The 53,464-nt window shown below is 58.8% G+C and carries 60 protein-coding genes and 2 tRNA genes (1 of these 62 running past the window's edge); 24 read left to right on the top strand and 38 right to left on the bottom strand.

What is annotated here, in order from left to right:
- The 3 genes from MSNKSG1_RS06310 to metH form a co-directional block, all read right to left on the bottom strand.
- Positions 1–1,123: the 5' portion of a nitrite/sulfite reductase gene (locus tag MSNKSG1_RS06310; protein ID WP_008938417.1), read on the bottom strand. 530 nt of this gene lie to the left of the window's left edge; only the first 1,123 of its 1,653 coding nucleotides appear in the window; the start codon lies at positions 1,121–1,123; its stop codon lies beyond the left edge, outside the window.
- Positions 1,124–1,501: 378 nt separating this feature from the next.
- Complete coding sequence (locus tag MSNKSG1_RS06300; protein ID WP_008938415.1) at positions 1,502–1,741, bottom strand: DUF2970 domain-containing protein; 240 nt, start codon at positions 1,739–1,741, stop codon at positions 1,502–1,504.
- Positions 1,742–1,758: 17 nt separating this feature from the next.
- Positions 1,759–5,457, bottom strand: a complete 3,699-nt coding sequence (gene metH / locus MSNKSG1_RS06295; RefSeq protein WP_008938414.1) for a methionine synthase — start codon at positions 5,455–5,457, stop codon at positions 1,759–1,761.
- Positions 5,458–5,700: 243 nt separating this feature from the next.
- Between metH and nfuA the strand changes: the two genes are divergently transcribed.
- Positions 5,701–6,288 carry a Fe-S biogenesis protein NfuA gene (gene nfuA / locus MSNKSG1_RS06290; protein WP_008938413.1) on the top strand — a complete coding sequence of 196 codons (588 nt, stop codon included), beginning with the start codon at positions 5,701–5,703 and terminating at the stop codon, positions 6,286–6,288.
- 258 nt (positions 6,289–6,546) lie between these two features.
- A complete protein-coding gene (locus MSNKSG1_RS06285) occupies positions 6,547–7,746 on the top strand; it encodes a DUF445 domain-containing protein (RefSeq protein ID WP_008938412.1) in 1,200 nt (399 codons plus the stop codon).
- 7 nt (positions 7,747–7,753) lie between these two features.
- Here the strand turns inward: MSNKSG1_RS06285 and MSNKSG1_RS06280 are convergent, their stop codons facing one another.
- The 5 genes from MSNKSG1_RS06280 to MSNKSG1_RS06260 all read right to left on the bottom strand — a co-directional run bounded on the left by MSNKSG1_RS06280 (position 7,754) and on the right by MSNKSG1_RS06260 (position 9,946).
- Positions 7,754–8,080, bottom strand: coding sequence for a TusE/DsrC/DsvC family sulfur relay protein (locus MSNKSG1_RS06280; protein WP_008938411.1), 327 nt, complete (start codon positions 8,078–8,080; stop codon positions 7,754–7,756).
- 3 nt (positions 8,081–8,083) lie between these two features.
- Complete coding sequence (gene tusB / locus MSNKSG1_RS06275; protein WP_008938410.1) at positions 8,084–8,371, bottom strand: sulfurtransferase complex subunit TusB; 288 nt, start codon at positions 8,369–8,371, stop codon at positions 8,084–8,086.
- An 11-nt stretch (positions 8,372–8,382) separates the two neighbouring features.
- The gene (locus MSNKSG1_RS06270) at positions 8,383–8,733 is read right to left on the bottom strand and encodes a DsrE family protein (RefSeq protein ID WP_008938409.1); all 351 of its coding nucleotides are present in this window, start codon (positions 8,731–8,733) and stop codon (positions 8,383–8,385) included.
- Positions 8,730–9,158, bottom strand: coding sequence for a sulfurtransferase complex subunit TusD (tusD, locus tag MSNKSG1_RS06265; RefSeq protein ID WP_008938408.1), 429 nt, complete (start codon positions 9,156–9,158; stop codon positions 8,730–8,732). Before tusD ends, MSNKSG1_RS06270 begins: the two co-directional genes overlap by 4 nt.
- Before the next feature lie 89 nt (positions 9,159–9,247).
- Positions 9,248–9,946, bottom strand: a complete 699-nt coding sequence (locus tag MSNKSG1_RS06260; RefSeq protein ID WP_008938407.1) for a Bax inhibitor-1/YccA family protein — start codon at positions 9,944–9,946, stop codon at positions 9,248–9,250.
- Between the two features lie 210 nt (positions 9,947–10,156).
- Here MSNKSG1_RS06260 and MSNKSG1_RS06255 point away from each other — a divergent pair.
- Both MSNKSG1_RS06255 and MSNKSG1_RS06250 read left to right on the top strand, forming a co-directional pair.
- Positions 10,157–10,247 (top strand) — tRNA-Ser (locus MSNKSG1_RS06255).
- A 100-nt stretch (positions 10,248–10,347) separates the two neighbouring features.
- Positions 10,348–10,587 carry a hypothetical protein gene (locus MSNKSG1_RS06250; RefSeq protein WP_008938406.1) on the top strand — a complete coding sequence of 80 codons (240 nt, stop codon included), beginning with the start codon at positions 10,348–10,350 and terminating at the stop codon, positions 10,585–10,587.
- A gap of 14 nt (positions 10,588–10,601) precedes the next feature.
- Here MSNKSG1_RS06250 and hemH read toward each other — a convergent pair whose 3' ends face one another.
- Genes hemH through MSNKSG1_RS06230 form a run of 4 tightly spaced genes read right to left on the bottom strand, consistent with a single transcriptional unit; the run spans position 10,602 to position 13,091 of the window.
- Positions 10,602–11,711 carry a ferrochelatase gene (gene hemH, locus MSNKSG1_RS06245; RefSeq protein ID WP_008938405.1) on the bottom strand — a complete coding sequence of 370 codons (1,110 nt, stop codon included), beginning with the start codon at positions 11,709–11,711 and terminating at the stop codon, positions 10,602–10,604.
- Between the two features lie 35 nt (positions 11,712–11,746).
- Positions 11,747–12,178, bottom strand: coding sequence for a TIGR01244 family sulfur transferase (locus tag MSNKSG1_RS06240; protein ID WP_008938404.1), 432 nt, complete (start codon positions 12,176–12,178; stop codon positions 11,747–11,749).
- Positions 12,179–12,222: 44 nt separating this feature from the next.
- Complete coding sequence (locus MSNKSG1_RS06235; RefSeq protein ID WP_008938403.1) at positions 12,223–12,648, bottom strand: YeeE/YedE family protein; 426 nt, start codon at positions 12,646–12,648, stop codon at positions 12,223–12,225.
- Positions 12,649–12,653: 5 nt separating this feature from the next.
- Positions 12,654–13,091: a YeeE/YedE family protein gene (locus tag MSNKSG1_RS06230; protein ID WP_008938402.1), complete on the bottom strand. Its 438-nt coding sequence runs from the start codon at positions 13,089–13,091 to the stop codon at positions 12,654–12,656.
- 345 nt (positions 13,092–13,436) lie between these two features.
- Between MSNKSG1_RS06230 and MSNKSG1_RS06225 the strand changes: the two genes are divergently transcribed.
- Positions 13,437–13,853, top strand: coding sequence for a phasin family protein (locus MSNKSG1_RS06225; protein ID WP_008938401.1), 417 nt, complete (start codon positions 13,437–13,439; stop codon positions 13,851–13,853).
- Position 13,854: 1 nt separating this feature from the next.
- Here MSNKSG1_RS06225 and MSNKSG1_RS06220 read toward each other — a convergent pair whose 3' ends face one another.
- From MSNKSG1_RS06220 to MSNKSG1_RS06175, 10 genes are all read right to left on the bottom strand, one after another.
- Positions 13,855–14,484, bottom strand: a complete 630-nt coding sequence (locus tag MSNKSG1_RS06220) for a TetR/AcrR family transcriptional regulator (RefSeq protein WP_008938400.1) — start codon at positions 14,482–14,484, stop codon at positions 13,855–13,857.
- A gap of 18 nt (positions 14,485–14,502) precedes the next feature.
- Complete coding sequence (gene xthA / locus MSNKSG1_RS06215; protein WP_008938399.1) at positions 14,503–15,315, bottom strand: exodeoxyribonuclease III; 813 nt, start codon at positions 15,313–15,315, stop codon at positions 14,503–14,505.
- A gap of 80 nt (positions 15,316–15,395) precedes the next feature.
- Positions 15,396–16,133, bottom strand: coding sequence for a hypothetical protein (locus MSNKSG1_RS06210; RefSeq protein ID WP_008938398.1), 738 nt, complete (start codon positions 16,131–16,133; stop codon positions 15,396–15,398).
- A complete protein-coding gene (locus tag MSNKSG1_RS06205) occupies positions 16,126–16,650 on the bottom strand; it encodes a DUF2878 domain-containing protein (RefSeq protein WP_008938397.1) in 525 nt (174 codons plus the stop codon). Before MSNKSG1_RS06205 ends, MSNKSG1_RS06210 begins: the two co-directional genes overlap by 8 nt.
- The gene (locus tag MSNKSG1_RS06200) at positions 16,647–17,924 is read right to left on the bottom strand and encodes an SAM-dependent methyltransferase (RefSeq protein WP_008938396.1); all 1,278 of its coding nucleotides are present in this window, start codon (positions 17,922–17,924) and stop codon (positions 16,647–16,649) included. Before MSNKSG1_RS06200 ends, MSNKSG1_RS06205 begins: the two co-directional genes overlap by 4 nt.
- Positions 17,912–18,796, bottom strand: coding sequence for a DUF1365 domain-containing protein (locus MSNKSG1_RS06195; RefSeq protein WP_008938395.1), 885 nt, complete (start codon positions 18,794–18,796; stop codon positions 17,912–17,914). The genes MSNKSG1_RS06200 and MSNKSG1_RS06195 overlap by 13 nt, the downstream gene beginning before the upstream one ends.
- A gap of 2 nt (positions 18,797–18,798) precedes the next feature.
- The gene (locus MSNKSG1_RS06190; protein WP_008938394.1) at positions 18,799–20,064 is read right to left on the bottom strand and encodes an NAD(P)/FAD-dependent oxidoreductase; all 1,266 of its coding nucleotides are present in this window, start codon (positions 20,062–20,064) and stop codon (positions 18,799–18,801) included.
- Positions 20,061–20,861 carry an SDR family NAD(P)-dependent oxidoreductase gene (locus tag MSNKSG1_RS06185; protein WP_008938393.1) on the bottom strand — a complete coding sequence of 267 codons (801 nt, stop codon included), beginning with the start codon at positions 20,859–20,861 and terminating at the stop codon, positions 20,061–20,063. The genes MSNKSG1_RS06190 and MSNKSG1_RS06185 overlap by 4 nt, the downstream gene beginning before the upstream one ends.
- Positions 20,858–21,325 carry a nuclear transport factor 2 family protein gene (locus MSNKSG1_RS06180; RefSeq protein ID WP_008938392.1) on the bottom strand — a complete coding sequence of 156 codons (468 nt, stop codon included), beginning with the start codon at positions 21,323–21,325 and terminating at the stop codon, positions 20,858–20,860. Before MSNKSG1_RS06180 ends, MSNKSG1_RS06185 begins: the two co-directional genes overlap by 4 nt.
- Entirely contained in the window at positions 21,322–22,278 is a 957-nt protein-coding gene (locus MSNKSG1_RS06175) for an acyl-CoA desaturase (RefSeq protein ID WP_008938391.1), read from the bottom strand. Before MSNKSG1_RS06175 ends, MSNKSG1_RS06180 begins: the two co-directional genes overlap by 4 nt.
- A gap of 120 nt (positions 22,279–22,398) precedes the next feature.
- Here MSNKSG1_RS06175 and MSNKSG1_RS06170 point away from each other — a divergent pair, with 120 nt between their 5' ends.
- The gene (locus MSNKSG1_RS06170; protein ID WP_051067766.1) at positions 22,399–23,412 is read left to right on the top strand and encodes an NAD(P)/FAD-dependent oxidoreductase; all 1,014 of its coding nucleotides are present in this window, start codon (positions 22,399–22,401) and stop codon (positions 23,410–23,412) included.
- Positions 23,413–23,423: 11 nt separating this feature from the next.
- Here the strand turns inward: MSNKSG1_RS06170 and MSNKSG1_RS06165 are convergent, their stop codons facing one another.
- Positions 23,424–24,908 (bottom strand): HD domain-containing protein, encoded by a 1,485-nt coding sequence (locus tag MSNKSG1_RS06165; RefSeq protein WP_008938389.1) that lies wholly within the window; start codon positions 24,906–24,908, stop codon positions 23,424–23,426.
- 114 nt (positions 24,909–25,022) lie between these two features.
- Between MSNKSG1_RS06165 and MSNKSG1_RS06160 the strand changes: the two genes are divergently transcribed.
- From MSNKSG1_RS06160 to MSNKSG1_RS06130, 7 genes are all read left to right on the top strand, one after another.
- A complete protein-coding gene (locus MSNKSG1_RS06160; RefSeq protein ID WP_008938388.1) occupies positions 25,023–26,231 on the top strand; it encodes a PP2C family protein-serine/threonine phosphatase in 1,209 nt (402 codons plus the stop codon).
- Between the two features lie 14 nt (positions 26,232–26,245).
- Positions 26,246–26,737, top strand: coding sequence for an STAS domain-containing protein (locus MSNKSG1_RS06155; RefSeq protein WP_008938387.1), 492 nt, complete (start codon positions 26,246–26,248; stop codon positions 26,735–26,737).
- A 23-nt stretch (positions 26,738–26,760) separates the two neighbouring features.
- Positions 26,761–27,828 carry an NAD(P)H-dependent glycerol-3-phosphate dehydrogenase gene (locus MSNKSG1_RS06150; protein ID WP_008938386.1) on the top strand — a complete coding sequence of 356 codons (1,068 nt, stop codon included), beginning with the start codon at positions 26,761–26,763 and terminating at the stop codon, positions 27,826–27,828.
- A 20-nt stretch (positions 27,829–27,848) separates the two neighbouring features.
- Positions 27,849–28,298 carry a SixA phosphatase family protein gene (locus MSNKSG1_RS06145; protein ID WP_008938385.1) on the top strand — a complete coding sequence of 150 codons (450 nt, stop codon included), beginning with the start codon at positions 27,849–27,851 and terminating at the stop codon, positions 28,296–28,298.
- A 41-nt stretch (positions 28,299–28,339) separates the two neighbouring features.
- The gene (locus tag MSNKSG1_RS06140) at positions 28,340–29,236 is read left to right on the top strand and encodes a radical SAM protein (protein ID WP_008938384.1); all 897 of its coding nucleotides are present in this window, start codon (positions 28,340–28,342) and stop codon (positions 29,234–29,236) included.
- A gap of 18 nt (positions 29,237–29,254) precedes the next feature.
- The gene (locus MSNKSG1_RS06135; RefSeq protein ID WP_008938383.1) at positions 29,255–29,824 is read left to right on the top strand and encodes a DUF1285 domain-containing protein; all 570 of its coding nucleotides are present in this window, start codon (positions 29,255–29,257) and stop codon (positions 29,822–29,824) included.
- Between the two features lie 201 nt (positions 29,825–30,025).
- Entirely contained in the window at positions 30,026–30,487 is a 462-nt protein-coding gene (locus tag MSNKSG1_RS06130; RefSeq protein WP_008938382.1) for an FKBP-type peptidyl-prolyl cis-trans isomerase, read from the top strand.
- 126 nt (positions 30,488–30,613) lie between these two features.
- Here the strand turns inward: MSNKSG1_RS06130 and MSNKSG1_RS06125 are convergent, their stop codons facing one another.
- Positions 30,614–32,266, bottom strand: a complete 1,653-nt coding sequence (locus MSNKSG1_RS06125; protein WP_008938381.1) for an electron transfer flavoprotein-ubiquinone oxidoreductase — start codon at positions 32,264–32,266, stop codon at positions 30,614–30,616.
- Positions 32,267–32,682: 416 nt separating this feature from the next.
- Between MSNKSG1_RS06125 and MSNKSG1_RS06120 the strand changes: the two genes are divergently transcribed.
- A complete protein-coding gene (locus MSNKSG1_RS06120; RefSeq protein ID WP_008938380.1) occupies positions 32,683–33,432 on the top strand; it encodes an electron transfer flavoprotein subunit beta/FixA family protein in 750 nt (249 codons plus the stop codon).
- Complete coding sequence (locus MSNKSG1_RS06115) at positions 33,433–34,374, top strand: electron transfer flavoprotein subunit alpha/FixB family protein (protein WP_008938379.1); 942 nt, start codon at positions 33,433–33,435, stop codon at positions 34,372–34,374. It abuts the gene before it with no gap.
- A gap of 44 nt (positions 34,375–34,418) precedes the next feature.
- On the opposite strand, the gene MSNKSG1_RS06110 is transcribed toward MSNKSG1_RS06115, so the two are convergent.
- Together MSNKSG1_RS06110 and MSNKSG1_RS06105 are read right to left on the bottom strand one after the other, a co-directional pair.
- The gene (locus MSNKSG1_RS06110) at positions 34,419–34,883 is read right to left on the bottom strand and encodes a hypothetical protein (protein WP_008938378.1); all 465 of its coding nucleotides are present in this window, start codon (positions 34,881–34,883) and stop codon (positions 34,419–34,421) included.
- A 17-nt stretch (positions 34,884–34,900) separates the two neighbouring features.
- Positions 34,901–35,230: a hypothetical protein gene (locus MSNKSG1_RS06105; RefSeq protein WP_008938377.1), complete on the bottom strand. Its 330-nt coding sequence runs from the start codon at positions 35,228–35,230 to the stop codon at positions 34,901–34,903.
- 191 nt (positions 35,231–35,421) lie between these two features.
- Here MSNKSG1_RS06105 and MSNKSG1_RS06100 point away from each other — a divergent pair, with 191 nt between their 5' ends.
- Together MSNKSG1_RS06100 and MSNKSG1_RS06095 are read left to right on the top strand one after the other, a co-directional pair.
- Positions 35,422–35,832, top strand: coding sequence for a hypothetical protein (locus tag MSNKSG1_RS06100; protein ID WP_008938376.1), 411 nt, complete (start codon positions 35,422–35,424; stop codon positions 35,830–35,832).
- A 40-nt stretch (positions 35,833–35,872) separates the two neighbouring features.
- Entirely contained in the window at positions 35,873–37,114 is a 1,242-nt protein-coding gene (locus MSNKSG1_RS06095) for a saccharopine dehydrogenase family protein (RefSeq protein ID WP_008938375.1), read from the top strand.
- Here the strand turns inward: MSNKSG1_RS06095 and cydC are convergent.
- From cydC to MSNKSG1_RS06075, 4 genes are read right to left on the bottom strand one after another with little or no spacing between them, the layout of a single operon-like run.
- The gene (gene cydC / locus MSNKSG1_RS06090) at positions 37,111–38,727 is read right to left on the bottom strand and encodes a thiol reductant ABC exporter subunit CydC (RefSeq protein ID WP_008938374.1); all 1,617 of its coding nucleotides are present in this window, start codon (positions 38,725–38,727) and stop codon (positions 37,111–37,113) included. The genes MSNKSG1_RS06095 and cydC overlap by 4 nt on opposite strands.
- Entirely contained in the window at positions 38,720–40,405 is a 1,686-nt protein-coding gene (cydD, locus tag MSNKSG1_RS06085) for a thiol reductant ABC exporter subunit CydD (RefSeq protein WP_008938373.1), read from the bottom strand. The genes cydC and cydD overlap by 8 nt, the downstream gene beginning before the upstream one ends.
- Positions 40,406–41,407 carry a cytochrome d ubiquinol oxidase subunit II gene (cydB, locus tag MSNKSG1_RS06080; RefSeq protein ID WP_008938372.1) on the bottom strand — a complete coding sequence of 334 codons (1,002 nt, stop codon included), beginning with the start codon at positions 41,405–41,407 and terminating at the stop codon, positions 40,406–40,408.
- Position 41,408: 1 nt separating this feature from the next.
- Positions 41,409–42,839, bottom strand: a complete 1,431-nt coding sequence (locus MSNKSG1_RS06075) for a cytochrome ubiquinol oxidase subunit I (RefSeq protein ID WP_008938371.1) — start codon at positions 42,837–42,839, stop codon at positions 41,409–41,411.
- 187 nt (positions 42,840–43,026) lie between these two features.
- Here MSNKSG1_RS06075 and MSNKSG1_RS06070 point away from each other — a divergent pair, with 187 nt between their 5' ends.
- The 4 genes from MSNKSG1_RS06070 (at position 43,027) to MSNKSG1_RS06055 (ending at position 45,787) form a co-directional block, all read left to right on the top strand.
- Positions 43,027–43,656, top strand: a complete 630-nt coding sequence (locus MSNKSG1_RS06070) for a class I SAM-dependent methyltransferase (RefSeq protein ID WP_008938370.1) — start codon at positions 43,027–43,029, stop codon at positions 43,654–43,656.
- An 82-nt stretch (positions 43,657–43,738) separates the two neighbouring features.
- A tRNA-Leu gene (locus tag MSNKSG1_RS06065) sits at positions 43,739–43,825 on the top strand.
- Between the two features lie 295 nt (positions 43,826–44,120).
- Complete coding sequence (locus MSNKSG1_RS06060; RefSeq protein ID WP_008938369.1) at positions 44,121–44,855, top strand: tyrosine-type recombinase/integrase; 735 nt, start codon at positions 44,121–44,123, stop codon at positions 44,853–44,855.
- 116 nt (positions 44,856–44,971) lie between these two features.
- Positions 44,972–45,787 (top strand): IS91 family transposase, encoded by an 816-nt coding sequence (locus tag MSNKSG1_RS06055; protein WP_040886771.1) that lies wholly within the window; start codon positions 44,972–44,974, stop codon positions 45,785–45,787.
- 320 nt (positions 45,788–46,107) lie between these two features.
- Here the strand turns inward: MSNKSG1_RS06055 and MSNKSG1_RS06050 are convergent, their stop codons facing one another.
- The 3 genes from MSNKSG1_RS06050 to MSNKSG1_RS06040 form a co-directional block, all read right to left on the bottom strand.
- Positions 46,108–46,362: a Txe/YoeB family addiction module toxin gene (locus MSNKSG1_RS06050; protein ID WP_008938367.1), complete on the bottom strand. Its 255-nt coding sequence runs from the start codon at positions 46,360–46,362 to the stop codon at positions 46,108–46,110.
- On the bottom strand, positions 46,359–46,610 hold the full coding sequence (locus MSNKSG1_RS06045) for a type II toxin-antitoxin system Phd/YefM family antitoxin (protein WP_008938366.1): 252 nt from the start codon (positions 46,608–46,610) through the stop codon (positions 46,359–46,361). The genes MSNKSG1_RS06050 and MSNKSG1_RS06045 overlap by 4 nt, the downstream gene beginning before the upstream one ends.
- Before the next feature lie 194 nt (positions 46,611–46,804).
- Positions 46,805–47,722, bottom strand: a complete 918-nt coding sequence (locus MSNKSG1_RS06040) for a LysR family transcriptional regulator (RefSeq protein WP_051067765.1) — start codon at positions 47,720–47,722, stop codon at positions 46,805–46,807.
- Positions 47,723–47,817: 95 nt separating this feature from the next.
- On the opposite strand from MSNKSG1_RS06040, the gene MSNKSG1_RS06035 reads away from it, so the two are divergent.
- Together MSNKSG1_RS06035 and MSNKSG1_RS06030 are read left to right on the top strand one after the other, a co-directional pair.
- Positions 47,818–48,810, top strand: coding sequence for an NAD-dependent epimerase/dehydratase family protein (locus tag MSNKSG1_RS06035; protein WP_008938364.1), 993 nt, complete (start codon positions 47,818–47,820; stop codon positions 48,808–48,810).
- 226 nt (positions 48,811–49,036) lie between these two features.
- Positions 49,037–49,285 carry a hypothetical protein gene (locus MSNKSG1_RS06030; RefSeq protein WP_152638735.1) on the top strand — a complete coding sequence of 83 codons (249 nt, stop codon included), beginning with the start codon at positions 49,037–49,039 and terminating at the stop codon, positions 49,283–49,285.
- Here MSNKSG1_RS06030 and MSNKSG1_RS06025 read toward each other — a convergent pair whose 3' ends face one another.
- A complete protein-coding gene (locus MSNKSG1_RS06025) occupies positions 49,286–50,065 on the bottom strand; it encodes an alpha/beta fold hydrolase (RefSeq protein ID WP_008938362.1) in 780 nt (259 codons plus the stop codon).
- Between the two features lie 3 nt (positions 50,066–50,068).
- The gene (locus MSNKSG1_RS19265; protein WP_008938361.1) at positions 50,069–50,206 is read right to left on the bottom strand and encodes a hypothetical protein; all 138 of its coding nucleotides are present in this window, start codon (positions 50,204–50,206) and stop codon (positions 50,069–50,071) included.
- A gap of 193 nt (positions 50,207–50,399) precedes the next feature.
- On the opposite strand from MSNKSG1_RS19265, the gene MSNKSG1_RS06020 reads away from it, so the two are divergent.
- Positions 50,400–51,191 carry an enoyl-CoA hydratase gene (locus MSNKSG1_RS06020; protein WP_008938360.1) on the top strand — a complete coding sequence of 264 codons (792 nt, stop codon included), beginning with the start codon at positions 50,400–50,402 and terminating at the stop codon, positions 51,189–51,191.
- Between the two features lie 4 nt (positions 51,192–51,195).
- Here the strand turns inward: MSNKSG1_RS06020 and MSNKSG1_RS06015 are convergent, their stop codons facing one another.
- Genes MSNKSG1_RS06015 through MSNKSG1_RS06005 form a run of 3 tightly spaced genes read right to left on the bottom strand, consistent with a single transcriptional unit; the run spans position 51,196 to position 53,402 of the window.
- On the bottom strand, positions 51,196–51,702 hold the full coding sequence (locus MSNKSG1_RS06015) for a DUF192 domain-containing protein (protein ID WP_008938359.1): 507 nt from the start codon (positions 51,700–51,702) through the stop codon (positions 51,196–51,198).
- Positions 51,699–52,460 carry an ABC transporter permease gene (locus MSNKSG1_RS06010; protein WP_008938358.1) on the bottom strand — a complete coding sequence of 254 codons (762 nt, stop codon included), beginning with the start codon at positions 52,458–52,460 and terminating at the stop codon, positions 51,699–51,701. The genes MSNKSG1_RS06015 and MSNKSG1_RS06010 overlap by 4 nt, the downstream gene beginning before the upstream one ends.
- Before the next feature lie 21 nt (positions 52,461–52,481).
- Positions 52,482–53,402, bottom strand: coding sequence for an ABC transporter ATP-binding protein (locus MSNKSG1_RS06005; RefSeq protein WP_008938357.1), 921 nt, complete (start codon positions 53,400–53,402; stop codon positions 52,482–52,484).
- Between the last annotated feature and the right edge of the window lie 62 nt (positions 53,403–53,464).

Genomic DNA, 53,464 nt, shown 5'->3' with positions numbered 1-53,464 from the left:
TCGCCCGGGCTTCACCGAAGCTGTATTCGTCTGCCAGATCCGCGATCTGTTCGAGCTGGCGATCGCTGACGTCGCCCGGTGGTACACCGGTTTTCTTGAGTGACAGTGTGACGATGGCATAACCCGGCTTTTTATGCTGATCGACGTTGTGGGTCACCCACTGGTCGAACTCGCGATTGGTGAACCGCTGCTCTGCAAGCTGGTCAGATGCATTCTCCAGGGACTGATAGGACGGCTCGGTAAAGTATTGCTGGAAATGGGCGACAGCCTCCGGCGTCAGTCGGGTTGGGGAGTCCTTGATGTGGGCCCATTCGGCTTCAACCTTTTCGGCAAACCCTTCCGGTGTCAGTGCCTTGACCAGGATCTTGATTCTGGCCTTGAACTTGTTGTCCCGACGGCCATAGCGGTTATACACACGCAGGATGGCCTCGAGGTACGTCAGGAGGTCCAGTTCGGGGAGGAATTCCCGAATGACCGGCCCAACCATCGGGGTGCGGCCCAGTCCGCCGCCAACGTGAACCCTGAAACCCAGGTCTCCGGCATCATTCCGGACCATCTGAAGGCCGATATCATGCACCTGGATGGCCGCCCGATCGGTCTTTTCCGACGCGTTTACCGCGACCTTGAATTTCCGGGGCAGGAATGCGAATTCGGGGTGGAAGGTGGACCACTGCCGGATGATCTCGCAGTAGGGACGCGGATCCGCGACCTCATCGTCCTGTACCCCGGAAAACGGATCCGTGGTGGTGTTGCGAATGCAGTTGCCGCTGGTCTGGTTGGCGTGCATTTCCACATCGGCGAGTTCCGCCAGAATATCGGGCACGTCCTCAAGGCGGGGCCAGTTCAACTGAATGTTGGTCCGGGTCGTGAAATGGGCGTAGCCCTTGTCGTAGTCCCGTGTGATCCGGGCCAGACGACGCAGTTGCTCAGAGCGCAACATCCCATACGGGACACAGATTCGAAGCATGGGGGCCAGACGCTGGACGTACAGGCCGTTCTGCAAGCGCAGCGGGAGGAACTCGTCTTCCTCGAGCTCCCCGTTAAGGGCCCGGCGAGTCTGGTCGCGAAATTGCGCCACTCGTTCGCGAGCCAGCTGACGGTCGTGTTCGTCGTATACGTACATAGGTGGAACGTCCTGCCTTTTGCTTTCCTGCCCGCGCGTAACGCCTGGAGGGCGGTACATGATCGGGTTGCTTATATCAGGAACGCAGGATATCACCGGCTTTTTATTTCCAAAATGATTATTTCAAAATATGTTTATCGACTGAGGTGATAAGGAGAGGCGTCCCGCGCTGGACGGATGTCAATTTCCTGCTTTACTGAGAGTGAGGCCGGAAATTCGGGCCTCCGGCGTTTTGAAAACCCGGGCAGGGGAGAAAGAACGATGAAAAAAAGTGCACACAATGACAGTCAGGCGGATGCGGTCGCGGCCGTATTGCTGATCGTGTTGGCCGTCGCGTTTGCGGTCGTCTGGGTGTCCGGCCAGTAATCGGGATTCAGGCTAGTGTCCGGCCAGTACCGCCTGGACAATCAGAACCAGAACCAGAACAAATCCCGCTGTGAAGATCACCCCGCCAATTATGTAGGGCCAGGGGCTGTGGCTCGAGAAATCTTCCTCGCGGCGCCTGGAGGACTGAACCCCCAGGGCTCCCGCAAGGACGCTTTGCAAAACCTTCAGAACGCCCGGCGATCGGGTATTGGGCGCTTTTTCGCCGCTGTTACGGTTCGCCGGATCGCTCATGGTCGTCTACTCCATTTCTATTCCGCCGGATCGTACGCGAGACTGGGCATCAGCCAGCGTTCTGCTTCGGCCCGGGACATGCCTTTACGCTCAGCATAGTCCTCAACCTGATCGACGCCAATTTTGCCCACGGCAAAATATTTCGATTCCGGGTGGGCGAAATACCAGCCGGACACCGCAGCGGTCGGGAACATGGCAAAGTGTTCCGTCAGTTCGATGCCCGTTTCATCAGTGGCCTTGAGCAATTCAAAGAGTGTGGCCTTCTCTGTGTGGTCAGGGCAGGCGGGATACCCGGGAGCGGGCCGGATGCCACGGTAGCGCTCCTTGATCAGGTCATCATTGCCAAGGGTTTCGTCATTGGCATAACCCCAGAATTCCTTGCGAACCCGCTCGTGCATCCGTTCTGCAAAGGCCTCGGCCAGCCGGTCGGCCAGGGCCTTGACCATAATTGCGTTGTAGTCGTCGTGCTTGTCCTTGAATTCGAGCGAGAATTCTTCAGCCCCGATACCGGTGGTAACGGCAAAACCGCCGACGTAGTCCGCTTTGCCGGTGTCTTCCGGCGCAACAAAGTCTGACAGTGCCATCATCGGCTTACCCGGTGCTTTTTCGTCCTGTTGGCGCAGGTGGTGCAGGGTAGTCAGCTCAGTCTTCCGGGACTCATCGGTATAGACGACAATGTCGTCGCCCCGACGACTGGCCGGCCAGAAGCCGATCACGCCGCGGGCAGTCACGCGTTTCTCGTCAATCATGCGGCGAAGGATTTTCTGGGCGTCGTCAAACAGGTTTCGCGCGGCTTCGCCCCGTTTGGGGTCGTCAAAGATCGCCGGGTATTTGCCGGAGATGTCCCAGGAGATGAAGAACGGCGTCCAGTCGATGTAATCCACCAGTTCATTCAGGTCATAGTCATCGAACACCCGGATTCCGGTAAACGTGGGCGCGGGGGGCTGGTAGGTGTCAAAATCCACCTTTGGTGCCCGATCCCTCGCTTCTTTGAGCGATACCAGTTTGGTCCGGTCGCCACGGTTCTTGCGACGTTCGCGAATCTCGTCGTATTCGGTGCGGGCGGCCTCGACAAAGGACGGCTTGGCCGTCTTGCTGAGTAGCTGGGACGCAACGTTCACGCAACGGGACGCATCGGAGACGTACAACGCGATATCGTTCTTGTACTGCGGTTCGATCTTCACCGCCGTGTGGGCCTTGGAGGTAGTTGCGCCACCGATCATCAGGGGGATCTGGAAGTCCAGTCGCTGCATTTCACGGGCAACGTGGACCATCTCATCCAGCGATGGAGTGATCAGGCCGCTCAGGCCGATGATGTCGACGTTTTCTTTCCGGGCGGTCTCCAGGATCTTGTCGCACGGCACCATGACCCCGAGATCAATGACTTCGTAGTTGTTGCACTGCAATACCACGCCAACGATGTTCTTGCCGATGTCATGGACATCGCCTTTCACCGTCGCCATCAGGATCTTGCCCTTGGCCTGCTGGTCTTCGGTCTTTTCAGCTTCGATGTACGGAATCAGGTAAGCGACGGCCTGCTTCATGACCCGCGCACTTTTGACGACCTGGGGCAGGAACATCTTGCCGTCGCCGAAGAGGTCACCGACCACGTTCATGCCGGCCATCAGGGGACCTTCGATCACTTCGATCGGATGCTCTGCCCGCTGACGGCAGGCTTCTGTGTCTTCAATAATGAACGAAGTTATACCTTTGACCAGGGCGTGTTCCAGGCGCTTTTCCACGGGCCATTCCCGCCAGGCAAGATCTTCCTCCTGGGTTTTTCCGCCCTTGCCCTTGAACTTCTCGGCGGCCTCGAGCAGGCGGTCGGTGGCATCATCCCGACGGTTCAGGACGACGTCCTCAACCAGCTCTTTAAGGTCCGGTTCGATTTCATCGTAAATCACCAGCTGGCCGGGATTGACGATGCCCATATTCATGCCGGCCTTGATCGCGTGGTACAGGAAAACCGAATGAATGGCCTCACGGACGGCATCGTTGCCGCGGAAGGAGAAAGACACGTTGCTGACCCCGCCCGAGATGGAGGCAGCGGGCAGGTTCTTCCGGATCCAGCGGGTGGCTTCGATGAAGTCCACCGCGTAGTTGTTATGCTCCTCGATACCGGTCGCAATCGCGAAAATATTGGGGTCGAAGATGATATCGGCCGGATTGAAACCGATGCCGGTGAGCACATCATAGGAGCGTTTGCAGATCTGGGTCTTGCGCTCGAACGTGTCGGCCTGGCCATCTTCGTCGAAGGCCATGACCACCACTGCGGCGCCATACCGCATGCAATCCCTGGCTCGCTTGATGAATTCCTCTTCGCCTTCCTTGAGACTGATGGAATTCACTACGGCTTTGCCCTGGATGCAGCGCAGCCCGGCTTCAATAACCTCCCACTTGGAGGAGTCGATCATGATGGGAACGCGGGAAATATCCGGTTCTGAGGCCACCAGGTTCAGGAAGGTCACCATGACCTCCTTCGAATCCAGCATGCCCTCATCCATGTTGATATCGATGATCTGGGCACCGTTTTCCACCTGGTCCCGGGCAACGCTCAGTGCCTCTTCGTACTGCTCTTCCTTGATCAGGCGCAGGAAACGTTTCGAACCGGTCACGTTAGTCCGTTCGCCGACGTTGATGAACAGGGTGTTCTCGTCGCCGGTGAAAGGTTCAAGACCAGCCAGGCGCAGAGCCTTCGGGCGTTCTGGAATCTGCCGGGGTGGATACTTTGCGACCGCTTTTGCGACAGCTTCGATGTGATCCGGGCGGGAGCCACAACAGCCGCCGATGATGTTCAGGAAACCGTCCCGGGCGAATCCTTCAATGATCTCGGCCATTTCCTCGGGCGTCTGGTCGTATTCCCCGAACTCGTTGGGCAAACCCGCGTTCGGATGTGCGGATACGTAGGTTTCCGCCTTCGTGGACAGTTCCTCGATATAAGGCCGCAGGGCGTCGGCACCGAGGGCACAGTTGAGCCCCACGGAGATCGGTTTGGCGTGGGCGACCGAATTCCAGAACGCCTCAGTGGTCTGGCCGGAGAGCGTCCGGCCGGAGGCGTCGGTAATGGTGCCGGAGATCATGATCGGCAGTTCGACACCGTTATCCTCGAAATATTGCTGGGTGGCGTAGATCGCCGCCTTGGCGTTCAGCGTGTCGAAAATCGTTTCGATGAGAATGAGATCGGCGCCGCCCTCGACAAGACCGGAGACGGCCTCGTAATAGTTGTCGACCAGCGTCTGGAAATCGACATTCCGGTATCCCGGATTATTGACGTCCGGTGAAATGGAGGCGGTGCGGGACGTAGGCCCGACCGCGCCCGCGACGAACCGTGGCTTGTCCGGATTGCGGGCGGTAAATTCGTCGGCAATGTCCCGGGCAAGACGCGCCGAGGCAACGTTCAGCTCGTGGGCCAGTTCTTCGAGACCGTAGTCTGCCTGGGACAGACGGGTGGAGTTGAAGGTGTTGGTCTCGATGATGTCCGCGCCGGCATCCAGGTACTCAGCGTGAATATTGCGGAGAAGGGCGGGCTGGGTCAGGTTGAGCAGATCGTTGTTACCCTGCACCTCCTTCTCGTAATCCTTGAAGCGATCTCCCCGGAACGCCGATTCATCCAGCTTCTGGTTCTGGATCATGGTGCCCATGCCACCATCAAGAATCACAATGCGTTCTTTGAGGGCCTTTTGCAGCTGCGCCAGTCGGGTTGTGCGATCGCTCATAGGGGAATCATCCGGAAAACGTGAATATCGTCTAAATTCAGTAAGTGGCGCGGGATCATAGCAAAAATGCAACAGTCCGTCTTAGTCCCAGTGGTCATATTGGTGTGTCGGGAATCACGCTACGCCTGTTCATGATGTACGTGGAAGTCATTACCACTCAAATGCCCGACTATTTTACTTGGTCTTTCATGTTTCGGTGAACTCTCTTAAAATAGAGATCAAATTTCCAGACGGGTAGGAAACATGGCTTTGGTGACTGTGACCGATTCTGCGAGGGACTATCTCGCACAACTCATTGAAAAGCAGGATGTGGAAGGCATGGGCGTCCGGATCTTCGTGACCCAGCCCGGTACACGGAATGCGGAAACCTGCCTGGCGTACTGCCCGCCGAATGAAGTGGTCCCGACGGATGAGCAGCTCGACCTAGAGAAGTTCACCCTTTACCTGGATCACAACTCTGTTCCGTTCCTTGAAGAAGCCTATGTGGATTACTCCAAGGATCAGATGGGCGGACAGCTGACGATCAAGGCGCCGAACGCCAAGGTACCCAAGATCGACGACGACGCACCGCTGCCGGATCGCGTCAACTACATCCTCGCATCCGAGATCAATCCCAATCTTGCCGCCCACGGCGGTGAGGTGTCTCTCGTCGAGATTGTGGATGAGTCTGTGGCTGTCCTGAGGTTTGGCGGTGGGTGCCAGGGTTGTTCCGCCGTCAGTCTCACGCTCAAGCAGGGCGTGGAATCCACTCTGAAGGAACGGGTACCCGAAATCTCGGCGGTCCGGGATGTCACGGACCACTCCTACACCGAGAACGCTTACTACCAGTGATCGTTTCCTGTTATCGGTACTGATCGCCGTCAAACCGGCACTGCGCGCACTTCCTGGAAGGCTGTGCCGGTTTGTTTCTTGCCCCTTCCTGCTGCCGCAATTCCGCCCTCCCGCTGGCTTCACGGCCAATGTCGATAAAACGCCGCTGCTTCATTATGGGTCACATAAATTGACACGACAGGCGATTACACTGTCGCCTGACTAATAAAGGCTGAAGGATCCGCGGCATTGACCGCACCGTTTTGACCGGGGTAACTCTTGATTGATCTAGCGCTTCTGTCCGTGCCCGCCATGGCCGCGGTTACCGGCTGGGTGACCAACTGGCTTGCCATCCAGATGTCGTTCTATCCGGTTCGTTTCGTCGGGATTGGTGCGATTGGCTGGCAGGGCGTTATCCCCCGCAAAGCGGAAAAAATGGCCCACATCTGCATCGACCGGACCTTGCAGAAGTTCGGTGATCTCAATGCCGTGTATGAAAAACTCGAACCCCACCAGATTGTCGAGCAGGTTGTTTCCCAGCTGATTCCGCGCGTGGATGAGTACATCGACGAGATCATGTATGAGAATCACCCGGTGCTTTGGGACAATCTGCCGATCTTCCTGAAAAACCGTATCTACCAGTGGGCGAGGGCGGAGCTGCCCTCCCGGATCGAGGAGCTGGTGGAGGATTTCGGTGATGACCTGAGCGACCTCGTGGATCTGAAAGCGCTCCTGAGTCGCGAACTCCAACGGCATCCGGACCTTATGAACCGGATATTCCAGCAGGCCGGGTCGGTTGAGCTTCGGTCAGTGATCAATCTGGGCGCAGTCATTGGCGCTGTGCTGGGTGCATTGATCGTGCCCTTCTGGACACGCTACCCGGAGCCCTGGCTGTTGCCCGTTGCCGGTTTTGCCGTGGGATTCATTACCAACTGGCTGGCGATCAACCTGATCTTTGCCCCGGTGGAGCCCCGCCGCTTTCTGTTCTGGAAAGTTCAGGGTCTGTTCCTGCGACGCCAGTCCGAAATCAGCGATGTCTGGGCCCGACTGGTTGCGGAAGAACTGATTACGGTCGAAAAGGTCGCGGACGCGATGGTCAACGGGGCCCAGGGTGACCGGACCCGCGCGATCATCCAGAAACACCTGCGCCCCTTGCTCGATAACTCACCGGTTCTTAAAACGGTGACCCAGGTGTCCGTCGGAGTCACCGGTTATACCGAGCTGAAAAAGGCGCTCTATCAGAAAGCCGTGGTCGCCTCTGGCGAAGTGTTCTCTGATCCGGCGTTTAACCGGGGGCGGGCGCCCGTCGTTGCGCAGGTGCTGGCGGGCCAGATGAAAGCCCTGGGTCCCGATGAGTTCCAGGGCATACTCCGGCCGGCCTTTCACGAGGAAGAGCTTCAGCTGATGCTGGTGGGAGGTATCTTCGGTGCCGTCGGCGGGCTGATCCAGTTTGTCTGCCTGAACTACCTGGTTTTCTGAAACCCGGTTAAAGGCAGTTGGTCGGTCGTGGCAGACCGGCAATACGACAGGCGGTTTTCGCCGGTGTGCCCGGAAACAGCTGCATCAGGTAGATGCTGTTGCCTTTTTCTTCTCCCATCGACTCTTTTACCGCTTTTACGAACAACCGGTTCGAGGGCGGTGAAACCTCATGTTCCGTATAAAAATCTCGAAGGAACTCGATGATTTCCCAATGATTGTCGGAAAGTTCCAGGCCGTCCTCACGGGCAAGTGCAATGGCAACGTCCGGCGTCCAGGTGTAAGCGTCTTCAAGGAAGCCTTCATTGTTGCGTTCAGGGAGTGTCTGGTCGGTCATAGGTCACCAGCTGATTACCTGTCCTGCCTCGGTGGTCAGTCTTACCATGCCCTCGTAATCGACGGGCACGAAGGTGCTGTCGTCTACCTGAAGGCCGCGGGCCTCGAGATCCGGGCTGAGAGCGTAGATTTGGCCAGATACCGTTGCCAGCCGCCCGGCGGTTGTCGTTGCGAGCACGCCGTTTTCGATCAGCATCAGCGCATCTTCGGGCCCCAGGGCTGTCAGGCACCGTTGAAAACGCGGATGGTCCGGACTCTTGTTCAGGATATGAAGCGTATGAATCGATGCCATCTTGTTTGGACTCACCCTGCAAATACAGTGTGTGTGTATTGGTGGAGCAGGTCGGACCCGACGTCCACCCGCGTAACGCCAGCAATCAGGTCCGCTTCCGCCAGGCCGTAGGCCTCACAATCGCGGCCATCGGCGAGCAACCCCTCGACCCCGAAGATGGGCGCAGCGGACAGATTCTTCTCGACAGACTTCTGCGAAATGCCCTCGGGCGCCTGGCCCTTGCGCAACCAGTTCACCCCGGCGCCAAGGAAAAGCAGGGTCACCGGCTGGTCGAACGCCGCCAGCGAAAAAGCCATGTCCAGCGCCTCCCGTCCGGTCCAGTCTCCGTAGGGTGCGGAATCAATAACGACCAGCGTACTCATGCCCCGGATCCCCCATGGAAATAGATCACCCTCGAGGAGCGCAGGCCAGCCTCGACCCATTCCCCCAGGCCGGCGATAACAAACGGCGCGCGGACATTGTGGGCCGACAGCTCGTAACGCTTTTTCTCAGCCTCATCCACCAGGCCCCTGCGCAGGGCAGAGGCGATGCAGGCGATACCGGGTATGTCATGGGCCTCGAGCAACTGTGACCATTCCCGGGGCCAGTGGGGCTCGTCCGATGGTGGCGAAGAAAGCGCGGAAGCCAGGTGGACACCGTCACCGTACAGGAAAATCCGGTCAATCCGGTGGCCGCTCGCCAGTGCCGCTCTGGCAAAGCCTATAGCCGTTTGAGGGGCCTGGGAGCTGTAAGGGGCCCCGGTAATAACAATCGTGAAGGAGAAGGGTTCAGAGTGCTGCATGGTCATAACCGGTCTGGAATGGCCTCCAGTTTACCGAATGAAAAAGCCCCGGCAAGGCCGGGGCTTTTGATTTACCTGTGTTCCTGCCTGTCGAATCAGTCTTCGCCGCTGAAGGCGGCCAGCAGTTGCAGCAGGCTGATGAACAGGTTGTAGATGGAGACATACAGGCCAATGGTTGCGATCACGTAGTTGCGCTCGCCACCCTTGATGATCTGGCTGGTCTCGAACAGGATCATCACCGATGCGAAGATGGTGAAGCCTGCGGACACCGCCAGGTGCAGGGCAGAGCTCTGCATGAAGAAGGCCAGCAGCATCGCGCCGATCAGGACAAAGGCCCCTGCCGTAAGGAAGCTGGACAGGAAGCTGAAGTCCTTCTTGGTAATCAGCGCTGTCGCCGACAGGCCGACGAACGCGATGGCGGTCAGGGTGAGGGCCTGTGCCACGATCTGGGAAGCACCGGCAGCTACGAAGGCACCGATGATCGGACCCAGCGTGTACCCCATGAACCCGGTCAGGGCGAAGGTAGTAACGATACCCCAGGGGCTGTTTTTCAGCTTGTAAGTTGCGAACAGGAGACCGAAGTACCCGACAAGGGTAATCAGGAAGCCCGGATGGGTTCCGTTCATGTTAAGGAACGCGGTGAGGGCCGAGAAAGCCAGGGTCATGCCGAGTAGCATGTAGGTGTTCCGCAGAACCTTCATCGCGTCCGTGCTGATACCTGTACTCGCACGCTCCGCCTGGGGCGCTGAATACGCACCCTGCTGGTTCTGAACGCCGAATCGTCTGTTTTCCATTGTCATCTCCGTTTAATAACGACTGGATCTTGAGGTCATCATAGTGTCAGTTTCACAACTTTCAATCATTTACGACAGGAAAGTCCTCTCTGGATTCCATTACAAACAGTTAATGTTTTAAATTCGGGTCAGAATTATGCAAGGCGTTGACAGCACATGCAATTCGGGTATCATGCACACCGCTGTCGCAACGACGGCAATGGTTTAAACGGTGGGCTGGCAGAGTGGCTGAATGCAGCGGTCTTGAAAACCGCCGACGGTTAGTAGCCGTCCCGGGGTTCGAATCCCTGGCCCACCGCCATTTTTCTCTTCCTTTCCTGTATTTGTCCTTCCCATATTGAATTCCCGCGCACTCGGGCGCATAAAGATTCTGTGTGCAAACGAATTGCCGGGAGGTCATCGTGAGTAACCAGTCAGATTCCCCAGTCGACGAACGCGGAAATCGCCGTTATGCCGTGTCGGCCAATCGGAGCCGTGCCAGTCATCGGGTTCGTTATGTCGAAACCGGGGGCGCCGCGGTGGATGTAGAGGAGTGCACCTTCTGCCAGGCCATGCCGTCTCTGGATGGCGCGGAAGATGAGTGTCGCGGTGAGTCCGGGGGTAAGTCGGCCCCTGAGGCCGTGCCCCCGGAAAAGGCCTGAGAAAACGCCGGGGGTCAGAGATCCCGGTCCGGGTAGGTGGAGTTCTTGCGCTCGTCCGCCCGATCCTGTCGTGCCGCCAGTGCTTCCGGCGTATTGTCAGGCGCGTGCCATCCCTGGAGATTCTCCTCAATCAGCTTCACCAGAGCGTCAATGTGCCCCCGTGTTGCATTAAGCGCCGGGATATAGCTGAATCCCTCGCCACCGGCGGCCATAAAGTACCCCCGATTTTCTTCCCTGATCTCTTCCAGGGTTTCAAGGCAATCCGCGGAGAACCCGGGACAGAAGACATCCACGGACTGCACTCCATTACCTGGAAGGGACTTCAGTGTTTCATCCGTATAGGGCTTCAGCCATTCCTCCCGCCCGAATCGCGACTGGAAGGTCGTCAGGTAATCCTCTTTTGAGAGCCCGAGTCGTTCCGCAAGCAACCGGGATGTCTTGTGGCATTCACAATGATACGGGTCGCCCTTGAGCAGATAGCGGAGAGGGACGCCGTGATAGGACAGGATCAGCTTTTCCTTGCGTCCATGATTGGCCCAATGGGCTTCGATGTGACGTGCCATTGCCTCGATATACGGCGGGTAGTCAGGGTAGTGCGATACGAACCGCAGATCCGGAAGCCAGCGCCGCCGGGTAAGCACTTTGGCAATCGCATCGAAGGTCGATGCCGACGTTGAGGCGGAATACTGTGGGTAAAGCGGCAACACCAGCAGGCGACGGACTCCCTGTTCCTGCATGTCGTCCATGACCTTTTCGATAGAAGGATTGCCGTAACGCATGGCAAAGCCCACGACGACATCCTGTCCGTACCGGACTTTCAGGGCTTCCCGGATGCCATCGGCCTGCTTTGCGGTATGGGTCAGCAGCGGCGACCCTTCCGGTTGCCAGACCCCGGCATAGGCCTTGGCGCTCCGCCGGGGACGGATCCGCAAAATGATGCCGTGCAGGATCAGCCACCACAGCGGGCGGGGAACCTCCACGACCCTGGGGTCCCAGAGAAACTCAGCCAGATACCGTCTCAGTGCCGACGTCGTTGGTGCGTCCGGTGTGCCCAGATTGGTGACCAGGACGCCCAGTCGGTCAGGGTGGTTGTGGCGAAAGTTCTCAGGGCCTTTGTAGTTCATTCAACGAATCCTGGATCGTGGTTGCCGAAGACATCTCAGCCGCTTTTCTGAGCCTGCTGCGCCATTCGTGGCGCCAGCCCCGCGATGTCGTAGCCGGCATTACGTGCTTTGTCGACGATCTCGCGGGACTGACCCGAGCGGGCAGAGCTCAACGCCCAGAGGACCGTGCAGCGGGTTCCGGAGCGGCAGAAAGCCAGTACGGGCTTTTCGGCATCCCGGATCATTGGTGCGAAGGCATCCACGTCAGCATCGGTGATATTGCCGGATGCCACCGGCATATAAACCCATTCCAGGCCATGCTCTTTTGCCGCCGCGGCAATGTCGGCCATGGCAGGCTGGCCTGGCTCTTCGTGGTCAGGGCGGTTGGCCACGAGCGTTTTGAAGCCCAGCCTGGCCGCCTCTGCAACGTCTTCCACAGAGATTTGCGGCGAAACGGAGATGGTGTCGTCGATTTTTCGGATATCCATGCTCTACCTCCGGTAGTTTGTGGCCATAAAGTAACAGAAATGCTTCAGGATTTTGCCCGGCTGCGCTCAATTAATTCGAACACGGCCATGCCGGCAACCATCGAGACCGCGAAGATCGCCGCTTTTGTCTCGCCCGCACCGAGGGCAACCAGGCCCGGCCCCGGGCAGAAGCCGGCGATACCCCAGCCGATACCGAACAACAGCCCACCGAACACGAGGCGTTTATCGATATGGGTGTGGCCCGGAATCTTGATGTTGAACCCCAGGAACGACAGCGTGCGACGGCGGGCAACGGCAAAGGCGCCGACTCCCACGATAATGGCGCCGCCCATGACAAAGGCCAGTGAGGGGTCCCACAGACCGGCGATGTCCAGGAATCCCAGTACTTTCTCGGGGTTGGCCATGCCCGAAACGATCAGGCCAAGGCCGAAAATCAGACCCGAGACGAGCGAGGCAATCGAATACTTCATGCTAATCAACCTCCAATGACGTGACGCATCACGAAGACGGTGACGAAGCCGCTGCCCATAAAGCACAGCGTGGCCACCAGTGAGCGGACGGACAGACGTGAAAGGCCACAGACTCCGTGACCGCTGGTGCAGCCAGAGCCATACCGGGTGCCCACACCGACCAGCAGTCCGGCGATGATCAGCGAGGGTACGTTGGCCTCGATGTTGATGGCCGGCAGATCCGCGAACAGAAACCAGACCGCGGGTGCCCCGATCAGTCCGAGAATGAACGCTACTCGCCAGGCGATGTCGCCCCTGAGTGGTGTAAGCAGGCCCCCGAGGATGCCGCTGATGCCGGCAATCCGGCCATTAAGGAGAAGGAAGCTCGCTGCTGCGAGACCAATCAGAATACCGCCAATCAGCGCCGACCAGGGCGTAAATTGGCTCCATGCAATGTCGATCATCGATAGACTCCGGGAAATTCAATCCGTTAAATGGAATAAGCTTATAATAAAGGGAAATAATAACATAAAAAAGCCCGGCAGGAGGTGCCGGGCAGAGGCGTGCGAGTAGTATCCATGAAAGACTTCCAGACAAACCGGCATCATTGAAGACACCGGTATGCTGAAGTATTGACCATAATTTGAGCAGTTCAAGTGAGACTGGCTATCGTTTGAAAACATTTTTTCATATCGGGTTCGTCTTTATACTGCAGCCTTTGCCCGCGCGGGTTCCCGGCCCACTGCAATCGCCTGCGGGGTGTAATACAATAGGGCTCTTTTCAGAAAATTCCACCCCGAGGTTGTGCAATGTCAGACGAAAAACCTACAAAGCCTGAAACGGATCCGCAGTTGGCCGACAAGATCAAGGATTCCGCACGGCAGATCTGGCTTGCAGGGCTTGGTGCCTACACCAAGGCCGAGGAAGACACGGGTCGCTTTTTCGACCGGTTGGTCCAGGAAGGGGAGCAACTGGAAAACAAAACCCGGGGCGTGGTCGAGAAGCAGATCAAATCCGTGGAAGACCGTGTGGAAGGCGTTCGCGAGCGGGCCACGGGTACCTGGGACCGTCTCGAGACCATGTTTGATCAGCGGGTCTCCGGTGCGCTCAGACGGCTCGGCATCCCCAGGCGGGAGGAGATTGAAGCGCTCCAGCAGCGAATCGAGGTTCTTGAAGGCGAGTTGAACCGGATTCGCCAACGTCCGGGTGACGACGAAGAAGAATAAATCAGAGGTAATCCTGGCTGATCAGCCTCAACTCGGCTTGTTGCTGACCGGCCAGGTAGGGCATTACCAGGTGAAGCATCTGGTACACACCACGGCCGGGATCGACCGACTCCCGGTCATTCAGATGGGACAGGCTGTCAAAACTGTTCCAGTAACAGGCAGTTAGCGTCAACTGCTCACACAAAGACTGAAGTTCTTCCTCTTCAATAGTCATCATGTTCTGGCGTCGGAAACTCTGGCAGATAACCAGGAAGGCGTTCGTCTTCTTTTTCAGCAGGCGCCGGAATCGGGTCTGCAGCTGATCGTAACGGGACAGGACATTGACCAGATCCTGGTAAAGGAACCGGTACCGTGCCACCGTCTCGAACATCAGGTGCAGAAAGAAGGACTGCTGATCAAGGCTGATGTCGGCGTCCTCGGGAACGGCCAGAAGGTCCAGCATCTCTGCCTCGAACTGGTCGAACAGTTCCTCGACGATGTCACCCTTACTCTTGAAGTGGTAATAGAGATTGCCCGGGCTGATGTCCAGCTCGTCGGAGATCAACAGGGTAGTGACGTTTGGTTCACCCACACAATTGAACAGCGACAGGCTGGTGTTCAGGATGCGATCGCGGGTTTTGATTTTTTTCATGTCGCGCCCGTGCGCGGTTCAGAGATCGAAACGGGCCCAGACCGGACAGTGGTCCGAGGGCCGTTCCATGGCGCGGATGTCATAGGAAACGCCAGCTTCCTGTGCCTTGGGCAGAAGGCTGTCACTGGCCATGAGCAGGTCGATGCGAAGCCCCCGGCGCGGATCCCGCTCGAAACCACGACTGCGGTAGTCGAACCAGCTGAACGTGTTGTCGTCGTCCGGGTGCAGATGCCGGAACACATCGGTAAAGCCCCGACTCTCGACCTGGCTGAGCCACTCCCGTTCTTCCGGAAGAAAACTGCACTTGCCGGTCCGGAGCCAGCGTTTGGCGTTGTCTGCACCGATTCCGATGTCCTTGTCAGTCGGAGAGATGTTCATGTCACCCATAACCAGCACGTGTCCGCCTTCCGCCTTCAGGTCGTCAAGGTAGCGCATAAGGTCGGCATAGAATTTTTCCTTGGCGGGAAACTTCACCGGGTGGTCGCGGCTCTCGCCCTGGGGAAAATAACCGTTGATGACGGTCAGCATCTCACCGTTTACTTCAAACCGGCCGCTGATCAGGCGACGCTGAGAATCCTCACCATCCCAGGGATAGCCTTTCTGAATGGCTTTCGGTTCCTGTTTGGACAGCAGGGCAACGCCGTAGTGGGTCTTCTGGCCGTGGAAATGCACCTGATAGCCCATCTGTTCGATGTCGTCTACCGGAAAATCCTTGTCCTGAACCTTGGTTTCCTGCAAACCGATGACATCCGGATCGAATTCCCGGATCACGGCCTCGAGCTGGTGCAGGCGGGTACGGATGCTGTTGACGTTGAACGAGACAAACATCATAGGGGTGAGGTCTCCGGCGTAAATTCCCGCGGAGTTTAACATATTGATGCCGGGTTTCCGCCTTGGCAGGGGCGACGCGTTCAGCGAGTCAGTTCACATTCCGGCCAACGGGTCACGTTGTAACGGATGTGCGCGCGGTAATTCTCATCGCTGTTTTTTCGAATATTGGTGAGGCCCACGTAATCGGTCAGTGCGCCGTTACGGTCATAGCCAAGGCCGATGGGGTCCACCAGGAATCCCAGCAGCATACCGGTAGGGTGTATGGTGACCTCCAGGTCGGCATTGATGTCCGGGTGGTCGTCCGGCTCCAGCACAAAGCCATAATGATCGCCACGGGTGGGCGCGAGGAAGCGGAATCTCACGTCATTGCCCGCCTTCAGCCGCGCCCAGTTCTCCCGCACCAGATTGTCAAAGCCGGCATCGACCACCAGGTCTTCCGGCGTATCGATTGTCCAGGTCTTTTGTTCCCCGGAGGGTGCCTGCCATTGAATCCGGGTTCGACCAGCCCGGGGGTAGCTGATGGCCAGGGATTCCTCGAAGCGGGGCTGACGGAAATCAACCGATGGCAGAAGGGGCGATTGGTCATAGGACAGGGTTTTCCGGGCGAACTCGTTGCCATCCTGGAGATACCGGACTCGATCGGTTTTCGGATGGAACAGACCCTCCCGGCATTCGCCCTCCAGCTGGTGTTTTTCCGAATACAGCCCGCGACCATCCTCTGAGGTGGCCTTGCCGGTGAATTCGAAAGTCTCAGCCAGTCCCGGGAGTGGCAGTGTGATCATGACGGCCAGGGCCAGGAGCTCTCGTGACCTAAGCATGGGAGAGCTCCGGGTACAGGAATCCGCGGATCTTGAGCAGCAGGGGAAACAGCAGACCCCAGCCGAGAGCCAGCGCCGCCAGTGACAGCGGCAGGTCCGTGAACGTTACGGCGCCCAGTTGGCCGGCGGACCAGTAGGCAAACGGGCCGGCGATCGGCGCGAGCACGAACGGCAGCCACGGTTTCTGGCCAATCCATTTGAGCGAGTGACAGAGGGTGGTCATGAACAGCGCCCAGAGGGCGACCAGCCAGGGGGGCGCCACAACAAGATCGCCCGTGTCGGTGTGCAGCACTCCGGTCTGGAGCCATAAGGTATCGAGTGCTGCGCCTGCAACCGTCCCGAGCCCGATAAACTGCAACTCGCTGAAGCGTTCCCGGCTGACCAGGACCAGGTGAAGGCAAATCAGTGCGACGGCCACGCCAAAGGCCATCAGGGTCGGATAGAGCACGCAAACCAGCCAACCCGCCTGAAACAGCAGGAAATTGAGGGTATTTCGAACTCCATCCGACGCGATCATACGCTGAGCAGGTTGGCCCGTTTGTTACCGGGCTTGGCAAAGAGCAACTGGGAGACGCCGATGGCTCGTTCACTGAAGCCGGCCTCGCAATAGGCAAAGTAAAATGCCCACAGGCGGCGGAAGGCCCGGTCGTATCCCATCTGTTCGAGATTCTCCTCCAGTGCCATGAACCGGTCACACCAGTCACGAAGGGTTCGTGCGTAGTGAAAACCAATGTCTTCGGCATGGGTCAGTACGAGATTGGACCGGTTGCGAACAGACTCCAGCATTGCACCGAAGGAGGGTATGAAGCTTCCCGGGAAGATATAGCGCTGGATGAAGTCCACGTTTTTCAGGGCCCGTACGTAGCGTTGTTCGGGCATGTTGATGGCCTGCACCAGCGCAAGACCGTCCGGTTTGAGCAGTGCGTTGATCTGTTCGAAGTAGCTGTCGAGGAACTGCGGACCGACCGCTTCGATCATTTCAATGGAGACCAGTTTATCGAACTGACCCTCCAGGTCACGGTAGTCATCGAAGAGGAGGGTTATCCGGTCTTCCAGACCTTCCACCTTGACCCGGTGCCGGGCCATTTCCAGTTGCTCTTTCGAAATGGTGGTCGTCGTCACGTGGCAGCCATAGTGTTTCGCGGCGTGGATGGCGAAACCGCCCCAGCCAGTGCCGATTTCGACCACTCGATCTTCCGGTTTCAGGTCCAGTTTGCGACAGATGGTGTCGAGCTTGTGGACGGCCGCCTCTTCCAGCGTCGCGTCTTCCCGTGGATAGATGGCCGACGAATACATCATGGTGGGGTCGAGAAACGCTTCGAAAAGATCGTTGCCCAGGTCGTAGTGGGCACTGATGTTCTTCCGGGAACCCTCCCGGGTATTCCGGTTCAGCCAGTGCAGCCCCTTGAGCGCGGGTTTGGTGATCCAGCTGAAGCGGTCTTCAAACTCGTTCATCCTGTCCACGTTACGGGTAAAAAAGCGGAGCAGGGCAACCAGATCGGGCGTGGTCCAGTCGCCGGCGACGAACGCTTCGGCGGCGCCAATGCCACCGCCGGTGAGCAGGTCTCGCCAGGTGCTGTGGTTGTGGATGGTCAGTTCGGCGGCGGGATAACGGGTATCTCCGTCGCCGAGCGTCAATGTCTGGTTTCCTGGTTCGCGGATGGTCAGGATCCCGTGCTCGAGTTGCCGGAGCTGCTGCAGGACCAGATGGCGGGCGACCCGGCTGACCAGCGGTGACTGCCCTCGCTCTGATGCTGATTGGCGTTGAACAGACGTATTCAGGTTCTCCATGACGTTACCTTTCCACCGGAAGTAAGTGTGTCAGTGCCGCTGGTCACATCCAGGCCGGCGTCCTCGGATCCGCGACGATAATCGGGATCGTCTCCGGACAGTTTGTCCGGATGGGTATGGAACTCTGCGCCCTTCAGTTTTAGCCGCAGGGCATTCCAGTAAATGCCTGCCGCAACCTTGATCGCTTCGACCGGAAAACGGCGCAGGCTCTGATGCAGTGTTTTACGAGTGAGGGGTACACGGCGGACCACAAGCGTGGCATCGAAATGTTTCGATTCGCCCTGCAGAACGTTCATGTGTATCCGGAGCTCGGGGCCCCGGAAGCTGAAGGTCCACCGGTAGTCCTGGGCCATGCCGTTGAACGGCGATACGTGGAACCGTTTCTGGAATCCGAAACGTTCGGTATGCCAGCCCGCCGAACCTGTGGAGTCGCCTCCGGTTTCCAGGCAATAGACGTGGCGTTCATGCCAGGGTGTGTTGGTGATCTGCGCGAGGATCACACGGGGCACGGCCCCCTGTGACGGATCCTCTCCGGCCTCGTAGCAGAAGTAGAAACTTACCGGATTGAACACGTAGCCGAAGTAGCGCGGGTGGGTAATCAACTCGACGGCACCGTCCGGGAACCAGCCCGTCGCGTCCCGAACATAGGTGCGCACCGCATCGGACAGGCAGGCCACTTCGGGACGAAAGTAATCGGCACGCCGGATCGACAGCCAGTTCAGGCGCTCCCGGGAAAACAGGGGGCTCAGGCGGGTGATTCGGTCCCAGTCATCCACGTCCAGAGCCAGCATCCCGGTGTCGTATTCGAATTCGTGGGAAACAGGGCGTTTCCTCCGATGGCGTATGCTGCCTTCAAGCCATTGGCTTCCCATGACTACAGCTCCATCCCGAAGTCCTGAATGACGCGAACCGCACTGCGGACCCCGTCTTCGTGAAATCCGTTGAACCAGTAGGCACCGCAGTAGTGGGTGCGGTTACGGTTGCCGATGTCCTCATAGCGATTCTGCGCAGCGACCGCCTCCAGCGTGAAGACGGGATGGGCGTACTCGAACCGCTTGATGATTTTCTCCGGTGCGATGTCGGAGCTGCGGTTCAGGGTCACACAGAAGGTTTCGGGCGCGTCGTGGAAATTCTGCAGGACGTTCATGTTATAGGTAACCGAGACCGGCTCACTGCGGTGTTCCGGGATGAAATAGTTCCAGGCAGCCCACGCCCTGCGGTTGTCCGGGAGCACCCGGTCGTCGGTATGCAGAACGACGTCGTTGTTCTGGTAGGCGATATCACCGAGAACCTCTCTCTCGGCATCCGTGGGATCCGCCAGCATGGCGAGGGCCTGATCGCTGTGGCAGGCGAGGATCACCTGATCGAATTCCAGGGTTTCGCCTTTCACGGTGACCGATACACCGGACTCATGGCGGCGAACCGATTCGACCGGACTGTTCAGGTGGGTTTGCTCGCCAAGACGCTCCATCATCTTTTTGACGTACTCCGCCGAGCCGCCCGAGATCACACGCCAGGTCGGTCGATCATCGACGGACAGCATGCCGTGATTGTTGAAGAACTGCAGGAAGAATCGGATCGGAAACTGCTCCAGCACAATCTCGGGTGCCGACCAGATCGCAGCGCCCATGGGCACGATGTAATAGTTCCGGAAGTACCGCGAATAGCCGTTGCGGTTCAAATATTCTCCTAGGGTCTCTGAATCCGGGATGTCACCGGCTTCCAGGTCCCGGCGCGTTTCCCGGTTAAAACGAAGGATTTCCCGGATCATCCTGAGGAAGGGCAGGTTGATGAGATTCCGGCGCTGGGCGAACAGGGTGTTCAGGCTGGTCCCGTTGTATTGCAGGCCCGTGGTGGAGCAATCGACGCTGAAGCTCATGTCGCTGACTTCCGACGCCACCCCCAGCCGGTCCATCAGTTTGATGAAGTTCGGGTAGGTCCAGTCGTTGAATACGATAAAGCCGGTGTTGACCGGCCACTCACGCCCACCGGCGGTGACCCGTTCTGTATTGGTATGCCCGCCCGCGTAATCGCCGGCTTCAAAAATATGGACGTCGTGCTTTTCCGCGAGAATCCATGCCGCGGTCAGGCCGGAAACGCCGGCGCCAATGACAGCAATACGCTGACGTTCGTTGTTCATTCCTGTTTTTCCTGTGTGTCTGTGCTTTTACGCGCCATGCTGGCGGCCATGCGGTCTATCAACGCCTGCGGCAGTGCGCCCAGGGCCCGCAAGAGCCAGGTAAATCGCTTCGGGAAGGCGATGTCACTGTGTCCCTTGGCAAGGCCGCTGAGAATCCTCTCTGCGGCATCCTCGGCGGTCACCATAAAGGGCATGGGGAAGTCGTTTCGGTCCGTCAGCGGCGTTTTCACAAAACCCGGAGAGACCACAACCACGTCGATCCCCTCTGCAGACAGGTCGGCCCTCAGGGAGTGGGCGAGGTAGCTGAGAGCCGCCTTGGACGCGCCATAGCCTTCGGCACGACCGAAGGGAAACCACCAGGCGGACGAACTGACAATCACAATGGTCGCCGGCTGCCCCTGGGCCCGGGCCCGGCGAAGTGCCGGAAGTGCAATGTCCAGGCTCCGCGCAGTACCCAGAACATTGGTCACAAGATTGGCCTCGATCACGTCGCTGTCGTACTGATCAACGTCCAGGTACTCGCAGGTGCCGGCATTCAGCACGGCCATGTTGAGCGGGCCGTGGGATTCAAGCTGTTCCGCGATAGCCTGGAGCGACTCTCGTGAGGTCGTGTCCGCCGGTGCGGGCGTGATCAGTTCCGGCGCACGCTGCTGCATGGCCTCAAGCGCTTCCTGCCGACGACCGGTGACCACAATGCGATGGCCACCCCGGGCGAGGGCGTAGGTGAGGGCTTCACCGATCCCGGAACTGGCACCGGTAATCCAGATGTTGGTTGTGTTCTCCAGTCTTGGACTCATCCGGCGTTCTTCCTGATCCAGCGGATAATCCGCCCCAGCGCCGGCAGGTTCTCATAGAGGAGCTGCCCGGCATCGAAGTAATCCCTGTGAAACACAACCCGGCCATCGGCGATCCGCAGGTGGCTGATGCCATCCACACGGATCTCCCGGCCTCCACGTATGCGCTTGTGACGCAACACCATCACCCAGGGCAGGGCGACTGCGGCGCCCTGGACCACCGCCTGACCAAACTCGAACCGGCAGGCAATGACGTTGCTGTAGGCGCCTGCGAAGTACCGAGTCAGCGCGTCAAGTCCGCTGACCTGCCCGAAAGGGTCCTGGAAGACAATGTCTTCGCCGTACACTTCCTGCAATTTATTCAGATTGCCTTTGTCCAGCTCGTTGAACAGTGCCTGGAAATGCTCGATGGTTGCCGGAACCGCAGAATTTCGTGAACCGACTTCGATGGCCGAGGCGGTACTCATGATGTTTTCCTCCTCATGGCGTCGAGTTGACGGGTCTCTTCGCGAATATGCTCGGGGATGGGGTTCAGATCCCAGATAATGCCCAGGCGGGACAGTAACCACAGTCCGTACCAGGTAACGTCAATTTCGTACCACCGAAAGCCCTGGCGCACGGACTGGGGCCAGCGGTGGTGGTTGTTGTGCCAGCCTTCGCCCAGGGTAATCAACGCCAGCCAGAAATTGTTCCGGCTGTCGTCCTGGGTTTCAAAGCGGCGCCGTCCCCAGACATGGGAAAGGGAGTTGATGGAGACTGTGGCATGGAACAGCACCACGGTGGAGATGAAGAAGCCCCACACGAGCAGCTGAAGGCCGTTGGTGCCGAGTGACGGTGCATAGGCCGCAAGCGCCTCGCCAAGGCAGTAGATGGCCACGGCGCAGGCGGCAGGCACCATCGAATCGAATCGGTTGATAAAACGGAGTTCGGGGAACTTCATCCAGTCACGGATGCGGCGCTCATCGGTCACAAAGCCGGCATCACAGGTGAACCAGCCCACGTGGGACCACCAGAAGCCGCCGTGATGCGGGGAGTGCAGGTCCTCCTCCCGGTCTGAATGCTGATGGTGATGCCGGTGGTGGGCGGCCCACCAGAGTGGCCCCCTCTGCGCCGCACTGGCTCCAAGCAGCCCGAACAGGAATTGCGCAGGGCGGCTGGTTTTGAAGGTCTTGTGGGCAAAGTAACGGTGGTAGAAGCCGGTGATGGCAAACATCCTGACCAGGAAAAAGACCACCGCGAAGCCGATTGCGAACCCGCTGACGCCCGTGAAGAACGCAGCCAGGCACGCGAGATGGAGAGCGACAAATGGAATGACGCGGATCAAATTGAAAGAACGGGACGTTGTGTCAATATGATCCGAACCCGCGTCGGAGTCGAACCACCTCAGAATGTTGATAAACCAGTGTTGCACTCGGGTCATACCCTTTTTGCCCTTTAATTAACTTCATCAGTGAAACCGGAAGGATGCTGGTGTTCGTCTGACCGGCATCGCACTTCTGGTTTTACGTTGTCACCACCCGGATTGGATGCACCAACAACCATGATTTCCGCTAATCACTCTACGCCAACTTTACGCCGGATAGCGGTCATCGGTTCAGGCATGGCTGGCCTGACGGCAGCGATCCAGCTCAGCAAACGGGGCCACGATGTCAGTGTTTTCGAAAAGAGCCGTGGACCGGGCGGCAGGCTGTCCTCCAAGCGCGTAACCGATGGCGCGGTCGACTTCGGTGCGCAGTACTTCACGGCCCGGGATGCAGGGTTCAGACGGTTCCTGGACGAGTACGCAGGGCCAGGTACCTATGGCCACTGGCCGGCCCGGTTCGTCTTCCAGCGCAAAGACGGATCCCGGGAGACCTTCCCACAGGATGAGCGTTTTGTGGGAGTACCGAGAATGACCGCGGTCAGTCGGGCCCTTTCCGCCCACGTGAAACTGCAGGCGGGCACCCGCATCCGGAATCTGGCCCGTAAAGACAGCACCTGGGACCTTGTGACGGTGGATGGCGATCGGCTGGGGCCCTTTGACCGGGTCATCCTGACAGTGCCCCCGGCCCAGGCCAGCGATATCCTGCTCGAGAGCGGGCTTGCGGACCTGGCGGGGCGTATTGAGCGAATGGCAGGCTCGCTCCTGCCGTGCTGGGCCGTGGCGCTGCACTACCGGGAGCCGCTGGATCCGGGGTTTGACGGACTTCGCTGTGAACACCCGGTATTTTTCTGGATAGGTAACAATACCAGCAAACCCGGCCGGCCCTCTCATGGCCAGTGGTGGATGTTGCATGCCGATCCGGACTGGACCCGGGAGCATCTGGATACCCCCGCAGAAGAGGTCTTCCGGAAGCTCAAGGAGGCCTTCTCGGAGCTGGCGGATATTGCAGCCGAACCCGATGACTGGCTGGCGCACCGGTGGTTGTACGCCCGGTCGGAACACAATGACCGGCCGGGATCGCTCTGGTTTGCGGACCATGGAATCGGCCTGGCCGGTGACTGGCTCAGTGGCGGTCGGGTGGAGGGCGCTTACCTGAGCGCCTCCGATCTGGTCTCTGCCATGGTGGACTGATGCGCAGCCCGCTACTCCGTGAGGTCCTCCACGGGAGCGCGGGTAATATCCGGGCGTGTGTAGAAATGAGTAATGGTCCCGTCGCTGAATTTGCTGAAGAAAGCGCTGACCTCGGAAATCATCCGGAGCGAACGTGCACGGCTGATCGGGTCTTTCACCAGGACCTTGATGCCGTTGAAGTTGTCCTGAATGTTCGAGAAACGAGCGCGCATTGAACAGGTCACGACGTCCTCGGGGTCGATTTCCAGCTCCCTGGCCAGCCATTCGCTGTGGCGATCAATACCCTTGACGGACAGGTCTTCGCGGGTGTCCAGGTGATTGAGCTTCACCCGGTTCACGATGCAGAACGAAAAGCTGGCGGGGTTTCTGCGGGCGACCTTCCTGAAAGCTTCCCAGAAGAAACTGTCCGTCAACTCCGCAAAGAAACGCATGTCGCTCAGGCAGGTGTCGACCCAGTCAAAATTGTCCTGGTCGGCAAGAACCTCGTTGATGGCCTCCCGGAGCAGCCAGTCAAACCCCAGTGCGGTCTTGTGTGCATACACCTTCCGGTACATCTGGTGCCGACTGTAGACAAAGTCTTCCAGCGCACCCAGGCCCTTCTGGGTGATGGCCAGGCCGAGCCAGGGTTCGGACGTGTCCCAGCCAAAACGGAAGTTGGTCAGCAGGTGATCCAGGTTCAGACCACCGATGGTGACCGACGAGTGGAAGCCATCCCGCAGCATGTAATCGGCGCGATCGGCGTCGATTTCGCCGGACACGATGGACGAGAGCAGGTTCATGACCTGCCGGGGAATGTCGTCTGACACGAGTGTGCCCGATGAGGCCTCCTCGCCGGCAATGAAGTGCCAGAAGGTTTCAGCGTGGCGGCAGAAGGTTTCGCTCGGCCGGACGTCCGTGGTCTCCATGATCCCGATGACATCGCGGCGGTCCAGTCCCGCTGAATCGAGGTCCACGGCGGACAGGACTTCGTGCGCCACCCGTACCGAATAATGCTCGTGTTCCAGCTCTTCGGGTTCCCGTGAATGGTATTGATGAAAATCCACGCCTTTCCAGAGGTTCCGGAACCGGTCGGGATGAGACATCAGCTCGCGTATGCGGGCCGCCTGGGTGAACTGGTGAGAGAAGCTGGAGTGTCCACTGTCATGCATCAGACAGCCAAGACGGATGGTCTTTGCCAGGTAATCAATGGCGTCGAGCTGGCTGAGGCTGAGATCCGTCTGTTCGCTCAGCTGCCGCTCCCGAAGGTAGGCGTCGATCATGGAACGGAACATCCGGGTGCCCACGTGCATCACGCCGACGCTGTGAAGAAAGCGGGAATGCGTCGCCCCGGGAAACACCAGGCTCAGGATGTCGTTCTGGCAGATGTTCCGGAGCCGCTGGAACAAGGGATGATCGATGACCTGGATTTCGTGCCGGTAAAGCGGTATGCCGCCGTGAACCGGATCCATGATCAGCTTGTCATACGCTCCAAGCAGGTCATTTACAGCGCGTCTCATGTCCAGGAATCTCCCAAATTCGCAATTCTGGCCTTGTTATATCACAGGGTCATGCCAGAATAGGCGTTATCCAGCCAATTTATCGTTTATCGATGGTAGTTTAGGGCAACAGCCATGGCATCGCGCACCGAGCGCATACTGATTATCGACGCTGACCAGAAAGCCCGAACCGATCTCGCGAGGTATCTCGAGACCAGAGGTTTTTATGTGACCGGGTATTCCGATATTGCCTCCGCAAGCAAGGCAATCGAGGCCAACAGGCCGGACGTGATCTTTGCCGATCTCAGTCCTGAATCCATCCGGGATCTTGCGAACCGTCTTGAGGAAGCCGAAACCTACACGCCCATCGTGGCCTGCTCCGACACCGAATCCAGCGTCGATGTGGTCAACGCCATGCGGGCGGGAGCCTCGGACTTTGTCCTCAAACCCTGTAACGACGACCGTGGCATCCTGGACGATGTCATCGGCAAGCTGCTGGACAGGGTCCGGGTCAGCCGTCTGAACCAGTTGTACCGTCAGGAGCTCGAGGAGGCCAATCGGGACCTCCGCAACGGCATTGCCGAGCTGCGGGCGGACCAGAGCGCGGGGCGCAAGGTGCAGTTGCGCATGCTGCCGGATCACAACCAGATCATGGGTAGCATGCAGGTCGACCACCTGATCAAACCATCGTTGTACCTCAGTGGGGATTTTCTCGACTATTTCCGGATTGCCGAGGACAAACTGCTGGTCTACATCGCCGATGTTTCCGGGCACGGGGCCAGCTCGGCGTTTGTGACCGTCCTGCTGAAAAACCTGACCAATCGGTTGCAGCGCAATCTGCGGCGCGGTTCCAGCGACGACATCCTCTATCCGGAGCGTTTCCTGGAACGTATAAACTCAGAATTGCTCGACACGGGGCTCGGAAAACACGTGACGGTGTTCGTGGGCATTGTGTGCGAAACCGAGCGGGTACTGAAGTACGCCGTAGGCGCACATTTCCCCATGCCGATCCTGTCTTTTGAAGGCGGAACCACGGAATTCCTGGAGGGCAGCGGCCTTCCGGTCGGGCTTTTCGAGACGCCTTCCTGGGATGTGTACGAAGTGGCGTTGGACAAACCTTTCCACATTTTGCTGTTTTCGGACGGCATTCTGGAGGTAATTGATGCCAAATCCCTCGATGAAAAGGAGAAGACGCTACTTGAACTCGTCTCGGGAGGCCGTCACACTATCGCATCCCTTAATGAGGCGCTGAGTCTGGACGGAATGACCGAACTTCCGGACGATATAGCAATCGTATCGGTGACGGATTCCATCCGCAGCTCAGACAGCACGTCCTCGCAATAGTGGCAGTGTGAAACATGGCTGGTTACAAGATCCTGCAAGCTGAGAAGCAGGGCATTTATGTCCTGAAGTTTATCGGGGAAATCCGGCTGAACCTCTGTTCGACGCTGGACAATCTGGTTGAGTCCATCACCCAGGATCCAGAGTTCAAGACGGTGGTGGTCGATCTGACCGAAACCGAGGTCATCGACAGCACCACGCTGGGGCTGTTGGCCAAAATCGCCATGGCCGCGCAGAAACAGAGTCACTTCCTGCCCACACTGATTTCCACCAATCCTGATATCACCCGCATTATCACCTCCATGGGTTTCGACAAGATTTTCATTATTGTTCGCGAACCCGCTTCCCGAATCGAAGAACTGGAAGAGATTCCCGTACTCAAGGCCAGCGAGCAGCAGGTTCGGGACAAGGTTCTGGATGCCCACAAAGTGTTGATGGGCCTCAACAGCAAGAACCGGGAAGAGTTCAAGAATCTGGTACGTGCCCTGGAATGTGAAGATCACGGCTGATCGGACAACAGAACGGAACGACTATGCCTGAAAACACGTCATCCCGGCACACGGGAAACAATGGCTCGGTACACGATGTGGCAGTTCTGGGCGGAGGCAGCTTCGGTACAGCGATGACCAAGGTCCTCGCTGAGAACGGACATCGCGTCCATTTCTGGATGAGGGATCCGGCGCAGGCCGAGGAAGTGCGGAAAACCGGCATCAACAGCCGGTATATGCCCGGCATAGAAATGAGTGGCGACATACAGCCGACCACGGACCTGGCAGAGGCCGTCGGCAAGGCCGAAATCGTTTTCGTCGCTATTCCGAGCAAGGCATTCCGGGCTGTGATCCGGGAACATAACTCGGATTTCCGCGCCGGGCAGATTGTGGTCAGTCTCACCAAAGGCATTGAAGAGCACGGCTTCAAGCTGATGAGCGAAATCCTGCAGGAAGAGATTCCCCGGTGCCGGATTGGCGTTCTCAGTGGACCTAACCTTGCGGCAGAGATTGCCAACCGGGATCTGACGGCCACTGTGATAGCCGCGAAGGATCCGGAGGTGCGACGCGCCGTCCAGGACCTACTCGGCTGTGAGTATTTCCGGGTTTACGCCAATGTCGACGTGTATGGTGTCGAGCTCGGGGGCGCCCTGAAGAACATCTACGCCATTGTTGCCGGGCTGGCCTCGGCGCTGGATATGGGTGAGAACGCCAAGGCGATGCTGATCACCCGGGGGCTGGCAGAAATGAGCCGCTTCGCGGTGAGCCTCGGTGCCAACCCGATGACCTTCATGGGGCTTGCCGGCGTCGGCGACCTGGTGGTCACGTGTACGTCCTCGAAAAGCCGTAATTACCGGGTCGGCTACGCCGTTGGCAAGGGTCAGCAGCTGGACGACGCCGTCAGGGAACTGGGCCAGGTTGCCGAGGGCATCTATACGCTGAAGCTGGTGAAGGAAAAATCCGAGGCCATCGGTATCTACATGCCCCTCGTGCGGGGGCTCTATGAGATTCTCTATGGAACGGCTTCTATCAAGGCCGTGATCAACAGCCTGATGATGGCGGTCCAGAACTCCGACGTGGAGTTCATCCTGCCGCGCACCATCAGCCAATAACCGCAATTTCGGAGGCTCCCGTGCAACTGATCGTCATGCGTCACGGTGAGGCGGGGTGGCATACCCTGGACCAGGAGCGGGAGCTCACCGAAGCGGGCCGCATGGCGGTCGGACGGGTCGCGCACCAGATCGGCGAATCGCCCTGGAGGCCCGCGCTGATCTGGAGCAGCCCCTACGTGCGAGCCCGTCAAACAGCGGGCATTATGGCGGAAATCCTGAACGCCGAGATAGAAGAAAAACCCTTTATCACGCCGGACGATGACCCCGGCCTCTGTCTGGACGCGCTCCTCGAGAATCCCGCTTCTCCGCTGCTGATTGTCTCCCACATGCCGTTGGTCGGCAGCCTTTCAACTCTGCTCGTGGACGCCCACCGCCGGGGTATTCCGTTCATGACTGCCCAGGCCGTGGCACTGGAAATGCCTGTGATTGGCCCTGGCTGTGCAGACTTGAAAACCCAGTTTTTGCCTTGATGGTCTAATGTCAGGCAACCCATTCAGACACGGAACATCACATGTACAGCTTTCCCATTGACTATGTGGAGCCGGTTTTCCGGCCCCCCAGTGAAGCAAAATCACTGATCCTGCCGGTCACCAATGGCTGTTCCTGGAACCGGTGCACCTTCTGCGAGATGTACACCCAGCCCCAGAAAAAATTCCGCGCCCGCAAGCCCGAGGAGATTCAGGCGGATATTGAGCGGGCGGCGGAGAGCCTGGGCGGCGTCCGGCGGGTGTTTCTGGCCGATGGCGATGCCATGGTTCTGCCGACCCGTCGGTTGCTGGAAATCCTGGGCCAGCTTCGGGAGGCCTTTCCCGATCTCCACCGGGTGTCGAGCTACTGTCTGCCCCGCAATCTGGTGAAGAAGTCGGTAGAAGAGCTGGCGGAACTCCGCGAAGCCGGGCTGGCGTTCATGTACGTCGGCATGGAATCCGGTGACGACGAGGTGTTGCGGCGCGTGAACAAGGGGGAGACTGCGGAATCCACCCGATCGGCCTTGCTGAAGATTCGCGAAGCCGGCCTCACCAGTTCCGTCATGGTATTGAACGGCCTGGGTGGCGAAACCCTGTCCCGGCAGCATGCCATCAACACCGCGAAGCTCTGCAACGAAACCCAGCCCGACTACCTGTCCACGCTGGTGGTGAGTTTCCCGCAAGGGGAAAAGCGGTTCCGCGAGGGCTTCGGCGATGATTTCAGGCCGCTCTCCCAGCAGGGGCTGTTCGAGGAAATCCGTCTGTTTCTCGATCATCTGGAACTGGAGAAAACCGTGTTCCGGAGCGACCATGCGTCCAATTACCTGGTCCTGAAGGGAATTCTGGGGCGGGACAAGGTGTCTATGCTTGAACAGGTTAACCTGGCGATATCCAGCCCCGGTGCCGTTCCGATCCGGGCCGAATGGATGCGTGGTCTCTGAACGAAGGAGGTGCGAATCATGGACAAGAATCCGGAAACCTTTGCCAAGGAGGTCGAGGACTCTGTCAGCAAGAACCCCGGCCAGCCACCGCTGGATCAGTGGCATCCTGAATTGTCGGGGGATATGGATATGGTGATCCGCCGGAACGGGCAGTGGATCTTCAAGGGGGAGCCGCTCACCCGGGAAGCCATTGTCCGTTTGTTCTCGACCATCCTCCGCAGGGAGGACGATGGCGAGTTCTACCTGGTCACCCCTGTCGAAAAGTGGCGGATCAAGGTCGAAGATGCGCCCCTGCTGGCTCATACGCTGACGGTCAGGGGCTCCGGGGAGGATCAGATTGTTTCTGTGACCACCAACGTGGGTGAAACGCTGGATATCGGCGAGGAGCACCCGCTGGACGTGAGCGAGTATCCCGGAACCGGCGAACCGAGGCCGGTGGTGCTCGTTCGCCACGGCGTCGAGGCACGTCTGCTGACATCGGCGTTCTACGATCTCGCCGCTCATCTGACCGAGCGGACGGTTGAGGGCGAGACGGTCTACGGCGTGGTAAGTGGCGGAAAATTCTGGAAAGTCGGGCAGGGCGGTTGAAAAACCCCGGCCTGCCCCCATCAAATACGGTAGAAAACGCAACCACTCAGTTGTTAAACTGTGTTTTCTCACTTGTTATCGAGCCTGGCTCTCTAACGAGGCCCGGTGGTCGTTAGTCCCTCTGTGCAGTCTGGCTGTTCATGATCACTTTCGATTACCTACATTCATAAATACAGTCATTGCGACACGCAAGGAGATAAAATGGCCCAACCTCGTGTTGTCACCATTCACTACACCCTCACCAACGACCAGGGCGAGCAGCTTGATTCCTCGCGCGTAGAAGGTCGTGAGCCGCTGACTTATCTGGAAGGCGCGCAGAACATCATCGGCGGTCTCGAAACTGCACTGACCGAGAAGGCGTCTGGTGATCAGGTGAAGGTATCCGTTGAGCCTGCAGAAGGCTACGGCGAAGTTAATGAAGAGCTGATCCAGCCGGTTCCGCGTTCCGCCTTTGAAGGCGTCGACACCATCGAGCCGGGTATGCAGTTCCAGGCGCAGACTCCGGGCGGCCCCCAGATCGTTCGCGTCGTGGAAGTTGGTGACGAGACCGTGACCATCGATGCCAACCACCCGCTGGCTGGCCAGACCCTTCACTTCGACGTTGAAGTGGTCGAGACCCGCGAAGCCACTGACGAAGAGCAGGAGCACGGTCACGTGCACTAAGCTTTTCTGAAAGCTGGTTTTGAAAGGCGGCTCCTGTGGAGCCGTTTTTTTATGTCTGGCTTTTGATCTTGTGGCATAAAAAAAGCGGCCCCGAAAGGCCGCATTTTTTGTGGGAACTACCGAACCTTACATGTTCGGGTAGTTCGGACCACCGCCGCCTTCCGGCGTCACCCAGTTGATATTCTGGGCCGGGTCCTTGATGTCACAGGTCTTGCAGTGGACACAGTTCTGGGCGTTGATCTGGAACTTCTTGCCACTGCCGTCCTCTGCCTCCACAACCTCGTAAACGCCGGCCGGACAGTAACGCTGTGCCGGTTCGTCGTACTTCGGCAGGTTTTCCTGAATCGGAATGTCCGGATTGGTCAGCTTCAGGTGAACCGGCTGATCTTCCTCGTGGTTCGTGTTGGAAATGAACACCGAGGACAGGCGGTCGAAGGTCAGGTTGTTATCCGGCTTCGGATAATTGATCTTCTTCGCCTCGGAGGCCGGCTTCAGAGTCGCGTAATCCGGCGTGGTATCGTGGAACGTGATCGGCAGGCTGCCGTGCAGGATATTCTGCTCGAAGTAGGCGATAGCGCCGCCCACGATGTTACCGAACTTGTGCATGGCCGGGCCGAAGTTACGCTCCGCGTAAAGCTCCTTGTACAGCCAACTTTCCTCGAATTTCTTCTGGAAGCCGGTGAGTTCTTCACCAGTCTTGCCGTCCTTGAGTGCTTCGAAGACGGCTTCGGCGCCCAGCAGGCCGGATTTCATGGCGGTGTGCGAGCCCTTGATCTTGGAGCTGTTCAGGGTGCCGGCGTCACAGCCCAGCAGGAGGCCGCCGGGGAAGCTCATTTTGGGCAGGGCATTGTAGCCACCCTTGGCAATCGCACGGGCCCCGTAGGACACTCGCTTGCCGCCTTCGAGGTACTTCTTGATTTCCGGATGCAGTTTGAGCCGCTGGAATTCCTCGAACGGGCTCAGGTGCGGGTTGCTGTAGGACAGGTCGGTGATCAGGCCGACATACACCTGGCCATTTTCCAGGTGGTACAGGAAGGAGCCGCCGGTGGAACCGGATTCGTTCAGCGGCCATCCAGTGGTGTGAATGACCAGGCCCGGCTCGTGTTTCGCCGGATCGATGTCCCACAGTTCCTTGATGCCGATGCCGTAATGCTGCGGATCCTTGCCTTCGTCGAGCTTGAAGTCGTTGATCAGGCGTTTGCCCAGGTGACCGCGGCAGCCTTCGGTGAACAGGGTGTACTTGGCGCGAAGCTCCATGCCCGGCATGTAGCCGTCTTTTTCAGAGCCGTCACGGGCAACACCCATGTCGCCGGTGATAATGCCTTTCACCTGGCCGTCCTCGACGATGGTCTCGGACGCGGCGAACCCCGGATAAACCTCAACGCCCAGCTGCTCGGCCTGTTCGGCCAGCCAGCGGCAGAGGTTGCCCAAGCTGATGATGTAGTTGCCATGGTTGTGCATGTTCTTGGGCACAAAGGCATTCGGAACCTTGGTGGCCTTTTCCTGGTTCTTCAGCAGGAAAATGTCGTCCCGAGTGACGGGCGTGTTGAGCGGGGCACCTTTCTCTTTCCAGTCCGGGAAGAGTTCGTTCAGGGCCGTCGGCTCGAATACGGTACCGGCGAGGATGTGCGCACCGATTTCAGAACCTTTTTCCACCACGCATACGGTCAGTTCTTCGCCGGCTTCCTGCGCCAGTTGCATGACGCGGCAGGCTGCCGACAGGCCCGCAGGGCCGCCGCCGACGATCAGAACATCAAATTCCATCGATTCGCGTTCCACGTTGGTCTCCTCAAACAGCTTCTATTGGATATTATTGCCCGCAGGCCAGTTCAGGGGCGTCATCATACCGGTAAAAATGCCTATAGACGACAACCCGGAGCCGAATAAAGCGGCTTATATCGCCAAAAGCATACCGGAATTGGAGAATCAAACAAACGTTTGTTTGAAAATTCGGCCAAGCTTTGGCATTGTACGTGTACACCGAAATATCGTGTGTTTTGAGTCGATTTTTAGTATCGTCTCATTGCCGGTCCGGGTCAATACCGGTCAACTGGCTTTAAAAGCGGTCCCGGTGCGTCGATTGAGGCTATTGACCCTTTTGACCTTTGCCTGCAGTATTAGTCCGCACTTATTTTCGGCAGGCTCTCCGCGAGGATTGCGAGTCATTAAACCCATCGTAGAAGAACGAGGAATCTATGAAGGTTCTGGTCGCTGTAAAACGAGTTATCGACTACAACGTGAAGGTGCGCGTCAAGCCGGACAACACCGGTGTTGACCTCGCCAACGTGAAGATGGCAATGAACCCGTTCTGTGAAATCGCTGTTGAAGAAGCGGTTCGCCTGAAAGAAAAGGGTGTTGCCAGTGAAATCGTGGTGGTGTCCATCGGCCCGAAGGCTGCACAAGAGCAGATTCGTACCGCTCTGGCCCTGGGTGCCGATCGCGGAATCCACGTCGAGACCGACGAAGAAGTCCAGTCTCTTGAGGCGGCCAAGCTGCTCAAGGCTGTGGTCGAGAAAGAAGAGCCCAAGCTGGTTATTCTCGGTAAGCAGTCCATCGATTCCGACAACAACCAGACCGGCCAGATGCTGGCTGCGCTGACCGGAATGGGTCAGGGCACTTTCGCATCCGAAGTGGTTGTTGAAGGCGACAAGGTTAACGTAACCCGCGAGGTAGACGGTGGTCTGATGACCGTTTCCCTGAACCTCCCGGCCGTTGTGACGACTGACCTGCGCCTGAACGAGCCTCGCTACGCGTCACTTCCGAACATCATGAAGGCCAAGAAGAAGCCTCTGGACTCCATGGCCCCGGCTGACCTGGGTGTTGAAGTAGCACCGCGTCTGTCCACCCTGAAAGTTGAAGCCCCGGCAGCACGCCAGGCGGGTATCAAGGTGGCTGACGTAGCTGAGCTGGTTGATAAACTGAAGAACGAAGCGAAGGTGATCTAAATGAGCATCCTGGTAATTGCTGAACACGACAACAGCAGCCTGAAGCAGGCTACCCTGAATGTTGTAGCGGCTGCCAAGGCCATTGGCGGTGACATCGACGTACTGGTTGCCGGCGAGAACTGTGGTGCCGTTGCAGAGGCTGCTGCGAAAGCAGAGGGCGTTAACAAGGTCCTGGTGGCCGATAACGCTGCCTACGGTCACTTCCTGGGCGAAAACCTGGGCGAGCTGGTTGCTGAACTGGGCAAAGGCTACAGCCACGTGCTGGCAGCTGCCGGCACTACCGGTAAGGACTTCATGCCGCGCGTTGCAGCACTGCTGGACGTTGCCCAGGTGTCCGACATCATTCGTGTCGAGTCTGAAGACACCTTCGTTCGTCCGATCTACGCCGGTAACGCCATCGCGACTGTGAAGTCCAGCGACAGCATCAAGGTTGTCACCGTTCGTCCGACCGCCTTTGATCCCGTTGCTGCTGAAGGTGGCTCTGCCTCCGTTGAGCAGTGCGACGTGGTGAAGGATGCCGGCCTGTCCTCCTTCGTGGGCGAGCAGAAAGCCGAATCCGATCGTCCGGACCTGGCGTCTGCCGGTATCGTTATCTCCGGTGGTCGTGGCATGCAGAACGGCGATAACTTCAAGATGCTGGAAAACGTTGCAGACCTGCTGGGCGCCGCCGTTGGTGCGTCCCGTGCAGCGGTTGACGCCGGTTTCGTACCGAACGACATGCAGGTTGGCCAGACCGGTAAGATTGTTGCTCCGCAGCTGTACGTTGCGGTTGGCATCTCCGGCGCCATCCAGCACCTGGCCGGTATGTCCGACTCCAAGGTGATCGTTGCGATCAACAAGGACGAGGAAGCGCCGATCTTCCAGGTAGCCGATTACGGCCTGGTTGCGGATCTGTTCGAAGCGGTACCGCAACTTGAAGAAGAGCTGAAGAAAGTTCTGTAACTTTCGGATGTTCAAGAAAAAAGGCACCCACAGGGTGCCTTTTTTTATGGCCGTTTGGTGGGCCGTCGGCGTCGGGACGCGATGCGCTTTTCCGCCTTACTGATGATCAGCGTGTCCGCCAGTATGTGGAGGGCGCGATTGGTGGTCTTGACCGCCCCGTAGATCTCTGTGGTCTTTCGGTCGTGGGTTTCCTGCACCCGACGGGCGCTTTTCCGGAAACCTTCATCCCTCGAGAACAGGTCAATCAGGCCGAAGGTTGTGCCGGAGATGGCTTTGTGGACCTTCTCGATGGTGCTGGCGCCGCCGGTGACCGTGCCCTCAAGCACTTTGGCCCGATTGCGCACCTCGAGAAGATCCATACGGCGTTTCTGGATCTGGCTGAGTTCGCGAATCTGTTGAGAGAGCACGCGGCGAACCTGTCGCCGGGATTGTTGCAGCTCATTCATACCCAGCCCCAGCAGCGTTGCGGGGACCAGTAGCAGGAGAAACAGGGCGAGTTCAGTGGCCATGGCTGTCTATTACCATCTCAACGATATTCAATCTGCATATCGACATCGATTTGCCGCTCCGCCAATTCCCGTTCCAGCTCCTTCATGACCTCCTGATAGACCATCTTGCTGACCATAACGGGCAGGTGGTCGGCGAGGAAGCGGGCCGATCGGGACTCTTTTTTGGCGACGGAAATCGGATCCCGGACCTTCACCGTAAGCACAAGCTCGGGGTCGTCGCCGACCTCGTCCATGTCTTCCCGGGCGAGGATCTGGCGAATGATCTTCTTTTGCTCCAGTGTCTGCCAGTAAAGAAAGGCACTGAAAAGCGATAACAGAACGCTGATTGCGAGCAGAAACGTCAGCAACGGGCACCTCCACCGCGAATGGTTGTTGTAGTGGATGAGTGTGCAGCAAGCGGGCCGGCAAACGATTGGCCGAGACGACGCAGAGGTCAACCAGACCCGGAAACTGGAAGCAGAGCACAAAGCTGCTACCTTGATTTGCAGCTTTGACAAAGGATTCGGAGAATCATCCCACGGGACAAGTGAGACTGACTATGGAATGGCTCAAGGCATTTATTGCCGGATTTCTGGCCACACTGATCTTCCATCAGGGCCTGTTTACCGTCTTTTACCTGGCGGGGCTGGCTCCCAATGCACCCTTCAACCTGACCCCGGTTCCGCCGTTCGGGGTTCCGCAGGTCATTTCCCTGAGCTTTTTCGGAGGCCTTTGGGGGATCGGTCTGTGGCTGATCCTGCGGCGTTCCGTGGGCTCGCGTTTCTGGCTCGGACATGTCGTCGCCGGCGCGGTGGGGCCGACGGTGATTGCCATGCTGGTGGTGTTTCCGCTCAAAGGGCTTGAGGCCACGCCCCAGATATGGGTCGGGGGGCTTATCCTTAACGGTTTCTGGGGGCTCGGAGTGGCTATTCTTATACGGCTGATGCGTCAGGGCCCTGCATTATCCTGATTTGAACCAACGTGAGATTACGCAAGACAAGGACCTGTGAATGACAAATAACTCGGACTCCCCGTTTGATCTGGTTGTTTTTGGCGCGACCAGCTTTGTGGGCAGCATTCTGACCCGGTACCTCCTGGAGACCTATGGCACCGACGCGTCGGTTCGCTGGGCCATTGCCGGACGCTCCAGCCAGAAGCTGGCCAGACTCAAGGGCGAACTCGGCAGCGAAGCCGATAATCTTCCTGTTGTCCTGGCGGACTCCTCCGATGACGCGTCACTGCAGGCCATGTGCCAGCAGACCCGGGTGGTGATCTCCACCGTGGGGCCCTACGCGTTGTATGGCGAACCCCTGATCCGCGCCTGTGTCCGTAACGGCACCGATTACTGCGACCTCACCGGCGAGGTTCAGTGGATCCGCAAAATGATCGAGCGCTACGAAGAAGAGGCACGTTCCTCCGGTGCCCGCATCGTCCACTGCTGTGGTTTTGATTCCATTCCGTCGGATCTGGGTGTCTGGTTCCTCCAGCAACAGGCTGAGCAGACCTTCGGCGAACCCTGCAAGGACGTCCGCATGCGCGTAAAAGCGGCCAAGGGCGGTCTTTCCGGCGGCACCGTGGCGTCCATGATCAATATTGCGAAGGAAGCCGGCGCGGACCCCCAACTGCGTAAGGAGCTGGCTAATCCCTTCTCGATCTGTCCGGCGGACCACCGGTCCGAAACCCGTCAGCCAAGCCTGAAAACCGCGGAATTCGATGAGACCTTCGGGGTCTGGCTGGCGCCGTTTGTGATGGGTGCGATCAATACCCGCATTGTTCACCGGTCGAACGCATTGCAGGGCGCCCGTTACGGCAAGGAATTCACCTACGACGAAGCCATGATGACCGGCCGTGGTTTCAAGGGCAGGGCGGCTGCCTACGCCATGACCGGGGCGCTGGGCGCCTTCTTTACGGCGTCTGCTATCAAACCGACCCGCTGGATTGTCGAGAAACTGGTTCCCAAGCCCGGCGAAGGTCCGAGCCCCGAAGAGCAAAAAGCCGGTTTCTTCGATCTGCGCTTTTCCGGGCGAACCGAGTCCGGCAAGACGCTGATGTCGAAAGTGACCGGTGACCGGGACCCGGGCTACGGTTCCACCAGCAAGATGCTGGGCGAAGCCGGCATGTGCCTGGCGTTCGACATTGACCAGGAGCGTCCCGGTGGTTTCTGGACGCCGGCGTCGCTGCTGGACGGAAACCTGCTCACCCGGCTCCAGAAAAAGGCCGGCCTGACCTTTGAAGTGGTCAAGGCAGGCTAGTAACGGAGGTGCATTACCCGGTCCGTGGTGGGCAGTGCATCAGGCCCATGAGCCAGGCTCAGGACGGTTTTGCCAGCCAGCCAACGGTCCATGCGCTTGATGATCTGTTCGCGGGTGTCGCTGTCGACGCCCGTGAATGGTTCGTCCAGTATCACCAGTGACCGGGGCGTCAGTAACACCCTTGCCAGCGCGACACGGCGGGCCTCCCCGCCGGACAGACGGCTGCCGGTACTGCCCAGCCAGGTATCAAGTTGCCTGGCCTCTTTGGCGAATCTGTCCCCCAGGCTTACCAGTTCCAGCACCTGCCAGAGTTCGGCATCCGAAGCTGCGGGATTGCCCAGGATAAGGTTGGCCCGGAGTGTGTCTTCGAACAGCACCGTCTGCTGGGTCAGATAGGCGCAGGGAATGCTGGCCAGCCGCCCCTGAGTCGGTGGCAGCAACCCCGCCAGAGTATCCGCCAGAGACGATTTTCCACTGCCCGAGGGGCCGACGATGCCCAGCCGCTGACCTTCTGCCACCGTCAGATCGAAATGAGTCAGAAGCGGTGGCAGGTCGTCGTGCCGAACGGTGATGCCGCTTGCCTCGATGGCTATACCGTTTGAGGGAAGCGGTGCCTCATCGGTTCCGGATTCGTTCGCTGGCGTAGTATCGCGATTCAGCCGGGCCGCCGCCGCCAGGGTGCCACCGAGTTTCCCGAACGCATCGGGCAGCATCGTGTAAACCTCAACCAGCCCGAGCAGGGCGATTGGAAGCAGGACCAGCACGGGCCCGGTCAGGTGCGCGGATTCATGGAGGTGGAAGCCGGCCCAAAGGGCGAAGACGGCGGAAAGATTCAGAACCAGGTGACTGGCGGCCTGATGCCAGCCCACCCGCGTTTCGGACCGGGTCTGCTCAACGTTCATCTGATGGGCCTGCCGCAACAGCCAGGATCCATGCCGGCCGAGCCGTCCTGCCGCCCTGAGTTCCGCAAAGCCTTCCAGATGCTCCACCACCGCGGTGCGAAGCGCCTCCTGCTGGTCGCTCTGCCGGAACGCCAGGTCCCGGGTACGGAAGAACACGCCTGCAGTCGCGATCAGGAACGCCAGTAGTCCAAACAGCAGGATCGCGATGGCGACGGTACCATCAAACAGGACCCAGGCCAGCAAGGCCACCAGACCGGTGACCACAAGCGCCAGCGCGGCGGGGGCGATCAGCCTGAGGTAGAGCGTGTCGAGGGCGTCCACGTCGCTGGTGAGGCGGGACAGCCACTGGGCGCCCGACAGTCGGGATCGTCCGGTTCGGCTTGCGCCGGTCAGCTTCCGGAACAGGGTGGTCCGGATTTCGGTCAGCAACCGCAGGACGGTGTCGTGGTTGTACACCCGTTCCATATAACGGGCCACGGTCCGGGACACCGCAAAAAAGCGGATAGCACCGCCGGGCACGTAGAGATCGATGGTCGCTTTCACGCCGGCGGCGAGCAGCAATCCCACCAAGGCGGTCTCGGTAATAAACCAGCCGGACACGGCCAGCAGGGCAATGCCGGAGATCAGGGTGGCGAGAATCAGCAGAGCCCCGATAAACAGGCGGCCACGGCGTTTCAGGATCAGGCGAAGCCACGGAGTCAGGTCACGCATCGGAGACCTCCCCCTGGTTTACCGCCAGAATCCGGTCGGCCAGCGACAGCAACGCATGGTGGTGGGTGGAGAAAATCAGCGTCTTGCCGGCTTCGCTCAGTTTGTGGAGCGACTCCAGCACAAAAATTTCGCTGTCCGCATCCAACCCTGCGGTGGGTTCGTCCAGCAGGATCAGGTCGTAATCCGCCACGAAAATACGCGCCAGGCTCAGCCGGCGGGCCTGCCCACCGGACAGGCCACGACCGTCCTCCGAAATGGGACTGTCGATGCCCTCGGGCCGGCCGTTCACCAGATCCCCCAGGCCAACCCGTTTGAGGGCCGTTTCGATGGCCACATCGGAGGCGTCGGGTGAGGTAAGCCGGAGATTGTCCGCCCAGGTTCCCTGTACCAGGAAGCCGCGCTGGCCCAGCCACCCGAAGCTGAAACTCCCCGGTTCCCGGCCGAACACCTGAATGCTCCCGGACGACGGTGTCAGGAACCCGGCCAACAGATGCAGCAACGTCGACTTGCCGCCACCGGAAGGGCCGGTGAGTGCAATCGCCTGGCCCCGGGGAATCGTTAACGACAGCCCACGGAGGAGGTCGGCAGACGCGTCCGCGTAGCGGAAGGTGACATCCTGGAGCTCTATGGTCCCGGTGGTGTCCGTTTTCGCCTCGACAGCTCGGGGCGGTGTCCCGGCCTCCTGCTCGAATTGCTGAAAACGGGCCAGGATTTCGGCGCTGGCTCCCAGCGCTGCCGCGCGGTCGTGATAGTGCTGGGAGAGGGTGCGCAGCGGCTGAAAGAACTCCGGAGCCAGCAGGAGAATGAGCAACCCGTTGAACAGGGTCAGCTCGTCCGCCGGACCGAACTCGATGTAGCCGAGCAGCCCGAAGCCGATGTAGATCGCGATGACAGCGATGGCTACGGAGGAGAAGAACTCCAGCACCGCCGACGACAGAAACGCGACTTTCAGGGTTTTCATGGTGACCTTGCGATACCGGTCGGAGCGATGCTCGATGATCTCCGCCGCCGGTTCGGTCTGGCCGAACAGTTGCAGTGTGGTCAGCCCCCGTACCTTGTCCAGGAACTGCCCGGAAAGCCGGCTGATGGTTTCGAAATGCTGTTGATTCAGCTTCTCGGCGCCCATGCCGACCAGCGCCATGAAGAGGGGAATCAGCGGCGCAGACAAAAGCAGGAAAATCGCAGCAAGCCAGTCCAGCCAGAACACCAGCGCAAGGATCATCAATGGAATGATGACGGACAGGCTCATCTGGGGCAGGAACCGGGCAAAGTAGCCGTGCAACGATTCCACGTGGTCGATCCATTCCCGGGCCAGCGCCCCGGCGGATTCCTGGCCTGTAACAATTGGCCCGGCCGCCTGCCAGTGCTGATGAATCTGTCGACGAACGGCTCGCCGTACCTGGGCGCTTGCGTGGGTGGCCATGCGGGTCTGAAGCCCCTGGAAAAGGGCGCGCACCGCCATGGCGCCGATCAGCGCAAGAAAGAGATAGGTCAGATGGGAGACCGGGGTCTTTTCGATCAGGCCCCGGTAGACAATAAGGGCCAGAAGTACCATCTGGCCGATGGTGGCGACGCCGGCCAGGGTACCGAAGAGTACGGTACCCTGTATCCACCGGCGGTTGCCGTCAGCAAGCTCCGTGAGCCAGCGCCGGGTTGTACGCTGTTCCGGAGCCGTCACTTAGTGGTAACCCTCACCCGGACGGACCTTGCCACGGAACACCCAGTAGGACCAGGCGGTGTAGGTCAGGACGATCGGGATGACGAACAGCAGGCCCAGTAGCAGGAACAGCTGTGAGTTATAGGCTGAAGCGGCGTCCCAGAGGGTGTAGTTGGGCGGAACCACGTAGGGCCAGCGGCTGACCACCAGACCCAGGTAGGTGGTGACGAACAGGCCCATGGTGGCCACGAACGGCATGCCCTCGAACCGATTGCGCACCGACCGGAAGATCTGGAAGGCGCACAGCAGGGTCAGCACCGGCAGCACCCAGATCACGCTGAGGTTGGAGAACCAGCGATCCCGGACCATGTCATCCACGAACGGGGTCCACACGCTGATGATGCCAAAGATGATCAACACCGCAGCCAACAGCGGCAGCGTGATGCGATACGCCCATTCCTGCAGGCGACCCTCGGTTTTCATGATCAGCCAGGTGGACCCGAGAAGGGCGTAACCAGCGAGCATGCCGAGGCCGGTGAGGACCGTGAACGGGGTCAGCCAGTCCAGGGCACCGCCGACGTACACGCCATTGGCGGTCTCGAAGCCCTGGATGTAGGTGCCAACCACCGCGCCCTGAGCAAAGGCCGCTACCGTGGAACCGCCGGCAAAGGCCCAGTTCCACAGGTAGCGCGACGTCCGCGCCTTGAACCGGAACTCGAACGCCACGCCGCGGAAGATCAGACCTGCCAGCAGCAGGAAGACACCGATGTACAGCGCCGGCAGGAAGATGCTGTAGACCATGGGGAAGGCGGCCAGCAGGCCGGCACCGCCCAGCACCAGCCAGGTCTCGTTTCCGTCCCAGACCGGTGCCACAGAGTTCATCATGGTATCCCGGTCGGTCTCACTGGGCGCGAACGGGAACAGGATGCCCACCCCCAGGTCGAAGCCGTCCATCAACACGTACATGATGATGCCAAAGCCGATGATAAACGCCCAGATCAGGGCCAGATCGAACTGTTCCATTTTACTGCCCTCCCTGATTGGCGGGTTTGCCGTGATCGTTTTCGCCGATTTCAAACGGCACATGGGCCGCGGAGAACGGACGCGAGGGACGATCGGACTCGTTCTCCTCATCGTCCTGCTCATCTTCAAGCCCGACGTACAGCACCCGCATGAGATAGTAGACACCGGCTGAGAACACACAGGCGTACACCACGATATAGCCGATCAGGGTGAACAGTGCCATACCGCCGGTCAGCGACGGTGTGACCGAGTCCGCCTGGCTCATGATGCCGTAGACCAGCCACGGCGCCCGGCCGGTTTCAGTCACGAACCAGCCGGTCAGGACCGCCAGGAACGGCGCGATACTCATGAACCGAAGCCCCTGGAGGAACCAGTTGGTCTTGTAGAGGCGGCCCCCCTTACGCAGGAACAGGCCCGCCACCGCGAACAACACCATCAGCACGCCCATGGCCACCATGATCCGGAACGACCAGAACACGATGCCAACCGGCGGTTGCTCGTCTACGGGAATGTCCTTGAGGCCCGGCACAACACCGTCCCAGGAGTGGGTCAGGATCAGGCTCGCCAGCCCCGGAATACCCACTTCCACCAGGTTGCTCTGGCTTTCCTGATCGGGAATGGCGAACAGCAGCATGGGCACGTGGGACGAGGTTTCCCAGTTACCTTCCATGGCCGCCACTTTCTCCGGCTGGTGTTCCAGGGTGTTCAGACCGTGGAAATCGCCCACCAGCACCTGGGCCGGGGCAATGAACAGCAGCAGCCACAGGCACATGGACAGCGCCTTGCGGTTGGCCTCGACCTCACGACCTTTCAGGAGGTACCAGGCGCTTACACCAGAGACCACGAAACCGCCGGTCAGGAAGGAGGCGAGCACCATGTGGGTGAAGCGGTACGGGAACGAATCATTGAAGATGGCGGCGCTCCAGGAAGTCACATGGAACATGCCGTCTTTCAGCTCAACGCCGGCCGGAGTCTGCATCCAGCTGTTGGCCGCGAGAATCCAGAATGCCGAGATAAAGGTGCCTACCGCGACCATGATGGCAGCGAACAGGTGGACGCCCGCCGGGACCTTGTGGCGGCCGAAGAGCATGACCCCGAGGAAGCCCGCCTCCAGGAAGAACGCCGTGACCACCTCGTAACTGAGAATCGGGCCGAGGAAGTTGGCGGAGGCCTGGGCGAAATTACTCCAGTTCGTGCCGAACTGGAAGGACATCACGATACCCGACACCACGCCCATTCCGAAAACCACCGCGAACACCTTCGTCCAGAAGCCCGAGAGTTTTTCCCAGACCGGATTGCGGGTTTTGAAGGCCAAACCTTCAAGTACGGCGATATAGGATGCGAGGCCGATGGTAAACACCGGAAATATGGCGTGAAATGACACCACAAACGCGAACTGGATTCGCGATAGGATAAGAGGATCAAGTTCCATGGGAACCTCCGGCAAAACCATACATCACAAAAGAACAAGCGCTGCTGGAGCACTCGCTCAGCCGCTGCCTTAGCTCATATTGTTCTGTTGTTATTACCGGCAGATGGTGAACATGCTACATAAAATTCATAAACGCCAACAGGTCAGAATGTCGCACCGTTGACTTAAAACAATTATGGTGATTTCAATGAGTTTTTACGAAGACCGGATACTTCCGCACATCATAGACAAGGCCTGCTCAATGGGCCAGGTCATGAAGTTACGGAGCCAGGTCGTGCCGCAGGCGAGGGGCATCGTCCTTGAAGTCGGTATGGGCTCCGCCATCAACCTCGAGTTCTACGACCAGTCACAGGTGGAACTGGTGTACGGCCTTGAGCCGTCCGAAGGCATGCGCAGGAAAGCGCAGCCAAACCTCAGCCGATCCGGCGTCACCGTGGAATGGCTCGACCTGCCGGGTGAGAAAATCCCCCTGGACGACGAATCCGTCGATACCGTCCTGCTGACCTTCACGCTGTGCACCATCCCCGACAGCCAGGCCGCCCTGGAACAGATGAAACGCGTGCTGAAGCCGGGCGGAGAGCTGCTGTTCCTCGAGCACGGCCAGTCCGTCGATCACAGCGTGCGCAAATGGCAGGACCGCATAACCCCGGCCTGGAAGAAACTCGCCGGTGGCTGCCATCTCAACCGTCACATCGGCGACCTGATCGGGGAGGCGGGTTTCGATATCCAGGAACTCAACAACCTCTATGTGCCGGGCGCGCCGAAGATCGCCGGTTATATCTACCAGGGCAGGGCGATCAAGCCGCACGCAAGCTGAATGAGGGGCGGTTGGCGGATTGAGAATTGCGTTACCAGACACGGCCTTATACAATTCCGCCCCTCAAATCTCCCTCCGAAATGCCCGGATGGTGAAATTGGTAGACACAAGAGACTTAAAATCTCTCGGCCGCAAGGCCGTGCCGGTTCGATTCCGGCTCCGGGCACCATTAAAATCAAATCCTTATAATCCGATTTTTCTCTCGCATTGAATACACAGTGGCGGGCCGGGCCATTGGTGTGTGTCGCTCAAATTGTCAGAACCAAATCAAGATGCATGCACACCTGGCGTAAAAACGAGAAGCCACGCGATTACACGGCAACAGCAGTCCGACTCGGCTAAGTTGTTGTTGAACTAAACCGCTTCGCGGTAGCGAATGGGCCCGGGATTTCCCGCGAGATCAGGTGAACTGACGGATACTTTTGATGAGCCCAGGTGGGCTTTTCAGAAGAGGAGAATCCGTCATGACACCGTTACGTCAGACCATGATCCAGGCCATGTGCCAGCATGGCTTTTCCCCCCGAACCCAGCAAAGTTATCTCTATGTGGTAACCGAGCTGGCTCGATACTACCGGCGCTCGCCGGATCAACTGCAAGTCGATGACCTGCAGGTCTATTTCAACTACCTGGTCCAGGAGCGCGCCCTGTCACCCGCCAGTTGTCGCCTCTACCTTCACGGCATCCGGTTTTTGTACCTGCAAGTGCTGCACTGGGCGCACTTCGATGTGACGCTGGTCTTACCCAAGCGGCCTCAGCGCATTCCGGAACTGCTGACCCGCCAGGAAGTCGCTCGCCTACTGTCTGCAGTTTCCTACCCCAAGCATCAGGCGTTGTTGTCTATCATCTATGGCTGTGGCCTGCGGGTCAGTGAAGCGGTGGCGTTGCAGGTGAAGGATGTTGATGGTGAACGTTCCCTGCTTCGGGTTGATCAGGGTAAGGGAGCCAAGGACCGGATGGTGCCCATGGCACCGGAACTGCTCCGTCTGCTTCGTCAGTATTGGCGGGTTCGTCGGCCCATGCCGTGGTTATTTCCCAGTGATTTGCTGCCGGATCGGCACCTTCATATCACCACACCCCAGAAGGTTTACCACCAGGCCAAGAGCGCCAGTGGCATTCACAAAGGCGGAGGCATTCATGCCCTGCGCCATGCCTACGCCACCCACCAGTTAGAACAGGGCGTTGCCCTGCATGAGTTGTAACGACTGCTGGGGCATAGCGATCTGCGCAGCACACAGCGGTATTTGCACTGGCTGCCCGGAGTGACACCTCACAACCGTGGACCGGTCGACCTGATGGCCGGTCTGGGAGGTGGATGATGGCCAGTTTACTGACCGTCCAGACGATTCTGGATCGGTTCCTTCCTGAGGAGCCACTGGATGGCCATCGCCTCAAGGTATGTGCCCGGTTAACCGGGTGCCGGACGGCCCGCATGGGCGGCATGGAGGTGCAGTGTGATCACTGCAAGGCCCGCTCGGTCTGTTATTACGGCTGCCGGGACCGACATTGCCCCCAGTGCCAAGGCCGCGCGAGCCAGCGATGGAGCAACCGCCAACGGGCATTATCGCGGCGCTTTCGGGGGCGAATGGTGTCGTTGCTGAGAGTGTCGGCGAACGCCGGTGAACTGTATCGGGTGACCAACAGCGGTGAGGTTGATGGCCTGCTCGACGGCCTGATGCAACAGGAGTGGGTTGTCTATACCCGACACTGCCTGAACCAGGCCGATACGGTTGTCGACTATCTCGCTCGCTACACTCACCGGATCGCCATCAGTAACGGGCGGTTGTTGTCGATGGAAGGTGACCGGATCTCGTTCCGATACAAGGATTACCGGGATCATGGGCGGCTAAAGACCCAATGGCTGGAAGGACAGGAGTTCGTCAGGCGGTTTCTGATGCATATTCTGCCAAAAGGGTTCATGCGCATTCGCCACTTTGGTTACCTGAGCAACCGAACGCGACGACAAAAGCTGGCCGTCATCCGACAGTGCCTGTTACAGCCACCCCAACCAGAATCAAACCGAGTGAACCAGGAACCGCCTCGTTGTTGGCCTTGCCTGCGCTGCAATGATGGCCTGGTTCACATGGTTCGTCAGATCCCGCGCTTCAGAATCGTGGCGGTGCCAACCGGCTAGCCTTCGCGCTGTACTGATCTGGCGGGTGATCGCTTACGGTTCCTTGTGAGCTGGGCCGGTGTGCGGCCCGGGACTGGAAAAAGCAGCATCTGCGGGGTAGTCTGAGCTAAATCACAATAAGGAATCGGCCAATGATGGATATAACCCGGCTACTGTTCACTGGTGCTGAGGTCCTTCGGCAGCCAGCCTCACCGTTCCGAGCCCTGCCTCCCGATTACTTTACCCTTATGCGTCGCCCGACAGCTTCGGTGCCGGCGGCTTAGTCCAACAGACATTTAAAGGTCATGCTGCGCACGACCATTAAATGCTTAGGTGTTAAATCAATAGTGGTACCGGAGCTGGGCGATGAGCAAAGCGTCATCCGTGACCTTGTAAACGATGCGGTGTTCTTCGTTAATTCGGCGGGACCAGTAACCAGCGAGGCTGTGTTTGAGGGGTTCCGGTTTGCCGACACCCTCGAACGGTTCTCGTTTGGTCTCCTTGATAAGCTTGTTGATGCGATTCAGGATTTTTTTGTCGGTTTTCTGCCAGTACAGATAGTCTTCCCACGCGTTCTCGGAGAAGATGAGTTTCATTCAAGAAGTTCCTTTTCCTGACCATTGCCTTGCTCCAGCTCTGCAACGGACTCTAGCAAACGACGAGCGTTTTTGGGTGCGCGCAGGAGGTATGCGGTCTCTTGCAATGCCTCATAGTCCTCAAGAGAGATCATGACCACGGACTGCGATTTGCTTCGGGTGATGATCACGGGTGCATGGTCTTCACAGACCTGTTCCATGGTTTTTGCCAGATTGGTTCTAGCGGATGTGTAGCTAATGGCATCCATAAGGCTGCTCCTGTACAGGATCTTGTTCCTGTGCAGGATAACGTACATATGAGGATTTAACAATCGGCTGCACAGCGACCGCTTTTCCGCCGCTTCGCGGCTCCAAACCGGCGCGTGAGGCGGGCGTTATATTTTCACGGGCCCGTTTACACAACCTCGGCCCATAAACCGCCAAATCCTGCCCAGGGGCGCAGTCAGTCCACCACCCAGTCACTGAGCGCATCCGCCAGATGATCGAAGACCAACCTGACCCGGCGCACTGAACGCAGTGATTCATGCATGGCCAGCCACATCGGCAATTCAAAGCTCAGTGACTCGGGCAACACCGCCTCAAGTTCCGAGTCGCGTTCAGCCAGACGCTTGAACATGGGGCCAATACCCAGGCCGGCCCGGATGGCCGCCAATTGGGCTGCGTTGTTATCGGTACGCAGGTCAAAATCACTGCGTTCAAGCGTCACGCCCCGTGCCCGCATAAAGCGCAACGCGGTGTCCTCGCGATCAAAACCAATGAGCGCGTGAGCGGAAAGGTCTTCCTGTGCCGTCGGTACACCCCGGCGTTTCAGGTAATTACGGTGGGCATACAGCCCCCCTTCAACCTGGCCCAGGTGGCGGGCCACCAGGGCACTCTGCCGGGGCGGTGTCATCCGCACAGCGATGTCGGCTTCCCGTATCAGTAGGTTGGACAGTCGGTCCGAGGTGACCAGCTCCAGCGCTATATCCGGATAGCGTTCGCGCAACGGCAGCAGCGCTCGGGGCAGAATTTCACACCCCACCACTTCGCTGGCCGTTATGCGAACGGTGCCACTGGGGTCGGCTATCTCGCCGGAAGCTTCTCGCAGCAGTGCTTCAGCCGCTGCATCCATCGCTTCGGCATGGGGCAATAACGCCAGTGCGGCCTCGGTGGGTGCCAAACCACTGCGGTCGCGCCGGAACAATTCCCGGCCCAAGTGCGCTTCGAGCGCGTCAATGTGCCGTCCCAGCGTAGGCTGGGTTACCCCCAACTGCCGGGCTGCCGCCGACAGACTGCCTTCACGCACGACCGCCAGCATCGACCGGTAGTGACCCCAGTCGGCCACTATGTCCCTCGGCCGTCTCCTGCTTCTGATATTCATTTATGAATATCCTCCATGCATTTATCGCCAATTTATATTCATTTTATTAAGAAGCATAGTGGTTGTCTTGTCCAACTACCGAAGAGAGATCAACCATGACAACCACCCTGCAACCCACTGTTCTGATGCTCGGTGCCACCGGCAGCCTCGGTAAGGCCATCACTCGCAATCTGGCCGAACGCGGCTGGTCCCTCCGGGCTCTGCACCGCCACCCGGAGTCCGCTGCGGCGCAGTTGGTCGATGTCGAGGGCATCGACTGGCGGGGCGGCGACGTGATGAACGCCGCGGACACTCAAGCGGCTGGGCGCGGTTGCGATCTGATCGTGCACTCGGTCAATCCACCGGGTTATCGCAACTGGCGCGAAGAGGCCTTACCCATGCTTGAGAACGTTATTGAAGCGGCGCGCGCCAGCGGCGCCGCTCTGGTCTTTCCCGCCAATGTCTATAACTACGCATCGGATATCGGCTATGGTGTGACCGAACAAAGCCCTCAGCACCCAACCACCCGTAAAGGCGCCATTCGCGTGGAAATGGAACAGAAGCTGCGAGCCGCCGCAGATTCGGGCGTGCGCGTGATCGTCTTACGTGCCGGCGATTTCTTCGGGCCAGGTACCGGCCTTGCCTGGTTCAGCGTGATGGTCCGCCCGGGCCAGCAACTGCGCCGTATCCTCTACCCCGGCGCATTGCAGATTGACCATACGTGGGCGTATCTGCCTGACCTGGCAGAAGCGTTTGCCCAGTTAATGCTCAAGCGGGCCGACCTGCCCCCTTATGCTGACTTCCATTTCGCCGGCCACACGCTCAACGGCCAGGTTCTGGTCGATACCCTGCGCCAGGTCAGTGGCGAGGCTAACGCACCCGTGCGACCGTTTGCCTGGTGGCCATTGCGGCTGATCGCTCCTTTTCATGCCACCAGTCGGGAACTGTGTGAAATGCGCTACCTCTGGCAAAGACCGCTAACCCTGGACAACACCAGACTGGTCAGATTCCTTGGCGCTGAACCCCATACGCCGTTACGCCAGGCGCTGGAAGAAACGTTGGTCGATTTCAACTGCCTGCCGGCAAGTTTCCGGGTGCAGACGGCCTGACGGTCGCGTTGACTCTGCCAAGCGCCGTCTTCGCTCACGGATTCGACAACGACGGCGATGACAGAGCCCCGGCTACCAAGGCATGATAGGCGGGCTCTCGTTGTCTATGGCTTGCGAGAGGCGCAGCAGCTTAATGCGTACCTACATGGGAACCGCTAACCAGGCGCGGCACTCGGATGCCTTTGTCTCCGCTTCGCCGCGGCGTTGATTCTTGGGTGACTCTTACATGAGATTTTGGATTCTTCTCACAGCGCTTGTTCTCACCGGCTGCGACAACACCACGATGTCCGAGGCTCCCAACTTCTCGCTCTTTGAAACCTCGGCCGGTGTTGTCTATTTGCTGAATCAAAATACCGGGGAGCTGAAGGTGATTTCCTCGAAGCCGCCTGTCATCAATACCGGAGACGTTTTCAGAGATGATGAGGGGCAGCTCTTCAGATACCTGGGGAACGGGGAAGTTCGTATGCTCCAGTAATTACCCCAAAAACTCCCTAACCACCTCCAGCACGTCTTCCTCCTGCTCCCGATGCGGAACATGCCCACATCCCTTCAGAAGCTTCAGCGTCGCCGGCCCTTCCGGCAGCTCCGTATAACGCTCGGCGTGGATCGGCGACCCAAACTCATCGTCATCCCCATGAATGGCCAGAACGGGGCAGTGAACCTGCTTCAGCGTTTCGTCGAGCCGCCAGTCCTGAAAATCCTCCGACAGCCAGGTGTCGATCCAGGCACTGAGTACCCACCCGGCCTTATCGCCGTGGTAACGGGCGAGTCGGTCCACTTGGCCTTCTTCGGCGAAGGCGACTTTCGCGTCTTCGATCCCGGCGACGGTCCGGTCTTCGACAAACGCCTGGGCGGATTCGGTGATCAGGGCCAGGCAGTCGTCGGGGTAGTGGGCCGCGCAGGCGGCGGCCATGGCGCCCCCGACGCTGTGGCCGAAGGCGATGAACTGGTGGATATTCAGCGCTTGTCGGACGGCGTCAAAGGTGGCTTCGGCTTCTTCCAGAATGAACCGTTTATTGAGCGTGCCGGGGTGGGCGTCGGACTGGCCGAAGCCGAGGCGGTCGTAGGCGATGACGGTTCGGCCCGTAGCCTCTGCCAGGTGCTCCGGGAAGGACCGCCACAACCGGACACTGCCGAGGGAATCGTGGAACAGCACGATGGGGGCCTTTTCGGACTCTGCACCTTTATTGCTGTTCCAGGTTTTTACATAGATTCGGCCTTCGGAGGTGGACAGGGTGACTTCGGAGCTGGTCATTGACTATTCCTGAGTGGGTGCCGGCGAAATGCTGTTAATGTTGCCGGATGGGACGTTCGGGTCGTCGTCCATAATGACGAGGATGCCTCCGGCAATGATGGCGATCGCGACGATTGCTTTGAGAATCATTGATTTGGACATGGTATTCACCTCCAGGGTTTGAGGGAACTACCAATAGGTGTGAGGGCGCGGGTGCGGAATTCCAACCACCCCCGTGTAAGGTGACGATACCGACAAAAGTCGCTTCGACAGGCTCCGCACTCTGGTCAATACTGTTTCTGGCCTCTTTGGACAGGCGCACACGTTTCACTGACAACAAGACAGGGCATTTTCCATGACAGACGCTGCCGAACCGCTTATTCACACCTATACCGAAAACGGCGTCACCACGTTGATGCTCGACAAGCCCGAACGGCGCAACAGCCTTTCCATGGCCATGCTGGAGGCGCTGGGCGAGGTATTGGACGAGGTGGCCCGGGACGACGAGACCCGCGTGGTGGTGATTGCCGCCCGTGGTAATGTGTTCTGCGCCGGACACGACCTCCGGGAAATCCGCGAACGTTTCGACAGTCACGAGTTCCAGCAGGCGCTGTTCGACCGTTGCAGCGAGGTGATGCAGAAGATCGTAAACCTGCCCAAGCCGGTGATTGCACGGGTAGCGGGCGTTGCGACGGCGGCCGGGTGCCAGCTGGTGGCTTCCTGTGATCTGGCGGTGGCCGCTGACACGGCCCGTTTCGCAACGCCGGGGGTGAACATCGGGCTTTTCTGCTCAACGCCGATGGTGGCCCTGTCGCGGAACGTTCACCGGAAGCAGGCCATGGAGATGTTGCTGACTGGTGAGCTGATCAGCGCGAGCCGGGCGGAAGAGATTGGTCTGGTCAACCGGGTGGTGGACGAGCAGATTCTGGATGAAACGGTCTATCGGATGGCGCGGACCATCGCGGACAAATCGGGCCATACCCTCCGTATCGGCAAGGAAGCGTTCTATCGCCAGCTGGAAATGCCGCTGGCCGAAGCTTACGCCTATACCGCGGTGGTCATGGCTGAGAACATGAAGGCCGAAGACGCCCAGGAAGGCATCTGTGCGTTCCTGGAGAAGCGCAAGCCGGAGTGGAAAGACCGCTGATCGGTCAGTCCTGACAGGCGGCCCGGCCGATCCTCAGGCGATCGCCGGGTTGAATGTTCTTCTTTGAAAAGAAGCCCGCATTCATTTCGACAGCGGACCAGTATTGGTGGTCGGCCGGGTAAACCGGGCAGTGCTGACCCTGGGACTCGGGGCAGGGCGTCATGGTCCGGATGGTGTGAATGGTCCGTTCTTTGTCCAGGAAAGCGATATCCAGGGGGATAAGGGTGCGGTACATCCAGAACCCCTGGGACGCTTCCCGCGATTCCGGGTAATCAAACAGCATGCCCCGGTTGGCAGGCAGGGTTTGCCGCAACATCAGTCCCATCTGCCGCTGGGCATGCTCGGTGGCCAGCTCCAGGGTGACCGGTATAAGCCCCTCGCTCGTCTCAAAACAGGCGTCCACTTCGTCCAGCCCGGTCTGGGGCGGTGCCGCATTGGTTCCGCAGCCGGCCAGCGCCAGCGCGAGGAGCGCCGGGATGCCGATGGCCGGGTGGCGAAGGGGTATCTTCACGGGCGCAGCCGGTAACCGGTCCGGAAGATCCACCAGATGGTGGTCATGCAGAGCGTCAGGAAGACCAGGGTCATGCCAACGCTCACGCCCACATGTACGTCCGCAACGCCGTAGAACGCCCACCGGAATCCACTGATCAGGTAGACCACGGGATTGAACAGGCTGATGGTCTGCCAGATCTCCGGGAGCATGTCGATGGAGTAGAAGGTACCGCCGAGGAACACCAGAGGCGTGACGATCATCATCGGAACGATCTGGAGTTTCTCGAAGCCGTCTGCCCAGATGCCGATGATGAACCCGAACAGGCTGAAGGTCACCGCGGTGAGGACCAGGAAGGACACCATCCAGAAGGGATGGAGCACGTGGTAGTCCACAAACAGCCGGGCCGTGGCCAGGATGATCAGGCCGAGGATTACCGATTTGCTCGCGGCCGCACCGACATACCCGAGCACCACCTCCACATAGGACACGGGGGCCGAGAGCACTTCGTAGATCGTGCCGGAAAACTTGGGCATGTAGATGCCGAAGGAGGCGTTGGAGATGCTCTGCATCAGCAGCGAGAGCATCACCAGCCCCGGAATGATATAGGCGCCGTAGCTGATGTTGTTGATGTCGCCCATCCGTGAACCGATGGCGGAACCGAACACCACGAAATAGAGGCAGGTTGAAATCACCGGTGACAGCACGCTCTGCATGACCGTGCGTTTCATCCTGGCCATTTCGAACTTGTAGATCGCCCGGATGCCGTGCAGGTTCATGACGTTCTCCCGTTTCTGTGCTCAGTCATTGAGTAATCCGACAAAGATCTCTTCAAGCGAACTCTCGCGGGTCTGGAGATCGCGGTATTCGATGCCAAGTTCGCCCAGGGTTCTCAGCAATCGTGCCACGCCGGCCTGTTCGTGCTGGGAATCGAAGTTAAAGATCAGCTCCCAGCCGTCTTCGGACAGTTCCACCGGCTCCAGGGTCAGTTCTCCGGGCACCCGATCCAGCTGGTGCTGGAGCTGGAGGCGCAGTTCCTTCTTGCCGAGTTTCGACATCAGGCGGCTTTTCTCTTCTACCAGGATGATCTCGCCCTGGCGAATCACGCCAATGCGATCCGCCATTTCCTCGGCTTCCTCGATGTAGTGGGTGGTGAGGATGATGGTGACGCCGCTTTCCCGAAGCTGCCGGACCAGGTTCCACATATCCCGGCGCAGCTCGACGTCCACGCCGGCGGTGGGTTCGTCGAGGAACAGGATCTGGGGTTCGTGGGACAGGGCCTTGGCGATCATCACGCGGCGTTTCATGCCCCCGGACAGGGACATGATGCGGTTGTTGCGTTTGTCCCAGAGCGACAGGGCCTTGAGCACCTTTTCAATGTGGCCGGGGTTGGGCGCTTTGCCAAACAGACCCCGGCTGAAGGAGACGGCGTCCCAGACGGTCTCGAACGAATCGGTATTGAGCTCCTGAGGCACCAGGCCGATGGTTTCGCGGGCCTTCCGGTACTGGGAAACGATGTCGAAGCCGCCGGCGGTGACCTTGCCGCTGGTCATGTTGACCAGTCCGCAGATGATGCTGATCAGTGTTGTCTTGCCGGCACCGTTCGGGCCCAGGAGGGCAAAGATCTCTCCCGGATGTATTTCAAGATTGATGTCCTTCAGGGCCTGAAACCCATCCCCGTAGGTTTTGTTCAGGTGCCTTACGGATATATCCGACTGCACGGGCGTGTCCTGTGATCAAAGGTTGAAAGAGGAACCGTTCCAAAGATCGGACGGAAGGCGCG

Source organism: Marinobacter santoriniensis NKSG1 (genome assembly GCF_000347775.1).
In the GTDB taxonomy this organism is placed as follows: domain Bacteria; phylum Pseudomonadota; class Gammaproteobacteria; order Pseudomonadales; family Oleiphilaceae; genus Marinobacter; species Marinobacter santoriniensis.
The sequence above is the reverse complement of the archived record's forward strand: the minus strand, read 5'-3'. Positions and strand labels throughout refer to the sequence as shown.

What these genes read in the sequence shown, in the direction of transcription:
- MSNKSG1_RS06300 (WP_008938415.1), bottom strand. Translation starts at nt 1,741, where the DNA reads ATGAGCGATCCGGCGAACCGTAACAGCGGCGAAAAAGCGCCCAATACC.
- metH (WP_008938414.1), bottom strand. Translation starts at nt 5,457, where the DNA reads ATGAGCGATCGCACAACCCGACTGGCGCAGCTGCAAAAGGCCCTCAAA.
- nfuA (WP_008938413.1), top strand. Translation starts at nt 5,701, where the DNA reads ATGGCTTTGGTGACTGTGACCGATTCTGCGAGGGACTATCTCGCACAA.
- MSNKSG1_RS06280 (WP_008938411.1), bottom strand. Translation starts at nt 8,080, where the DNA reads ATGACCGACCAGACACTCCCTGAACGCAACAATGAAGGCTTCCTTGAA.
- tusB (WP_008938410.1), bottom strand. Translation starts at nt 8,371, where the DNA reads ATGGCATCGATTCATACGCTTCATATCCTGAACAAGAGTCCGGACCAT.
- MSNKSG1_RS06270 (WP_008938409.1), bottom strand. Translation starts at nt 8,733, where the DNA reads ATGAGTACGCTGGTCGTTATTGATTCCGCACCCTACGGAGACTGGACC.
- tusD (WP_008938408.1), bottom strand. Translation starts at nt 9,158, where the DNA reads ATGACCATGCAGCACTCTGAACCCTTCTCCTTCACGATTGTTATTACC.
- MSNKSG1_RS06260 (WP_008938407.1), bottom strand. Translation starts at nt 9,946, where the DNA reads ATGGAAAACAGACGATTCGGCGTTCAGAACCAGCAGGGTGCGTATTCA.
- hemH (WP_008938405.1), bottom strand. Translation starts at nt 11,711, where the DNA reads ATGAACTACAAAGGCCCTGAGAACTTTCGCCACAACCACCCTGACCGA.
- MSNKSG1_RS06240 (WP_008938404.1), bottom strand. Translation starts at nt 12,178, where the DNA reads ATGGATATCCGAAAAATCGACGACACCATCTCCGTTTCGCCGCAAATC.
- MSNKSG1_RS06235 (WP_008938403.1), bottom strand. Translation starts at nt 12,648, where the DNA reads ATGAAGTATTCGATTGCCTCGCTCGTCTCGGGTCTGATTTTCGGCCTT.
- MSNKSG1_RS06230 (WP_008938402.1), bottom strand. Translation starts at nt 13,091, where the DNA reads ATGATCGACATTGCATGGAGCCAATTTACGCCCTGGTCGGCGCTGATT.
- MSNKSG1_RS06225 (WP_008938401.1), top strand. Translation starts at nt 13,437, where the DNA reads ATGTCAGACGAAAAACCTACAAAGCCTGAAACGGATCCGCAGTTGGCC.
- MSNKSG1_RS06220 (WP_008938400.1), bottom strand. Translation starts at nt 14,484, where the DNA reads ATGAAAAAAATCAAAACCCGCGATCGCATCCTGAACACCAGCCTGTCG.
- xthA (WP_008938399.1), bottom strand. Translation starts at nt 15,315, where the DNA reads ATGATGTTTGTCTCGTTCAACGTCAACAGCATCCGTACCCGCCTGCAC.
- MSNKSG1_RS06210 (WP_008938398.1), bottom strand. Translation starts at nt 16,133, where the DNA reads ATGCTTAGGTCACGAGAGCTCCTGGCCCTGGCCGTCATGATCACACTG.
- MSNKSG1_RS06205 (WP_008938397.1), bottom strand. Translation starts at nt 16,650, where the DNA reads ATGATCGCGTCGGATGGAGTTCGAAATACCCTCAATTTCCTGCTGTTT.
- MSNKSG1_RS06200 (WP_008938396.1), bottom strand. Translation starts at nt 17,924, where the DNA reads ATGGAGAACCTGAATACGTCTGTTCAACGCCAATCAGCATCAGAGCGA.
- MSNKSG1_RS06195 (WP_008938395.1), bottom strand. Translation starts at nt 18,796, where the DNA reads ATGGGAAGCCAATGGCTTGAAGGCAGCATACGCCATCGGAGGAAACGC.
- MSNKSG1_RS06190 (WP_008938394.1), bottom strand. Translation starts at nt 20,064, where the DNA reads ATGAACAACGAACGTCAGCGTATTGCTGTCATTGGCGCCGGCGTTTCC.
- MSNKSG1_RS06185 (WP_008938393.1), bottom strand. Translation starts at nt 20,861, where the DNA reads ATGAGTCCAAGACTGGAGAACACAACCAACATCTGGATTACCGGTGCC.
- MSNKSG1_RS06180 (WP_008938392.1), bottom strand. Translation starts at nt 21,325, where the DNA reads ATGAGTACCGCCTCGGCCATCGAAGTCGGTTCACGAAATTCTGCGGTT.
- MSNKSG1_RS06175 (WP_008938391.1), bottom strand. Translation starts at nt 22,278, where the DNA reads ATGACCCGAGTGCAACACTGGTTTATCAACATTCTGAGGTGGTTCGAC.
- MSNKSG1_RS06170 (WP_051067766.1), top strand. Translation starts at nt 22,399, where the DNA reads ATGATTTCCGCTAATCACTCTACGCCAACTTTACGCCGGATAGCGGTC.
- MSNKSG1_RS06165 (WP_008938389.1), bottom strand. Translation starts at nt 24,908, where the DNA reads ATGAGACGCGCTGTAAATGACCTGCTTGGAGCGTATGACAAGCTGATC.
- MSNKSG1_RS06160 (WP_008938388.1), top strand. Translation starts at nt 25,023, where the DNA reads ATGGCATCGCGCACCGAGCGCATACTGATTATCGACGCTGACCAGAAA.
- MSNKSG1_RS06155 (WP_008938387.1), top strand. Translation starts at nt 26,246, where the DNA reads ATGGCTGGTTACAAGATCCTGCAAGCTGAGAAGCAGGGCATTTATGTC.
- MSNKSG1_RS06150 (WP_008938386.1), top strand. Translation starts at nt 26,761, where the DNA reads ATGCCTGAAAACACGTCATCCCGGCACACGGGAAACAATGGCTCGGTA.
- MSNKSG1_RS06140 (WP_008938384.1), top strand. Translation starts at nt 28,340, where the DNA reads ATGTACAGCTTTCCCATTGACTATGTGGAGCCGGTTTTCCGGCCCCCC.
- MSNKSG1_RS06135 (WP_008938383.1), top strand. Translation starts at nt 29,255, where the DNA reads ATGGACAAGAATCCGGAAACCTTTGCCAAGGAGGTCGAGGACTCTGTC.
- MSNKSG1_RS06130 (WP_008938382.1), top strand. Translation starts at nt 30,026, where the DNA reads ATGGCCCAACCTCGTGTTGTCACCATTCACTACACCCTCACCAACGAC.
- MSNKSG1_RS06120 (WP_008938380.1), top strand. Translation starts at nt 32,683, where the DNA reads ATGAAGGTTCTGGTCGCTGTAAAACGAGTTATCGACTACAACGTGAAG.
- MSNKSG1_RS06115 (WP_008938379.1), top strand. Translation starts at nt 33,433, where the DNA reads ATGAGCATCCTGGTAATTGCTGAACACGACAACAGCAGCCTGAAGCAG.
- MSNKSG1_RS06110 (WP_008938378.1), bottom strand. Translation starts at nt 34,883, where the DNA reads ATGGCCACTGAACTCGCCCTGTTTCTCCTGCTACTGGTCCCCGCAACG.
- MSNKSG1_RS06100 (WP_008938376.1), top strand. Translation starts at nt 35,422, where the DNA reads ATGGAATGGCTCAAGGCATTTATTGCCGGATTTCTGGCCACACTGATC.
- MSNKSG1_RS06095 (WP_008938375.1), top strand. Translation starts at nt 35,873, where the DNA reads ATGACAAATAACTCGGACTCCCCGTTTGATCTGGTTGTTTTTGGCGCG.
- cydC (WP_008938374.1), bottom strand. Translation starts at nt 38,727, where the DNA reads ATGCGTGACCTGACTCCGTGGCTTCGCCTGATCCTGAAACGCCGTGGC.
- cydB (WP_008938372.1), bottom strand. Translation starts at nt 41,407, where the DNA reads ATGGAACAGTTCGATCTGGCCCTGATCTGGGCGTTTATCATCGGCTTT.
- MSNKSG1_RS06075 (WP_008938371.1), bottom strand. Translation starts at nt 42,839, where the DNA reads ATGGAACTTGATCCTCTTATCCTATCGCGAATCCAGTTCGCGTTTGTG.
- MSNKSG1_RS06070 (WP_008938370.1), top strand. Translation starts at nt 43,027, where the DNA reads ATGAGTTTTTACGAAGACCGGATACTTCCGCACATCATAGACAAGGCC.
- MSNKSG1_RS06060 (WP_008938369.1), top strand. Translation starts at nt 44,121, where the DNA reads ATGACACCGTTACGTCAGACCATGATCCAGGCCATGTGCCAGCATGGC.
- MSNKSG1_RS06055 (WP_040886771.1), top strand. Translation starts at nt 44,972, where the DNA reads ATGGCCAGTTTACTGACCGTCCAGACGATTCTGGATCGGTTCCTTCCT.
- MSNKSG1_RS06050 (WP_008938367.1), bottom strand. Translation starts at nt 46,362, where the DNA reads ATGAAACTCATCTTCTCCGAGAACGCGTGGGAAGACTATCTGTACTGG.
- MSNKSG1_RS06045 (WP_008938366.1), bottom strand. Translation starts at nt 46,610, where the DNA reads ATGGATGCCATTAGCTACACATCCGCTAGAACCAATCTGGCAAAAACC.
- MSNKSG1_RS06040 (WP_051067765.1), bottom strand. Translation starts at nt 47,722, where the DNA reads ATGAATATCAGAAGCAGGAGACGGCCGAGGGACATAGTGGCCGACTGG.
- MSNKSG1_RS06035 (WP_008938364.1), top strand. Translation starts at nt 47,818, where the DNA reads ATGACAACCACCCTGCAACCCACTGTTCTGATGCTCGGTGCCACCGGC.
- MSNKSG1_RS06030 (WP_152638735.1), top strand. Translation starts at nt 49,037, where the DNA reads ATGAGATTTTGGATTCTTCTCACAGCGCTTGTTCTCACCGGCTGCGAC.
- MSNKSG1_RS06025 (WP_008938362.1), bottom strand. Translation starts at nt 50,065, where the DNA reads ATGACCAGCTCCGAAGTCACCCTGTCCACCTCCGAAGGCCGAATCTAT.
- MSNKSG1_RS19265 (WP_008938361.1), bottom strand. Translation starts at nt 50,206, where the DNA reads ATGTCCAAATCAATGATTCTCAAAGCAATCGTCGCGATCGCCATCATT.
- MSNKSG1_RS06020 (WP_008938360.1), top strand. Translation starts at nt 50,400, where the DNA reads ATGACAGACGCTGCCGAACCGCTTATTCACACCTATACCGAAAACGGC.
- MSNKSG1_RS06010 (WP_008938358.1), bottom strand. Translation starts at nt 52,460, where the DNA reads ATGAACCTGCACGGCATCCGGGCGATCTACAAGTTCGAAATGGCCAGG.